Below are 56,298 nucleotides of genomic sequence, written 5' to 3'. Positions count from 1 at the left end.
GATGATGTGATCCAGTCCCGCGAACGCCCCACCGACGATGAAGAGCACGTTGGTGGTGTCGATCTGGATGAAGTCCTGGTGCGGGTGCTTGCGTCCGCCCTGCGGCGGCACCGAAGCCGACGTGCCCTCGAGGATCTTGAGCAGCGCCTGCTGCACGCCTTCGCCGGAGACGTCGCGGGTGATCGACGGGTTCTCGCTCTTGCGGGCGATCTTGTCGACCTCGTCGATGTAGATGATGCCGGTCTCGGCCTTCTTCACGTCGAAGTCGGCGGCCTGGATGAGCTTGAGCAGGATGTTCTCGACGTCCTCGCCGACGTAGCCGGCCTCGGTCAACGCCGTGGCGTCGGCGATGGCGAACGGGACGTTCAACATCTTGGCCAGGGTCTGCGCCAGATAGGTCTTGCCGCAGCCGGTGGGGCCGATCAGCAGGATGTTGGACTTGCTGAGCTCCACCCCGTCGTCCTCGGACCGGCGGGACGGGTTGGCGGCCTGGGCCTGGACCCGCTTGTAGTGGTTGTAGACCGCGACGGCCAGGGCCTTCTTGGCGCCGGTCTGCCCGATCACGTACGTGTCGAGGAACTGGCGGATCTGCTGCGGCTTGGGCAGGTCCTCCAGGAGGCCCACCTCGGTGCCCTCGGAGAACTCCTCCTCGATGATCTCGTTGCAGAGATCGATGCACTCGTCGCAGATGTAGACGCCGGGTCCGGCGATGAGCTTCTTGACCTGCTTCTGGCTCTTCCCGCAGAACGAGCACTTGAGCAGATCGCCGCTCTCTCCGATTCGGGCCACGCCCCGCCTCCTCTTCCTCCGGTCCGGGCTGCACTGCGCGAACCATCACGATAACGGCCGACACCCCTGACTGCGAGGACCCGCAGACGGGGCGCCGGGTGCCCGGCCGCCAAAGGGGGGCCGGGCCGGGTGGATCAGGCGGGGACGGCCTTGAGCGAGGTCAACACGCCGTCGATGATCCCGTAGTCCTTGGCCTGCTCGGCCGTGAGGTACTTGTCGCGTTCGATGTCGCGGCTGACCTCCTCGGTGGTCTTGCCCGTGTCGGTGGCCAGCATGTCCTCCATCAGGGACCGGATCCGCAGGATCTCCTTGGCCTGGATCTCGATGTCGGAGGACTGTCCGTAGCCGCCCTCGGTGGCCGGCTGGTGGATCAGGATCCGGCTGTTCGGCAGCGCCAGCCGCTTGCCCTTGGTCCCGGCCGCCAGGATCACCGCCGCCGCCGAGGCAGCCTGTCCCAGGCAGACAGTCCGCACATCGGGCTTGATGTAGCGCATCGTGTCGTAGATCGCGGTCAGTGCGGTGAACGAGCCACCCGGGGAGTTGATGTAGATCTCGATGTCCCGGTCGGCGTCCATCTGCTGCAGGCACAGCAGCTGGGCCATCACCGCGTTGGCGATCTCGTCGCTGATCGGGGTGCCGAGGAAGATGATCCGGTCCTCGAACAGCTTGGTGTAGGGGTCGATCCGGCGCATGCCGTACGACGTGCGCTCTTCCCACTGCGGGATGTAGTAGTCCATGGTCGGGGCGAACTGGCGATTCTCCACGACCGGCGCGAACCGCTGGGTGTCGAAGGTGCTCATGTGTGTGTCAGATCCCTTTACTGGTTCGGCGCTTCGTCGGAACGGATCTGCGCCGCCGCCGTGAACACGTGGTCGATGAGCCCGTAGCCCTTGGCCTGCTCGGCGGTGAACCAGCGGTCACGGTCGGAGTCGGCCTCGATCTGCTCCAGGGTCTGACCGGTGTGCTCGGCGATCAGCCGCTGCATGGTGGCCTTGATGTGCAGCGACTGCTCGGCCTGGATCCGGATGTCGCTGGCCGTGCCACCCAGACCACCGGACGGCTGGTGCATCATGATGCGGCTGTTCGGCAGCGCGTAGCGCTTGCCCTTGGTGCCGGCACAGAGCAGGAACTGCCCCATCGAGGCCGCCAGACCCATGGCCACCGTGGCGACGTCGTTGGAGATCCAGTTCATGGTGTCGTAGATCGCCATGCCGGAGTCGACCGAGCCACCGGGTGAGTTGATGTAGAGGTAGATGTCCTTGGTCGGCTCCTCGGCGTTGAGCAACAGCATCTGCGCGCAGATGGCGTTGGCGTTCTCGTCGCGGACCTCGGAGCCGAGGAAGATGATGCGGTTCTGCAGCAGCGACTGGTAGACGTTGTCGTCGAGGCCGATGCCGCCGGATCGACCGGCGGCGCGCGGGCTCAGGCCCGGCAGCGACCCGTTCGGGAGGTGTGCGTTCACGTGAGCGAACCTACCCCGCAGCTGTGGGTGGACCGAGGGATTTGGCCCCGTGTTCGCTGTCGGCGCACACGCCCCGCCGTCGTCGGAGCAAGTGCACTCCGACATCGTCGACCGGAGTGCAGGACCCGGAACGAACGACGATGGTCAGGGCCGGATCGGTGATCCAGTCCTGACCATCGTGTCAGTGGCTCCGTGTTCCCCGAGAAGTCGTTCCCCCGAACTGCGATCTCGTGGAGCCGCGCGCTACGACGAGGTCCGAGCGACCTCCCCTGATCTGGTTCACGGGCCCGGCTCGCCATGGCGCACGGATCATCGTGCCCAGCCAACCTCGTGCCCGCCTTGGCGGTAGATCCAGATAACCTCAGGATCTGCTCAGGACCAGCGCAAGACGGGCCAGAGGAGACACCTCCCCTGGCCCGTGTCGGTGCCACCAGCCCTGGTCGGGCGCCTGCGTCTGGGCTGATCAGGCGTGCGTCCCGCCGATCAGGCCTTGTTCTCGGTGCTGTCCGCGTCGTCCGCGCCGGTTCCCTCGTCATCGGACTCGACCACGGAACCCTCGAGCACGACGTCCTCGGCCGCGGCCGGGTCGCCCAGGCTCCCGTCGGGCTGGATCCGGGCCAGGTCGATCTGCTCACCGTTGCTGTCGGTGACGGTCGCCGCCTCGACGATGGTCGCCAGGGCCTTGCCCCGGCGGATCTCCAGCATGTACTCGTCGATGTGGTGAGGGTGCTCCTGCATGTGGGCGATGATCTGCTGCGGGGCCGTCCCCTCCTGCTGCGCACGCTGGAAGATGTGCTGGGTCAGGTCGTTCTGGTCGACGGTGACCCCCGTCTGCTCGGCCGTCTTGTCCAGCACCAGCTGCGCCTTCATGGCGTCCGCGGAACGCTTCTCGACCCCGGCCCAGAAGCTCTCGGCGTCCTCGGCCTCGCCGGTCTCGGCCAGGTAGTCGTCGAGGTCGATCCCGGCGCCGTCGAGCTGGGACTGGATCTGCTCCTTGCGGGCGTCCACCTCGGAGCTGATGACGTTCTCCGGCAGGTCGATCTCGAGCTGCTCCAGCAGGTTCTCCAACACCGCGTCGCGGGCCCGGGCGGCCTGGTCGAGACGCCCGGCGTTGGCCAGCCGTGCGGCCACGTCGTCGCGCAGCTCGTCCAGCGTGTCGAACTCCGACGCGGTCTGGGCGAACTCGTCGTCCAGCTCGGGGAGCTCCTGCTCCTGCACCTGGGTGACGGTGACGTGGATGTCGGCTTCCTCACCCTTCTGCGCACCACCGACCAGGGTGGACACGAAGTCGGCCGACTCGCCGGCGGACAGACCGGTCACGGCCTCGTCCAGACCGTCGAGCATGCCGCTGGTGCCGATCTCGTACTCCAGACCCTCGGCAGTCGCGTCGGGCAGCGACTCGCCGTCCTTGCTGGCGACGAGGTCGATGGTGACGACGTCGCCGGTGGCGGCGGCGCGCTCGACCACGGACTTCGAGCCGAACCGCTGCCGCAGGGCCGTGAGCTGGGTGTCGATCTGCTCGTCGGTGACCTCGATCGGGTCGACCGTGGCGGTCAGGGTCGAGAACTCGGGCAGGTCGAACTCGGGACGGACGTCGACCTCGGCGGTGAACTCGATCAGATCGCCGTCCTCCAGCTTGGTCACCTCGACCTCGGGCTGGGCCAGCGGGTTGAGGTTGTTCTCCGAGACGGCCTCGCCGTAGAACTTCGGCAGCGCGTCGTTCAGCGCCTCCTGGATGATGGCTCCGCGGCCGAACCGCTGGTCGATCACCATCGGCGGGACCTTGCCCTTGCGGAAGCCGGGGATGTTCACCGACTTGGCGATCTCGCGGTAGGCCTTGTCCAGGCTGGGCTTGAGGTCGTCGAAGGACACCTCGACGGTGAGCTTGACCCGGGTGGGGCTCAGCCGGTCGACACTGCTGGGCACGCTAGGAACTCCTGAAGATGGGATCGAAGGCGGCCAGGTCCGCCTGGGACCGTGCACGCTCGGAACGGGCTCACGCGTGAGCCCGGGCAATCTTACGGTCGGCCCGAAACCGGTCCAAATCGCCGACCACGGCTCTTCGGTCCATCTCCCGAGTGGCGCGTCCTTGCCGGGGCACCCGTCCGGCCGGACGGCGGCCTTGCGCCGGGTGCGCCAGAGGCCCCGCGAGTGCCGCGGACGACCGGCGAGACGGAGGTGGAGCGGGTGACGAGAATCGAACTCGCATGACCAGCTTGGAAGGCTGGGGCTCTACCATTGAGCTACACCCGCAGGGACGGACCGGCGCTCAGGATAACCGACCTGGCCGGTGACCGACGTCGGGGCGACAGGACTCGAACCTGCGGTCTCCTGCTCCCAAAGCAGGCGCGCTAGCCACTACGCTACGCCCCGCACTACCCGCCCGGTGCCGACCAAGCGGACAGTCGTGACGAGATGCCCGATGAGTGTATGGGCTCCTCGGACCTTCGCCAACTGGGTAGGTCCCGGCCACCGCCGGGCACCGACCGGCTCGACCGTCCGCGCCGGTCGAGGGCGGCGGACCGACCGGGGGTCTCACTCCCCCGTCTGGCCGTCGACCGCCTGCCGGAGCAGGTCGGCGTGACCGTTGTGCCGCGCGTACTCCTCGATCAGGTGGACCAGGATCCACCGCAGGCTCGGTGCCCGGCCGTCGTCCCAGGCACGGGCCGCGAGCTGGTCGAGCCCGCCGTTCGCCGCCGCGGCGGCGAGATCGCGTCGGGACTGGTCCACCGTGGCCGTCCAGAGCGCCCGCAGCTCCTCCGGTGAGTCCTCGGCGGCGCTGTGCCAGTCCCAGTCCCGGTCGGCGTCCCAGTCCACGCCGGCCCACACAGCCGCCGGGGGACGACCGAGCAGGCAGCAGCCGAACCAGTCGTCCTCGACCAGCGCCAGGTGCTTGAGGATGCCGCCGAGCGTCATGTCGGTCGCACCGGTGGTGGCGGCCAGCCCCGCGGCATCGAGCCCGGCGGTCTTCCACGCCAGCGTGCCCCGGTGGTAGTCCAGGAAGCCGACCAGGGTGGACATCTCGTCCCCGGCCAGCGGCGGCTCTGCTCGCCCCTGCTCGTCGGTGCGCCCCTGCTCGCCGGTGTCGGTCATCGCGTCACTCCTGCGTCGAGTCCCGGGCCCCGGCCCACAGGTCGACCCCGGAGTCGACCGCGTGCTCGTCGATCGCCGCGAGCTCGTCGTCGGTGAAGTCCAGTCGGTCGGCGGCGGCGACGTTGTCCTCCAGCTGCCGCACGCTGCTGGCCCCGATGAGGGTCGAGGTCATGGTGTCCCGGCGCAGCACCCAGGCCAGGGCCAGCTGGGCCAGTGACTGACCGCGGCCCCGGGCGATCTCGTTCAGGGCCCGGATCCGGGCGAGGTTCTCGTCGTTGATCATCTCCGTGGACAACGACTTGCCCGCCGCCGCCCGGGAGTCGTCCGGGATCCCTTCGAGGTAGCGGTCGGTGAGCAGGCCCTGGGCCAGCGCGGTGAACGCGATGCAGCCGATGCCCTCGGTGTCGAGCACGTCCAGCAGGTCGGACTCGATCCAGCGGTTGAACATCGAGTACGACGGCTGGTGGATGGTCAACGGGGTGCCGAGGTCGCGCAGCAGGGTCGCCGCCCGGGCGGTGTCCTGGCCGGAGTAGGACGAGACGCCGACGTAGAGGGCCTTGCCGGACCGGACGATGGCGTCCAGCGCCGCCGCCGTCTCCTCCAGCGGCGTGTCGGGATCCGGGCGGTGGTGGTAGAAGATGTCGACGTAGTCGACCCCCAACCGCCGCAGGGACTGGTCCAGGCTGGCCGTCAGGTACTTCCGGGACCCGCCGTTGCCGTACGGACCCGGCCACATGTCCCAACCGGCCTTGCTGGAGATGACCAGCTCGTCCCGGTGCGCGGCGAAGTCCTCGCCCAGGATGCGACCGACGTTGGTCTCGGCCGAGCCGTACGGCGGTCCGTAGTTGTTGGCCAGGTCGAAGTGGGTGACCCCGAGGTCGAAGGCCCGTCGCATGATCGCGCGCTGGGTCTCGATCGGCTTGTCGTCGCCGAAGTTGTGCCAGAACCCCAGGGAGACGGCGGGCAGCTGGAGCCCGGAACGGCCGCAGCGGCGGTAGGGCTGGACGTCGTAGCGGTTCTCGGCGGCGTGGAAGGACATGGCTGGGACCCTAGTGGCTACGGCCGACACTCCGTCAGGTCGGCTCCGGCACCCGGCCCCCAGCACGCCCGGAACGCCGCGAGGCGGCGGTTTCCGCCGCCGGGGGGTCAGCCCGGTGACAGCGCGTCGTCGGGCAGCGGCGGGTGACCGGGCGGGTGCGCCACCGGACCGGCCAGCAGCGGGTCCGCGGTGCGCTCCATCCAGGCCCACAGCCGGGCGCGCAGGTCGGTCAGCACGTCGGCGTACGCCGGGTCGTCGACGAGGTTGACCTGCTCGAGCGGGTCGAGCACCAGGTCGTGCAGCCGCTCGCCCGCGACGGGACGGTCGGCCCAGCCTGCGCCGACCCACAGGTCCTTGCTGTGGGAGTCGTCCACGTTGGCCAGCCGGGGGCGGTGCCAGTCGGAGAAGTCGCGCAGGTAGGACCAGCGTCGACTGCGTACGCACCGCTGGGGTTGGTAGCTCACGTGGTGGGTGGACTCGCTGAACACCACCTCGTTCACCTCCCGACCGTCGCGCACGACCGGCAGCAGCGACCGCCCCTGCAGCCAGGCCGGCGGCGGGATCTGCAGCAGGTCGCAGAAGGTCGGGAACAGGTCGATCTGGGAGACCAGGGACTCGCAGAGCCGGCCGCCGGTGAAGCCCCCGGGGCCGCGCATGATCAACAGCACCCCGGTGCCGGCGTCGGTCAACGTGCCCTTCATCCCGGGCAGGGCGACCCCGTGGTCGGTGGTGATCACGACCAGGGTCGAGTCGCGCAGACCGGCGTCGTCGATGGCGTTCAGGATCTCCCCGTACGCGGAGTCGGCCACCAGGGCGGCGCTGCGGAAGCTGGCGGTGTCGGAGCGGGTCTCCGGCGTGGACGGCAGACCGGGCGGTGGGGCGACGTAGGACTCGTCCGCGCCCGGGTAGCCGAAGGTGCCGCCCCCGTCGGGCATGGTGTGGGTCTCGAACAGCCCCACCGACAAGAAGAACCGTCGGTCGTGACCGCGGCCGAGGAACTGGAGCACGCCCGGCAGCAGCTCCGCGGCTCGCGGACCGGTGCTCGGCAACAGCTCGGCGTACCCGAGCGCGGTGTGGTCGAGCGGGTCGTTCACGTGCTGCTGACCCACCATGGCCGTGTGGTAGCCGGCACCCGCGAGGGTGTGGGCCAGGTGCTGCCCCGGGTCGGTCAGTCCGTGTCCCCGGTGTGCGAGACCGGTCATCCCCGCGCTGTGCGGGGCCTGCCCGGTGAGCAGCGCCGCCCGACTCGGCGAACACGTCGGGGCGGCCGAGAACGCCTGCCGGAACACCACGCCCTCCTCCGCGAACCGCTGCAGCCGCGGGGTCGGGACCGGCGCACCGTACGGGGACACGAACCGTCCGGTGTCGTGGGTGTGCAGGTAGACGATGTTCGGGCGCTCCGGCACACCCCCCGACATCATCGGGTCACGACTGCTGCGAGGTCCGGGCGATCGACGGTCCGGCCTTGACCGCCCGTGTCCGCGAGGCGCGGCGCTCCTCCTCCGGGACCACCGAGGTGGACAGCACGACCATCGAGTGCGGCTGGATGGAGTGCTTCGTCCGCGCCTTCCAGGGCTTGACGTCCGCCGGGTCGACCGCCCCGGTGTGGGTGTCCAGTCGCACCACCCAGTTGCTGCCGAAGGCCTTGCCCGGGAGGGTGAAGCTGATCGGCTCCATCCAGGCGTTGAACAGCAGCAGGAAGTGGTCGTCGCTGATGCTGCGACCCAGCGCGTCGAGCTCGGGGATCGCGTCACCGTTCAGGAAGACCATCAGGCTGCGTGCGAAACCGGAGTTCCAGTCGCCGTCGTCCATCTCGTGACCGTCGGGGCGGAACCACTCGATGTCGCCCAGCTCGCTCTTGCCGCCGTGCCGGGCGTCGCCGGCGAAGAAGCGCCGCCGCCGGAACACCGCGTGCTTGCGGCGCAGCGCGATCACACCCGAGGTGTAGTCGAGCAGGTCCTTCTGGTCGGCGTCCAGGTCCCAGTCGACCCAGGAGATCTCGTTGTCCTGGGCGTAGACGTTGTTGTTGCCGCCCTGGGTCCGGCCCAGCTCGTCACCGTGAGCGAGCATCGGCACACCCTGGCTGAGCATCAGCGTGGTGATGAGGTTGCGCTGCTGCCGCCACCGCATCGCGTTGATCTTGGGGTCGTCGGTCGGTCCCTCGACGCCGCAGTTCCAGGAGCGGTTGTGGCTCTCCCCGTCGTTGCCGTTCTCCCCGTTCGCGTCGTTGTGCTTCTCGTTGTACGACACGAGATCGCGCAGGGTGAAGCCGTCGTGGGCGATGACGAAGTTGATCGATGCGGTGGGTCGGCGGTCGGAGTGGTTGTAGAGGTCCGACGAACCGGTCAGTCGCGAGGCGAACTCCCCCAGACTGGCCGGCTCCCCCCGCCAGAAGTCGCGGACGGTGTCGCGGTACTTGCCGTTCCACTCCGTCCACAGGGGCGGGAAGTTGCCGACCTGGTAGCCGCCGTCACCCAGGTCCCAGGGCTCGGCGATCAGCTTGACCTGGGAGATCACCGGGTCCTGCTGGATGATGTCGAAGAACGCCGAGAGCTTGTCGACCTCGTGGAACTGTCGGGCCAGCGTCGCGGCCAGGTCGAACCGGAACCCGTCGACGTGCATCTCCTGGACCCAGTAGCGCAGCGAGTCCATGATCAGCTGCAGCACGTGCGGGCTGCGCATGAGCAGGCTGTTGCCGGTGCCCGTGGTGTCGTAGTAGTGCGACTTGTCCGCGTCGACCAGGCGGTAGTACATGGCGTTGTCGATGCCGCGGAAGGCGATGGTGGGGCCCATCTGGTTGCCTTCTGCGGTGTGGTTGTAGACCACGTCCAAGATCACTTCGATGTCGGCCTCGTGCAGCGCCTTGACCATGGCCTTGAACTCGGTGACCTGCTGACCCCGGGTCCCGGAGCCGGCGTAGGCGTTGTGCGGGGCGAGGAAGCCGATCGTGTTGTAGCCCCAGTAGTTCGACAGCCCCTTCTCCACCAGGTGCGAGTCGTTCACGAACTGGTGCACGGGCAGGAGCTCGACAGCTGTCACGCCGAGCTCCTTGAGGTGCTCGATGATCACCGGGTGGCCGATGCCGGCGTAGGTGCCCCGCACGTCGTCGGGCACCCCCGGATGGGTCATCGACAGGCCCTTGACGTGCATCTCGTAGATCACCGACTCGTGGTACTCGTGCATCGGCGGCCGGTCGTGTCCCCAGTCGAAGTAGGGGTTCACGACCACCGACAGCATCGTGTGCTCGCGGGAGTCGTCCTCGTTGAACTGACTGGGGTCGCCGAACCGGTAGGAGTACAGGGACTCGTCGCCGTCCACCATCCCGTCGATGGCCTTGGCGTACGGGTCCAGCAGCAGCTTGGCCGGGTTGCAGCGCTGCCCGTTGGCCGGGTCGTACGGTCCGTGCACCCGGTAGCCGTAGCGCTGGCCGGGCTGGACGCCGGCCAGGTAGGCGTGCCAGACGTAGCCGTCCACCTCGGTCAGCTCGATCCGGGTCTCCTGCCGGTCGTCGTCGAGCAGGCAGAGCTCGACCCGCTGTGCGGCCTCGGAGAACAGGGCGAAGTTGACTCCGCTCCCGTCGAAGGTGGAGCCCAGGGGATAGGGCTTACCGGGCCAGCTGTCCATCAGGGTCGTTCCTCTCAGTCTGTCGAGCGAACCATTCTTACCCGTGGCCACAGTGCCGCGAAACGGAGCCCGCTGAACTTACCAGCCGGTAGCGCCCACGGTCGCCGACCGCCGATCGCTGGGCGGCCGCGCGACAGAATGGGTCGGTGCGCTCCTCCGCGTCCGTGCTGCACCTCGACCTCGATGCGTTCTTCGCCGCGGTCGAGCAGCGGGACAAACCCTCGTTGCGGGGCAAGGCCGTGGTGGTCGGCGGGGTCGGCCAGCGTGGAGTGGTGGCGACCGCGTCGTACGAGGCACGGCGGTTCGGGGTCAGGTCGGCCATGCCCGCCCACGAGGCGCGCCGGCGGGCGTCGCACGCCGCTTTCCTCACCCCTCGGTTCGCGGCCTACCGCCGGGCCAGCGACCAGGTGATGGAGATCCTGCGGTCCCTGTCCCCCGCGGTGGAACCGCTGTCGCTGGACGAGGCGTTCGTCGACCTCGCCCAGGCCCGGGAGCCGGTCGAGCTGACCGACCCCGGCCTGCGCGCGCTGGTCGCCGAGCTCAAGGCGGCGGTCGGCGCGGCCACCGGCGGGCTGACCGCCTCCGTCGGGATCGGCAGCTCCAAGTTCATCGCCAAGCTGGCCACCGAGCTGGGCAAGCCCGACGGTCTGGTGGTGGTGGCCCCGGGTGCGGAGGTGCCGCTGATCGAACCCCTGGCCGTCAGCGTCATCCCCGGCGTGGGTCCGGTGACGCTGGAGAAGCTGCAGCGGATCGGTGTCCGGACGGTCGCCGACCTGCAGCAGGTGTCGGTCCTGGAACTGAGCCAGGTCCTGGGCAAGGCGCACGCCCAGGGGCTGGCCGACCTCGCGTACGCCCGGGACGACCGCCCGGTGGAGGCCGAACGCGAGACCAAGTCGATCTCGGTCGAGGACACCTTCGAGACCGACCTGGTCGACCGCCCCCGGCTGACCGCGATCTGCGAGCGGGACGCCCGGCAGGTGGTGACCCGGCTGCGGGCGGCGGGTCTGTTCGCCCGGACCGTGACGGTGAAGATCCGGCGCCACGACTTCTCCACCCAGACCAGGTCCACCACGCTGCGTTCGCCGACGGACTCCCCCGACGCCGTGGTCGGCCTGGCGCGGGGACTGCTGGACGGGATCGACCTGACCGGCGGCATCCGGTTGCTCGGCGTGGGGGTGGCCGGTCTCACCGATGCGCTGCAGGACCAGCTCTTCGAGCTCGACGGTCCCGGCGTCGCGACCGTCTCCGGCGTCGTGGCGGCCCAGGTCGCTGACGCTGACGGCGTCAGCGGGGACGCTGCCGGGGACGAGGAGGCCGATCCCTCGGTCGCCGATCTGCCGGAGCGCCCGGACCGGCGCTGGGGACCCGGTCTGGACGTCGATCACACCGAGTACGGGCGGGGCTGGATCTGGGGGTCCGGGCTGGGGCGGGTCACCGTCCGCTTCGAGACCTGGCGGACCGGACCCGGCCCGGTGCGCACCTTCGCCGCCGACGACCCGGCGCTGTCCCGGGCCGAGCCGTTGCCCTACCGCGCCGACGAGGCCGCGGAGCCGCCCGCGGCCGCCGCCACCAGCCCGCGGAAGAGCCCGTAGTCGTCGCCGTACTCCGGGTGCCACTGGACGGCCAGCCAGAACGGTCGATCGGGGTCCTCGATCGCCTCGATCGTGCCGTCGGCGGCCCGGGCCGAGACCTCGAACCCGGGATGGAGCGCCACCGACTGGTGGTGGGCGCAGTTCACCTGCGTCTCCTCCCCGATCAGCCGTCGCACCAGGGAGGCCGCCTCGGTGCGGATCGGGGTCCAGCCGAAAGCACCCGGCGCCGGAGCGTGCTCGGAGTGACCGACGACGTCGGGCAGGTGCTGCTCGAGGGTGCCGCCGCCGCGGACGGCCATCAGCTGGAGCCCGCGGCAGATGCCCAGCACCGGCCGGCCGGCCGCCTCGGCCGCGTCGAGCAGGGACCATTCCCAGGCGTCGCGGTCGTGACGTGGAGACTGGGTGCGCGGATGCGGCGCCGCCCCGTAGCGGGCCGGGTCGACGTCCGCACCGCCGGTCAGGATCAGGGCGTCCAGCCGGGCCATCACCTCGACCGCACCCAGGTTCTGGGGAGGCAGCAGCACGGCCACCCCGCCGGCCGCCTCGACCGACCGGGCGTAGGTGGCGTGCAGCACGTCGGCCGAGCTGTTCCAGGCACCGAACCGGGTCTGCTCCCGGTAGGTGGTGATGCCGATCAGCGGTCGCGCCGGGTGGGCGGGATTCCCTGTCATGGCGGCATTCTCGACCATCGAGGCCGGTGGAACCGTGCTCATCGCTGCTGGTCCGCGATCGTGCCGGGCTCCAGCCGCGAGCCCCCTGGCACCTGCGCGCCCGGGGCGATCCTGCAGTCGGCTCCCACCAGGGCGAGCCGCTCCGGGTCCAGGGCCCCCTCGGGGTTGACGGTGCCGACCTCGGCCCCGGTGCCGATCTCGGTGCCCCGGTCCACGATCGACCAGTCCACTGTCGCTCCGCTGTGGACGGTCACGTCGGCGAAGACGACGCTGTCGCGGACCTGGGCCCCCGCGTCGACGACCACCCCGGGGCCGAGCACGCTGTCGCGAACCGTCCCGGAGACCTCGCAGCCGTCGGCGATCATGCTGTCGACGACGATGCAGCCCCGGTGCAGCCGCGCCGGTGCGCGCCTCTCCACGGTGGTGGTGATCGGCCAGTCCGGGGAGAACAGACCGACCTCGCCGGCCAACAGCTCCCGGTGTGCCGCCAGGTACGCCTCGGGTCGACCGAGGTCGCGCCAGTAGCCGGGCATCGGGTAGCCGTACGTCCGGCCGCGCTCGATCATGGCGGGCAGCAGGTGCTCGCCGAAGTCGCCCAGGGCGCTACCGTCCTCCGGCTCGTTGTCGGCGCCGCTGTGCGCGCTGACGGACATCGCGCGGTGCAGCTGCTCGAGCACCTCGACCAGGGCCGCGGGGTGGTAGACGAAGACCTCGGTGGCCACCGTCGTGGCCGCCGGTTCCTCGGGCTTGTAGTCGACCCGACGGACGCTGCCGTCGTCCTCGATGATCATGACCGCGTGGTGGGTGGCGTCGGCCTGCGACACCTCGGTGGTCACCACCGTGCACTCCGCGCCCCGCGCCAGGTGCTCGGCGACGACCTCGGCGTAGTCCAACCGGTAGACGTGGTCGGCGCTGAGCACCAGCACCGCATCGGCGCCGAAGCGACGGATCGCGTCGCGGTTGCTCAACAGCTCCTCGGCGTTGCCGCTGACGAACCCATCCTCCGACGGCGGCCCGGCCTGCTGCGGCATGATCACCCGGAAGCCGCCGTGGTGGCGGTCCAGGTCCCACGGCTTGCCGTTGGCCATCGCGTCGCTGAGCCGTTGCCCCAGGTACTGGACCGAGACCCACACGTCGCTGATCCCCGAGTTCCGCAGGTTCGACAACGGCACGTCGATCAACCGGAACCCTCCCGCGTACGGCAGGGCCGGTTTGGGTGTCTCCCGGGTCAGCACGTCCATCCGGCTGCCGGCTCCACCCGCCTGCAGCAGGGCGAGGACGCGCGGGGCATGCGCGGGGCGGTGCTCGGGTCGGTGTCTCACTCGTCTCCTCGGTCACTGGGCACGGGACCACGCGCAGCGGCGCGGGCCCCCAGTCTGCCCAACGACCCCGCCCGCGGGCTCCTCACCTACCGTGGCGATCATGTCGGCCTGGGTGGGTGTGCTGGAGTTCGATCTGCTGCTGGGAGAGGTGTTCTCGCTGAAGCAGAAGCGATCGGTGATCCGACCGTTGATCGCCGAGCTCAAGCGCGCGTACGCCGTGAGCGTGGCCGAGGTCGACCACCAGGACCTGCACCGGCGCGCCGCGGTTGCGGTGGCCGTCGTCGCCGGCGACCCGGCCCACGTGACCGACGTCCTCGACACGATCGAGCGTCAGGTGAGCGGGCATCCCGAGTTCACCCTGGTCAGTGCCCACCGCCGGTTGCGCGGTCCGGAGGACTGATCCGGGGCCCGTCCGAGGACCCGTCCACGGCCCCTCCGGGGACTCGTCCGGTGCGGCCGGTCCGGGGAACCGATCCGTCGGAGCGGCCCCGCGCGTCGTACAGGGGTGCCGGGGACCCGTGCCCAGTAGCATGAGCGCAGGATCGACCCCCACCGGGGTCGCCAGCCGAAGGTCCCCGACAGCGAAGGCCAGCCGGACGTCGCGATGAAGATCTCCCTGTGCACGACCTGCATGGGCCGCGCGCACCACCTGAAGCAGACGCTCCCGCGCAACCTGGCCGACAGCGTCGACTGGGCCCGCCCCGACGCGGTGGAGTTCGTGGTCCTGGACTACAGCAGTCCCGACGACCTGGCCGAGTGGATCACGACCGACCCGGAGCTCCGGCCCTACCTCGAGGCCGGCATCTTGAAGTTCGCCCGGTCCGAGGGACACACCAGCTTCCGGCACAGCCACGCCAAGAACATGGCGCACGCCCTGGCCACCGGGGACTTCGTCTGCAACGTGGACGCCGACAACTTCCTCGGGTTCGGCTTCGTGCACTACCTGCGGGCGGTGTTCAGCCGTCGACCGAACGCCATCGTGGCCACAAACCGCCTGGACTCCCGGCTCAACCTCGGGGTGCACAAGGGCTCGATGGGTCGGATCGCCATGTCCAGGGCGAACTTCGCGCTGCTGGGCGGCTACGACGAGAGCGCCCGCTTCAAGGGATGGTCCGGGGAGGACTCCGACCTGCTCATCCGCGCGGTGCGGATGTTCATGCGGATCGTGTTCATCCGCGAGCGTCGCTTCCTGCGGGTGGTGCAGCACTCCGACCTGGACCGGGTGGTGCTGACCGAGTGCGAGGACGCGGCGGCCGACATCGCCAAGATCGAGTCCCTCGACGGCACGGCGATGCGCCCGATCCTGAAGTACGTGGTCGGTCGTGCCGTCGCTCCGCGGATCGCCAACCGAGGCACCCCGACCGGGGCCGGCACCGTCGAGTGGCACGGTCGGCGCCGGAGCGCCTGACCGAGCACACGAACCGCCGCGAGACCGGGCCGGTCAGCCGGTCGCGATCGAGGCCAGCACCCGCCGGACGGCGTCGGCGATCGCCTGCGGCTGGTCCAGCATGACGAGGTGCCGCGAGTCGGCGAGCACCGTCTGGTGTCCCCCGAGCAGATCCGCCAGCCGACGCTGGGCGTCGGCCGACCGCGGGCCCCCGCTCCGGCACGCCGTCAGCACCTCGACCGGGAGGCCGGTCGGCCAGGGACTGGTCACCCGGACCCTGGTCAGGTCGATGGCCTGTCGCCGGTAGGCCGCGGACTCCGCGATCACGCTGGCCACCGCGTCCGCCCGCGAGTAGGTGTCGAGGGACCGCGGATCCATCCGGTCCAGCAGTCGCCGCCGGCTCTGGGCGGTGACGGTGATCCGGTCCACGATCGGGCCCAGCGCCGCCAGCGGCGGAGCCTGCGCGGCCCGCTCCGCACCCCGGGCGAGCGCCAACCACGCGCCCTCGCCCACGGGTCGCCGGGGCGTCGTCTCCACGCTCCCGTCCACCAGGACGAGTCCGGCCACCAGGTCGGGTCGCCGACGGATCGTGGCCTCGGCGTGGAACGACGCCATCGAGTGGGCCACGAACACGCCGCCGGGGTGCTGCTCGGCCAGCTCGGTCAGGGTGGCCGTCTCCTCGGCCAGGGTGGGCAGGCGGTTCGGCCAGGGCGTACCGCCCAGACCGGGCCGGTCCAGGCGGACCAGCTCCCGCTCGGGCAGCAGTCGGACCACCGGGTCCCAGGCGTACGACGGCATCCCGCATCCGCTGATCAGGATCACCGGCGGACCGGCCCCCGGCTCCACGATCACGTTGACCGTCCGTCGTCCCAGCTCCTGGTGCCGTCCGGCCGGCTCGCCGGACCCCGGTCCGGTCCCGGCCCGATCAACCATGTCGGGGCACCAGGGAGAGCCAGGCGGCCGCGGTGCCGTCCAGCGGCGCCGCCGCGGTGCCGTCGGCGGCCGGTGGTGCGAGGCGGTCCAGCACCTCGAGGGTGGCCCGCTGCGCGAGCAGTCCGGGTGGCGCGCCCCAGGACCGGGTGACCGCGGACAGCCCGGGGTCACCGGCTCCCCGCTCGGGCAGCATCCGCAGCACCGCCACGAGGTGCGCGTGCTCGGCCACCGGCGGCGGGGCGAGCAGCCGGCCCGGCAGCCCACCGCCGAGAGCCGCCCCCAGCGCACGCACGTGGGCGAGCAGACGCGACTGCCTGGCCGGGTCATCCGGCAGCAGCGGTCGGACGGCGAGCAGCAGCTCGAGGTCGGCCGGTCGCGGCTCGCCGACCGGTCCACCCCGGCCGCCGTCCACGCGGGCCACGCGGGCCACAGCCAGCGCGAGCAGCGGGTTCAGCCGGTCCGGGTGGTCGCTGCCGCCGACGGCGAGCACCGTCCGCAGGACCGCGAGGCCGAGGCCGGGGGGTGGCGGCCCGGGCTCGGCCAGCAGCCGCGTCTCCAGCTCCAGGGCCGCCCCCAGGAGGTCCTCGTCCCCGGTGCGGCCGTGCTCGCCGAGCAGATAGAGCACCCAGAGCGGCGCCGCGCCAGCTGCCGAGCCCTCGGCGACGTCGTCCTGGAGCCTGGCGGCCAGCCGGTCGAGCGCGTCGGCGGCCTGCTCGGCGTCGGCCAGCCCGCCGGCGCCCAGCGCGGCCTGCAGGACGAGGGCGGTGGGGACGTCGTCCAGGGCGACCACGCCCGCCGGGGTGCGGCGCCCGGACAGGATCTGCGCCGCCCAGACGGCGAGCTGGTCGGCGAGCGGACGCACCCAGGTGAGGTCGAGCCGGACGTCGCCGTCGGCGGAGCGCAGCTCGATCCGGTGCCGGCCGGGCTCGTCGGCGACGACCTCACGGCCCGACCGATCGGGTTCCTCGACCAGGTCGACCTCCACCCCTTGGGGGACCACCAGGGCGGCATCGGGGTCCTCGGGCAGCAGCACGCCCTCCCCCGCCTCGTACGCGGTCCGCTCGACCAGCACGTCCCGGCCCGGACCGACCAGCACCGACCGGGGGGTGGCGTAAAGGTCCCAGCGCAGCTGGGCGACCCAGCGGCGGCCCGGAGCCAGCCGGAGCGGACCCAGCTCGAGGCCGTCGACCGTGACCCGGTCCACGGACCCGGCCGTCAGCCTGGCCGCCAGCACCGGGCCCTGACCGTCCTCGGCCTGCACGGCCCAGCAGAGGCGGGAACCGGCGGCGTGGGCGCTCACCCGGTGTCCCGGCGCCGGCCGCACGGTCAGCGGCAGCCTCTCCAGGTGGGCGTCGGTGGCGCCGGTGTTCACGATCAGCAGCCTGGTCGTCCACCCCGTGCTGAAGCCGTGCCGGAGGGTGAGCTCCAGACCGGCCAGCCGGCGTCGCACAGTGACCTCGTCGGCGTCGACTTCGATCGCCGGCTCGCCCCAGCCGTGGTCCGCCCGCTCGGAGACCAGGCCGTCACCGGTGTCGGCCTGGACTCGGTCCTGGTCGGTGACGAGGCCGGGGGCGAGATCCACCTCGGTGAGATAGCGGTGCTCCGGAGCACGCCGTGGCGCGACGGCCGTGAGGCGACCGCGCTCATCTGCCTCGATGACCAGTCGGCCGGCGTCGATCCTCATCCGCGCGGCGGTCGGATCGCTGGGTGACAGGCCATAGGCTCTTCACTATGACAGGTGCTCCTGCTCGGGGTGGCGACACCCGCGAGCTCTGGCCCCGCGACTTCGGTCGCGACGGAGTCTCCGGGCTCCTCACCCTGGACCGTGCGCTCCGGGCGCGCGACGTCTCCCATCCCGACGACGACGACGAGCGGATTGCTCTCGGCGTGCTGGAGAAGCTGCTGGCCCGGGTCGACGGGCGCCGCTGACCGACAGCTGGGATCGACGAGGCCCGTCCGGCGGCACCCGGTCAGCGACCGCCCTCGTACTGCGAGAGCAGGTCGATCCGACGCTGGTGACGGGGGTCTCCGCTGAACGGCGTCTCCAGGAAGCGCTCGACGAAGCCGGTCGCCTCCGCCGCGGTGTGCATCCGGGCCCCGATGGAGATCACGTTGGCGTCGTTGTGCTGGCGGCCCAGCGTGGCGGTCTCCTCGCTCCAGGCCAGCGCGCAGCGGACGCCGTCGACCTTGTTGGCGGCGATCGCCTCGCCGTTGCCCGACCCGCCGATCACGATGCCGAGCGACCCGGTCTCGGCCACCACGGCCTCGGCGGCGGGCAGGCAGTAGACCGGGTAGTCGTCCTGGGCGTCGTAGGCGGCGGCCCCGTGGTCGACGACGTCATGGCCCTTCGCGGTCAGCTCGGCGACCAGGTGCTGCTTGAGCTCGAAGCCGGCGTGGTCGCTGCCGATGTGTACACGCATGGGAGCAGTGTCGCAGCCCACCTACTGTGGTGAGGTGTCAGGTCACGACGATGCCGCCGGCGACCGGCCGGCCGCCCGACCGCTCTCCCGACGCGGACTGCTGGGCCTCGGCGTCGGGCTCGCCGCCGCCGGCACCGGTCTGGCGGGCTGCGCGGCCGACGACGCGACCGGTCCCGATCTGCCGGGGCTGCGACGCGCCCAGCCGACGTGCGTACGGCGGTCGTCCCTCCCCCGCTACGACCGGCTGGCCGACCTGCCGCTGGTCTACGAGGTGAACCGGCGGCGTTCCGAGTTCTCCGTCGACGGGGGCTTCGCCGGCCAGCTCGAGGCCTGGCTGACCGACCTGCGGGAGCTGACCGGCTGGCCGCTGCGGCAGCTGTGGACGTACGGCACCTGGACCGACGGCGGGACGGCCTGCTCGTCGTGGCACGACGCGGGCCGGGCCTTCGACCTGGCCCGGCTGCGGCTCGAGGACGGGACCGACGTGTCCTGTCGCTACGACCTGTGGCGCGACGCGTCGGGTCGCGGGCTGACCTGGGCCCGCCGCACCTACTGGGCGGTGGCGGCCTCGGCGCACCAGCACTTCGCGTACGTGCTGACGTACCTCTACGACGCGCAGCACCACAACCACATCCACCTGGACAACGGGCGCTCGGGTGCTGGGCGGTCGACGTTCAGCAGCCGGTCGCCCGCTCAGGTGCAGGCGGTGCAGGGCGTGCTCACCCACCTGTGGGACCGGCCCGTCGAGGTCACCGGTCGCTGGGACGCCCCCACCCGGGAGGCGACCCGGACGGTGCTGAGCGGGCTGGAGGTCGGTGACGACCTCACCGACCAGGCGACCTGGGCGGGCTTCCTGACCGCGAGCACGCGGCGCGGCGCCGACCGGGACTGACCCGGCGCGGCGGGAGCGCCCGGGGGTCTCAGTCGAAGACGGGGCGGGACGTCCGGGTCCGCTTGAGCTCGTAGAAGCCCTCGTAACCGGCCAGCGTGAGCACCGAGTCGAACAGCCGACCGGCGGCCTCGCCAGTGGGTCGCGGGGTGATCACCGGGCCGAAGAAGGCGACGCCGCCGACGTGGATCACCGGCGTCCCGACGTCCATCCCGACCGGGTCCATGCCGGCGTGGTGGGAGGCCCGCAACGCGCCGTCGTGGGCGTCGGTGTCGCCGCGGTCGGCCAGCCTGACCGGCACCCCGACGTCGGACAGGGCCGCCTCGAGCGTGGCCCGGGTGCGCTCCTGCCCGCCGGGGTGGAAGCGCAGGCCGATGGCGGTGTAGAAGTCGCGCAACCTGTCCGGCCCGTACGCCTCCTCGACGGCGAGCGCGACCCGGACGGGTGCCTTGGCAGCCTCCAGCGACGCGCGGCGCTCCTCGCTCAGGTCCTTGCCCTCGTTGAGCAGCGAGAGGCTCATCACGTGGAAGACGGTGGTCACCGGGCGCACCTTTTCGACCTCGAGCATCCAGCGCGAGGTGAGCCAGGCCCACGGGCAGCCGGGGTCGAACCAGAAGTGGACGATGTCGCCGGTGGGCGGGGCTGCGCTGTCAGAGGTCACATCGACACCCTATGCAGTGGGCACACACGTCCCCCGTCGTCGGCCCTGCCACGGCCCCGGTCACGAGCGACCCCGTTCGTGACAAGATCCCCCTCATGTTTCCCGACAACCTGACCCGGGCCGAGACCAGGGCGAGGGCCGAGCTGGTAGGCACCCACCGCTACCGGATCGAGGTCGATCTCTCCGGTCGCGCCGTCGAGGACCCCGAACGCCTCTTCCGCAGCGACACCACGCTGACGTTCGACGCCCGCGCGGCGGGCGACCTGCACGTCGACCTGATCGCCGACCACGTCGAGGCCGCCAGCCTCGACGGGATCGACCTGGATCCGGCGACCTTCGCCGACTCCCGGTTGCCGCTCACGGTGACGCCGGGCCCGCACACGGTGCGGGTGGTGGCGCACTGCCGCTACAGCCGCACCGGTGAGGGACTGCACCGGTTCGTGGACCCGGCCGACAAGGCCACCTACCTCTACACCCAGTTCGAGCCGGCCGACGCCCGCCGCGTCTTCGCGAACTTCGAGCAGCCCGATCTCAAGGCGGAGTTCACCATCGGGGTGGTCGCGCCGGAGGACTGGACGGTGGTCAGCAACGGCGCGCTGCTGCAGGTCGAGCCGCTGGGGGACGGCAACGCCCGCTTCTCCTTCGCCGAGACGAAGCCGATCTCCACCTACCTGACCGCGCTCGTCGCCGGGGACTACCACCGGACCGACCGCACCCTGCACACGCCGAGCGGCGAGGTGCCGGCGGCGCTCTACTGCCGTCGTTCGCTCGCCGAGCACCTGGACGCGGACCGGATCTGGGACGTCACCGAGGCCGGTTTCGGGGTCTTCGAGCGGCACTTCGCGCAGCCGTACCCGTTCGGCAAGTACGACCAGGTGTTCGTGCCCGAGTACAACGGCGGTGCGATGGAGAACGTCGGCTGCGTCACCCTGCGCGACGAGTACGTGTTCCGCAGCCGGGCCACGCCCGCCTCGTACCAGGTCCGCGACGACACGATCCTGCACGAGCTGTCGCACATGTGGTTCGGTGACCTCGTCACCATGCGCTGGTGGGACGACCTGTGGCTCAAGGAGTCGTTCGCGACCTGGGCCTCCAACTTCGCGCTGAGCCAGATCGTCGAGGACCCCGACGCCGCCTGGGCGTCGTTCACCAACGGCTTCAAGACCTGGGCCTACCGCCAGGACCAGCTGCCCTCGACCCACCCGATCGCGGCCGACATGGTCGACCTGGAGGCCGTCGAGCAGAACTTCGACGGCATCACCTACGCCAAGGGCGCCTCAGTGCTGGTGCAGCTGGTGGCCTACGTCGGCCAGGAGGACTTCCTGGCCGGCTGCCGGCAGTACTTCCAACGGCACGCGTACGGCAACACCGCGCTGACCGACCTGCTGTCGGCTCTGCACAGCGCCTCCGGACGGGATCTGTCGGACTGGTCGGCGCAGTGGCTGGAGACGACCGGGGTGAACACCCTGCAGCCGGAGATCACCGTGGACGACGAGGGCACGATCACCTCCTTCGCCGTCCTGCAGAGTGCGGCGCCCGAGCACCCGACCCTCCGCCAGCACCGGATCGCCCTCGGCCTCTACGGCACCGACCCCGACGACGGAGCCGACTCCGACGGTCGCCTCCGGCGGGTCGCTCGGGTCGAGATCGACGTCGCCGGTGAGCGGACCGAGGTGACCGAGCTGGTCGGGCTGCACAGGCCGCCGCTCCTGCTGGTCAACGACGACGACCTGTCCTACGCCAAGGTCCGGCTCGATCCGGTGTCGCTGGCGACCGTGGTGGCCCGGCTGGCGGACGTCGACAGCGCTCTGGCGCGGGCGGTCTGCTGGGCGGCGGCCTGGGACATGTGCCGGGACGGCGAGATGGCTGCGGCGCAGTACGTGGAGCTGGTGCTGTCGGCGGTCGCTGTGGAGTCGGACCCGGTGGCGGTCCGGACGGTGCTCGGCCAGGCGGCCAGCGCCGCCCGTCACTACACCCCGCTGGAGCAGCGGGCCGAGGTGCTGGTGCGCTGGCAGGACGGGGTGACGGACCTGATGGACGCCGCCGATCCCGGCTCGGACCTGCAGCTGGCCCTGGTCAAGGCGTTCCCCAACGCCGCCGAGGACGCCCGCGGCGCCGACCGGCTGGCCGGTTGGCTGGCCGGGGACGGCGTGCCCGGTGGGGTCGAGATCGACCCTGAGCTGCGCTGGTCGGCAGTGGTCAACCTGGCCCGACTGGGTCGCTTGGACGAGGCGGCCATCGACACCGAGGCCGACCGCGACAACACGGTGACCGGGGCCGAGCAGGCGGCCGCGGCCAAGGCCGCCCGCCCCACGGCCGAGGCCAAGGCCGAGGCCTGGCGGCTCGCGGCGGAGGCCGACGACGTACCCAACGGTACCCAGCGCGCCGTCACCCTCGCCTTCTGGCAGCGTGGTCAGGACGAGGTGCTGGCGCCGTACGTGGAGAAGTACCTCGCGGCGGCCGGGGAGATCTCGCGCGGTGAGGGCGGCTGGTCGACCCGGGGCTTCGCGCTCCGGGAGAACCTGCTCCGCTTCGGCTTCCCCGTGCCCGAACAGCTCGGGCCGTTCATCGAGCGGCTGGACGCCTGGCTGACCGACCGGACCCTGGTCGACTCCGTCCGCCGCCCGGTCGTGGAAGGACGCGACAACGCAGCGAGATCATTGAGGTGTCAGCAGGCGGGCTGACCGCCGCGAGCGGCCGTCTGCGACGACGAGCGCCAGCGAGGAGGAGCTCGTCGCGAGCGGCCGCGCAGCGGAGGGCCCGATCCTGTCTGGACCGACGAGCGAGCAGACATGCTTTTCCGTCTGCGATCGAGGAAGGAAGACAGGATCTCTCGGCCCGCAGCGGAGCAGCGAGTGATGACTACACGGCGTGCAGGGTCACGGGGTGGTGGGCCGCCTCGCCCAGCTGCCCGATGCCGCGGACCAGTCCACCGACCAGGTCCCCGGCCAGGAACGACGACGTCATCGTGGCCACCGCGAGGCGGCAGGCGGTGTCGTCCAGGAACTGCCGGGTCGCCCGCCCGGTGACGATCTCCAGGGCGCGCGCATCGGGGTCGCAGAGCACCAGGACCGACCGCTCGGGTCGACGAAGGTGGCTGTGCAGCGCGTGCGCGTGCTCCCTCGCCGCGACGGCGGCAGGGCCCAGGTAGGCCTCGAAGTCGAGGTCGCTGATCCGGCTGGCCGTGTCGAGGGCGGCGTCGATCCTCCGGCGGTCACCGAAGGACAGGCCGTCACCAGCGAGCACTGGCCCCGCCGGTCCCGGTGTCGGCGCCCGGCTTGGCCTCGAGACCGGCCGGCACCTCGTGGGAGATCCCGCCCTCCACCTCGCCGCTGGCGTGCTCGACGCCCGCGACGGAGACGAACGCCGTGTTCGGGTTGACCGCGGGACCGTAGCGCTTGAGCTCCCGGGTGGAGCCCAGGTAGGAGGCGCCGGCGATGACCAGGCCGATCACCAGCGGGGCCCCGATCAGCAGCAGCAGGAAGTGCAGCGCCGACGGGTTGGGCGCCGCGGGCCACCCCTGCAGCGTTTCCAGGGGCACTAGCATGCTCTGCAGTCCACTCACCCCCCATACGGTAGCGGCATCGATCCGCGCGCACACCCACCACCGCGCCGACCACCCAGAGGAGCCTGCGTGTCCGAGACCTCGCCCGAGCGAGCGACCCCCACGCCAGAGCCCCCCACCCAGGAGCGGTCCGCGTCCGACGGCGGTGAGACCCGGGTCGTGATGGACGCCGACCAGATCTCCCGGGCCTGTGCGCGGATGGCCCACCAGATCCTGGAGGCCAACCGGGGTGCCGAGGACCTGCTGCTGCTCGGCATCCCCACCCGGGGCGTCGACCTGGCGCACCGGCTCGCCGTCGCGATGGCCGAGGTCGAGGGCACCGAGATCCCGACCGGCGCGCTCGACATCACCATGTACCGCGACGACCTGCGCCGCCAGCCCACCCGGGCGGTCGGGCGCACCCACCTGCCCCGCGGCATCGACGACGCCGTCGTCGTGCTGGTCGACGACGTGCTCTACTCCGGCCGGACGGTCCGTGCCGCGCTGGACGCCCTGGGTGACATCGGTCGCCCCCGCGCGGTCCGACTCGCGGTGCTGATCGACCGCGGCCACCGGCAGCTGCCGGTCCGCGCCGACCACGTCGGGAAGAACCTGCCCACGGCGGCTTCCGAGCGGGTCCGGGTCCGGTTGGAGGAGGTCGACGGGGTCACCGACGTGACCATCTCCCGGCCCCCCGGGAGCCCGTCGGGCCCCGTGTCGGGACCGGTCGGCGACGAGCAAGGAGACGAGGCCTGATGCGGCACCTGCTGTCCGCCGGCGACCTGAGCCTGACCGAGACCACCGAGATCCTGGACCTGGCCGAGGAGATGTCGGCCGTGCAGGACCGGCCGCTGAAGAAGCTGCCGGCGCTGCGCGGCCGGACGGTGGTCAACCTGTTCTTCGAGGACTCCACCCGGACCCGGTCCTCGTTCGAGCTGGCCGGCAAGTGGCTGTCCGCCGACGTGATCAACGTCTCGGCCAAGGGCTCCTCGGTGTCCAAGGGCGAGTCGCTGCGGGACACCGTGATGACGGTGGCCGCGATGGGCGTGGACGCGCTGGTCATCCGGCACGGGGCCTCCGGGGCGCCCTGGCAGGTGACCCAGTGGGTCGACGCGCACATCCTCAACGCCGGGGACGGCACCCACGAGCACCCGACCCAGGCGCTGCTGGACGCGTTCACCCTGCGCCGCCACTTCCGCGCCCACGACGGCGGCGACCTGAGCGGGCGCACGGTCGCCATCGTCGGCGACGTCACCCACTCCCGGGTCGCGCGCAGCAACGTGCTGCTGCTGCGTACCCTCGGCGCCGAGGTGGTGCTGGTGGCCCCGCCGACCCTGATGCCCGCGGGGGTGGCCTCCTGGCCGGTCGCGATCAGCCACGACCTGGACGACGTGCTGCCGGGCGTGGACGCCGTGATGATGCTGCGGGTCCAGCGCGAGCGGATGAGCGGTGGCTACTTCCCCACTCCGCGCGAGTACACGATCGGGTACGGACTCACCCGGTCCCGCCTCGCGACGTTGCGGCCGGGCACCCCGATCTGTCACCCCGGACCGATGAACCGGGGTCTCGAGATCTCTGCGGAGGCCGCGGACGCGGCGTCCTCGCTGGTGCTCCAGCAGGTGGCCGCCGGGGTCGCGGTGCGGATGGCCGTGCTGTATCAGCTGCTGGGCGGGGCCGACGAGCTGCCCCTCACCCGCGTACGGGAGGGGGTCGCATGAGCGAGCTGGTGATCACCGGAGCCGATCTGGCCGGGGCGGGGGCGGGCGATCTCTACGTCCGGGACGGCCTGTTCGCCGACCCGACCGAGGCCGGGGCCGACGTCGAGCGGGTGGACGCGCACGGTCTGGTCGCGCTGCCGGGCCTGGTCGACCTGCACACCCACCTGCGGGAGCCCGGCCGGGAGGACGCCGAGACGGTGGCGACCGGCACCCGGGCGGCCGCCCGGGGCGGCTTCACCGCGGTGCTCGCCATGGCGAACACGAACCCGGTGACCGACACCGCGGAGGCGGCCGAGCACCTGCTGGCCCTCGGCCGGCGCGACGGGGCGGCCCAGGTCGTCCCGGTCGGGGCGGTGAGCAAGGGCCTGGCCGGGTCCGAGCTCGCCGAGCTGGGGCTGATGGCGCGCTCCGCCGGAGTCCGGGTGTTCTCCGACGACGGTCACTGCGTCGCCGACGCCCGGCTGATGCGGCGCGCCCTGGAGTACGTCCGGGCGTTCGACGGTGTCATCGCCCAGCACGCCCAGGACCCGCGGCTGGCCGGCACCGACGCCTGCTGCCACGAGGGCGAGCTGTCCGGCCGGCTCGGGCTGCCCGGCTGGCCCCCTGCTGCGGAGGCGACGATCGTGGCGCGCGACGCCGAGCTCGCGGCGCTGACCGGCTCGCGGGTGCACGTCTGCCACGTCTCCAGTGCCGAGACCGTGGACGTGCTGCGCTGGGCTCAGAAGCGGGGCATCGACATCACCGCCGAGGTCACCCCGCACCACCTGATGCTGACCACCGACCTGCTCAGCTCCTACGACCCGACGTACAAGGTGAACCCGCCGCTGCGCCCCGACGAGCACGTGGCGGCCCTGCGGGAGGCGCTGGCCGATGGGACGATCGCCGCCGTGGGCACCGACCACGCACCGCACGCCCGGCACGACAAGGAGCACGCCTTCGCCGACGCCTCCCCCGGCATGCTCGGGCTGGAGACCGCCCTGGCGGTGGTGATCGAGACCATGGTCACGACGGGTCGGCTGGACTGGGCCGGCGTGGCGGAGCGGATGTCGTACGCGCCGGCCCGGATCGCCCGGCTGTCCGGGCAGGGACGACCGCTGGCTGTCGGCGAGCCGGCGAACCTGGTGCTGGTCGACCCCGCGGCCCGCAGCGTGGTGGACCGCGCGGCCTCGGCCTCGCTGTCCCGCAACAACCCCTGGCACGGCCGGGAGCTGCCCGATCCGGTGGTGCTGACGGTGTGGGCGGGCCGGGTGACCCACCGACGCGGAGGAGGGTAACCGGTGCCGGAGTGGTTGCTGGCGATCCTGGGCAACGCGATCGTCCTCAGAGCCGCCCGGATCGCGTTCCTGCTGGTGGTGGGACTGCTGGCCCGGCTGATCATCCACAAGGTGATCGACCGGACCGTGGAGCAGTCGATCCGCCGACCGGTCCGGCTGCGGGCGGCCGTGGTGCTGGAGAGCGCCTCGGGACTGCCCGCCCAGCGCCGGACCCAGCGGCTGCGGGCTCTCGGTTCGCTGGGCAAGAGCATCACCACTGTGGTGCTGCTGATCGTCACCCTGGTGGCCGTGCTGTCCGAGCTCGGCTTCAACGTCACCACCATCGTGGCCGGCACCTCGGTGGTGGCCGCCGCGATCGCCTTCGGCACCCAGAGCATCGTCAAGGACCTGCTGTCCGGGGTGTTCCTGCTGGTCGAGGACCAGCTCGGGGTCGGCGACTACGTCGACATGCAGCTGGCGTCGGGCACGGTCGAGGAGATCGGCTTGCGGGTGACCTCGCTGCGGTCCGACGACGGCACCCACTGGTACGTCCGCAATGGCGAGGTGCTGCGGCTGGGCAACTTCAGCAAGGGCGGTCCCGAGCGACCGGCTCCGGCCTCGCAGAACGTGGCGGTGCGGATGCTCGAGCCCGAGCCGCCGGCCGAGGAGCCGTCGGAGCCCGACAGCCAGGAGCCGGAGACCGAGCGCCCCGCTGCCGGCCGCTGACGCTCCACCCAACCGGGCAAAACCGCTGACGCCCCCTTTCGCACCGTGACGCCCCCTCTGCCGAGGGGGCGTCGACAGGTGAAAGGGGGCGTCAGCAGGATCAGGCGGAGGTCACTCCACCAGGGTGGCGTCCAGGGTGATCGTGGTGCCGGTGAGCGCCTGCGACACCGGGCAGTTCTTCTTGGCGTCCTCGGCGGCCTCGGCGAACTGCTCAGCGGTCAAGCCGGGCACCACGGCCTTGACCGTCAGCTTGATGCCGGTGATGCCCTGGCCCGGCTGGAAGGTCACGTCGGCGGAGGTGTCCACGGTGGTGGGCGGGGTGCCGGCGCCGGCCAGGCCGTGCGAGAGCGCCATCGAGTAGCAGGTCGAGTGCGCGGCCGCGATGAGCTCCTCCGGGCTGGTCTTGCCGTTGGCGGCCTCCGCGCGGGACGGCCAGCTGACGTCGAAGGTCGCCAGACCCGACGAGGCGAGCTCGACGGTGCCGGCGCCCTCCATCAGCGAGCCCTCCCAGTGGGCGTTGGCGGTGCGGACAGTGGCCATGTGCGTTGCTCCTCGAGGTGTGACGATGTCGGACCCGACCATCCTGCCAGCGGTCAGGAACCGGTCGCCGCTCCGGGGTCGGCGTCGGGTGCGAGAGAATGGCAGCACCATGTCGACCTCAGCCGTGCCCACCTTCTACGACGCCGTCGGCGGCTACCCGACCTTCGAGAAGCTCGTCCACCGGTTCTACGCCGGGGTGGCCGAGGACCCGCCGCTGCGGGCCCTCTACCCCGAGGAGGACCTCGGTCCGGCCGAGGAGCGCTTCCGGCTGTTCCTGGTCCAGTACTGGGGCGGACCGACCACCTACGGCGAGCAGCGCGGCCACCCACGGCTGCGGATGCGGCACGCGCCGTTCGCGGTCACCCCGGCCCAGCGGGACCGCTGGCTCCACCACATGCGCGACGCCGTGGACTCGCTGGACCACCTGACCCCCGAGCAGAGCGCGGAGCTGTGGTCCTACATGGAGCGGTCCGCCCACTTCATGGTGAACACCCTGGACGAGGACGATCCCCGGCCGAAGCCGGGACTGCAGATCGGCTGACCCGTCGTCCGTGGGCGGACCTGGGTGCGACATCACCCGCCACCGGGTCGTGCGGCCCCTGAGCTCCTCGGCTACTCCGGGATGAGTGACACCTTCACCGACTCCTTGCCGCTGCCGACCAGGTCCAGACCGCGCTGGAAGTCGGCCAGCGGCAGCTGGTGGGTGCAGATGTCGTCCAGCGGAAGCACTCCGGACTCCAGCATCCGGACCGCCGCCGGCCAGGTGTGCGGGCCGAGGTGCGCCCCGAGCACGTCGAGCTCCTTGTCGTCGCTGATGATCGTCCAGTCGACCGACACGTCGCTGCCGAACACGCTGTACTCGACGAAGGTCCCCTGCTTGCGCAGCACGTTGAGCCCCTGCCCGACCGCCGACGGGTGCCCGGTCCCCTCCAGGTAGACGTCGGCCCCGTAGCCTCCGGTGAGGTCCATGATCGCCGCCACCACGTCGGTCTCGGCGATGTTGATCGCCTCGTCCGCCCCGCAGCGCAGGGCCAGCGCGAGCTTGTCCGGGGCCATGTCGAGGGCGACGACCTTCCGGGGGAACCGGGCCCGGGCCCCCGCGATCATGCCCAGTCCGATGGGTCCGCAGCCGGCCACCACGACCACGTCGTCGAACGTCGGGTCGGCCCGCTCGACGGCGTGCAACGCGCAGGACAGCGGTTCGACGAAGGCGGCCTGGGCGGGCGGCAGGTCCGCGCTGATCTTGTGCACCAACGCTCCCGCCGGGAAGATCATGTAGCTCGCCATCGCTCCCGGCGTACGACGCTTGAAGCCGTAGATCGCGTGCGGCGCACACATGTGGTACTGCCCGCGGAGGCAGTAGCGACACTCCCAGCAGGGCACGATCTGCTCGCTGGTCACCCGGTCGCCGACGCTCACGCCCCAGCGCTCGGCCGCGGTCTCGTCGAGCGCGACGACGCGGCCGACGAACTCGTGCCCGGGCGTCACCGGGGTCTCGACGTACGCAGCCCGCTGGGCGTCACCCCAGAACTTGGTCGCCCCGTGGTAGCACTTCAGGTCGCTGGCGCAGATGCCGACGGCTTCGACCCGGACGAGGGCCTCACCCGGACCGGGCACCGGCACCGGCACCTCGGTCAGCCGGTAGTCCTCCGGGCCGTGGCAGACCACGGCCTGCATGCTGTCGGGGATCTCGCTCATGGGATGCCTTCCGGACGGTGGACGTCAGCGTGCGAAACGCCTCGACCCTAGCGGTCGGGGCCTGGGCCGACGCGTCGCCGCCCGCCGAACCGGGCTCCGTCACCGTGGAGCGAGCCGGCTCAGGGCCGCTCTCTGGTCGTCGGTGAGCGGCTGCTGCCCGACCAGGATGGTGCGGGCCTGGGCGTACACCGCGCCGGTGGCGGGGTCGTCGATCGAGGCGGCCAGCCGGATGGAGCGGTTGCCGATGGCGGTCACCACCGTGTTGACCCGGTAGGGCGCGACCCGGAAGTCGAGGGGTCGCCGGTAGTCCAGGTCCTGCCGCACCACCACCCAGACGTCGTCGGCCGACGGCGAGTCCCGCTCCAGCCAGCGCAGCGCCTGCGCCATCAGGGCGACCCTGGCCTCCTGGATGTAGTCGTAGTACTTCACGTTGTTGGCGTGACCGTAGGAGTCGAGGTCGGACCAGCGGATCTGCAACGGGTAGTCGTGGCCGCCGGCGGACCACGCCTGCTTGGGCAGGTCCGGCAGCGGCTGGTGGGAGTCCTCCCGGCCGGCGGCGAAGATCGTCCGCTCGGCCGTCGTCAGCCGCCGCAGTCCCCCGCCGGCCAGATCGTAGGGCGCGCCGGTGGTGCGGGCGCGGATCGCCACCTCGTCGCCGTCGCGCACCTCGTAGCCAATCTGGAAGCGACTGCCACCGACGCTGTCGACCCAGAGGTCGATGGCCAGGCCCCGGTCGTGGAAGCGGACCGGGCGCAGGTACTCGATCTGGTGCTGCACCACGAGCACCCCCGTGTCGAGCAGCTGGTGCATCGTCGGCGGCCCGGACAGGAGGTAGTCGACCCGGGCCTCCTGGAGGTAGTCGACGAAGGCGGCGTTGTTGACGTGCGCCTGGGCGTCCATGTCGCCCCAGCGCATCGGACAGACGTAACGGTGCACCACGGGAACCATCTCTATCAGTCCCGGCCCGCAGCACGATCGGGCAGAGGTCCGGGGGCCTGTCAGTCCGGTCGAGGGATCAGTAGTGTCCAGGCATGACGACATCCAGAGTTGCTGTGGTCACCGGCGCCGCCCGCGGGATCGGTGCCGCCATCGCCCACCGCCTGGCCGGCCAGGGTGTTGCCGTCGCCGCCGTCGACCTCGACACCGCCGGGTGTGCCCGCACCGCCAACACGATCCTGGAGGTCGGCGGCCGGGCGATCGCCGTGGGCGCCGACGTGGCGGACGAGAACGCCGCCGCCCGGGCGGTCGAGCAGACCGCCGCCGAGCTGGGTCCGGTCACGGTGCTGGTGAACAACGCCGGCATCATCCGCGACAACCTGCTGTTCAAGATGACCTCCGGCGACTGGGACGCGGTGATGAACGTCCATCTGCGCGGCGCCTTCCTGATGACCAGGGCCGCCCAGGCCCACATGATCGAGGCCAAGTGGGGCCGGATCGTCAACCTGTCCTCCACCTCGGCCCTCGGCAACCGCGGTCAGGCCAACTACGCCGCAGCCAAGGCCGGCCTGCAGGGCTTCACCAAGACCCTCGCACTCGAGCTGGGCAAGTTCGGGGTCACGGCCAACGCCATCGCCCCGGGCTTCATCGACACCGAGATGACCCAGGCCACCGCCGACCGGCTCGGGGTCGACTTCGAGGACTGGAAGGCGGCCGCCAGCCGGGAGATCCCGGTCGGCCGGGTCGGCACACCCGACGACGTCGCCGCGGTGGCCGGCTTCCTGTGCAGCGAGGACGCCGGCTACGTCTCCGGCCAGGTCATCTACGTCGCCGGCGGCCCGAAGGCCTGACCACCACCGCTCCCGCTCGGGTTGGGGCTTCTCGCGCTGGCTGCAGCCGGCGCGAGAAGCACGATCCCGAGCGAGGACCTCAGCCCTCGTACAGCGAGTTCAGCGTCGACGCGTACTTGTTCTCGACCGCCTTGCGACGGATCTTCAGGCTCGGGGTCACCTCACCGGACTCCACGCTGAACTCCTGCGGCAGGATCTCGAACTTCTTGATCGTCTCCCAGCGCTCGAGCTTGCGGTTCGCCTGGGCGACGTGACCGTCGATCAGCCCCCGCACCGCCGACGAGTGGGCGAGCGCAGCGAGGTCGCCGGACTCGTGACCGTTCTCCTGGGCCCAGCCCTGGATGGCCTCCGGGTCGAGGGTGATCAGCGCGCTGATGTACTTCCGGCCCTCCCCGTGGACGAGGACCTGGGAGACGTACGGGCTGGCGGCCTTGACCGCCGCCTCGACCTTCTGCGGTGCCACGTACTTGCCGCCGGACGTCTTGATCAGGTCCTTCTTGCGGTCGGTGATCCGCAGGTAACCGTGGTCGTCGAGCTCGCCGATGTCGCCGGTGGAGAACCAGCCGTCGGCACTCAGCACCTCCCGGGTGGCCTCGTCGTTGCCGTGGTAGCCACGCATCACGCCGTCGCCCCGCACCAGGATCTCGCCGTCCGCGGCGATCTGGACCTCGGTGCCGGGCACCGCCGGACCGACGGTGCCGAACCGGGTGGCCCGCGGGTTGTTCACGAACGTCGCCGCACTCGTCTCGGTCAGTCCGTAGCCCTCCAGCACCAGCAGACCGGCGGCGTAGAACCACTCCTGCACCTCACGGCTCAGGGCCGCGGAACCGGAGACGAAGAACTTGATGTTGCCGCCCATCCGCTCCTTGAGCTTGCTGAACACCAGCTTGTCCGCCAGGGCGTACTGCAACCCGAGCAGCCCGGCCGGCTCGTGACCCTCGAGACGTCCGGGAATCGTCTTGTGTCCCACGGTGAACGCCCAGTCGAAGATCTTGCCCTTGACCCCGGACTGCGCCCCGGACATCACCTTGGCCCGCACCTTCTCGAAGATCCGCGGTGCGCCGGCCATGAAGGTCGGCTTGACCACGCCGAGGTTGTCGACGATCTTCTCGATCGTGCCGTCCACCGCGGTGGTGAAGCCGATCTTCAGCTGGATGGCGATCAGCGCCTTGCCGAAGACGTGCGACAGCGGCAGCCACAGGTACTGCACGTCGTCGGGACTGATGATGTCGTACGCCTCGATCGCGGCGCCCTCGTACGTCCAGGCCGACTGCGCCAACCGGACGCCCTTGGGCCTTCCGGTGGTGCCGGAGGTGTAGATCAGCGTGGCGAGGTTGTCGGGTCCCGTCGCCGCGATGGCGTCGTCGACCACCGTGGGGTTCGCGGTCAGGTGCGCCCGACCGAGCTCACGGAACTGCGACCAGGTGACCACCAGCTCGTGATCGGCCTTTCCCGAGAACTGCACGATCTTGACCACCGACAGCTCGTCGAGGTGCTGGACCACCTTGGCGACCTGGAAGTCGTCCTCGGCGAAGACCACCGTCGACTCCGAGTCGCCGAGGATGAAGGAGACGTCCTCGTGCTGGGTCGTCGGGTAGACGGTGGTGGTGGCGCCGCCGGCGCTCATGATGCCCAGGTCGGCGAGGATCCACTCGATCCGGGTGCCGGAGGCGATGGCCACCCGGTCCTCGGTCTTCAGCCCGAGCGACAGCAGCGCGGCGGCGACCTCGTCGGCGGCTGCCTTGGTCTCGGTCCAGGTCAGCGACACCCAGCGCTCGCCGTCCAGGTAGCGGAACGCCTCCCGAGGGCCGGACGCCTCGGCACGCTGGGCCAACATCGCGCCGACGCTCGGGGGGCGGGTGGCGAGCAGCTCTTCCTGCTGCGCGAGGGGCATCATCGTCGAGGTCACCTTCGGGTACGGGGAGGCGGGCCGGCACCGAACGGCGCAGGTCCTCCGCAGCCTAGTCAACCCGACCGGGCGGCGTCGTCGCGTACGACGTATTCTCGCCGTCCTCTCAGCGTGCCCGCGCCCGTCCGCCGGCCAGGTGGACCGCCGGTTCCGGGCCTCAGGCCAGTCGCTGGAGGACGACAGCCATCCCCTGGCCCCCGCCGACGCACATGGTCTCCAGACCGAACTCGACGTCGCGCCGCTGCATGGCGTTGAGCAGGGTGGTCATGATCCGGGCGCCGGTCGAGCCGAACGGGTGCCCTAGGGCGATGGCGCCGCCGTGCACGTTGAGCCGGTCGGCGTCGAGGTGGAGCTCGCGCGCGGACGCGATCACCTGGGCGGCGAACGCCTCGTTGATCTCGACCAGGCCGATGTCGTCCAGGGACAGGCCGCTCTGACGCAGGGCCCGGCGGGTCGCCTCGACCGGTCCCACCCCCATGATCTCCGGACTGAGGCCGGTCGCGGCCGAGGTCACGATCCGGGCCAGCGGAGTGAGCCCGAGCTCGGCGGCCCGGGCCCCACTCATGATCACCACGGCCGCGGCGCCGTCGTTCAGCGGGCAGCAGTTGCCCGCGGTCACCGTGCCGTCCGCCCGGAACACGGGCTTGAGGCCGGACACCGCGGCCAGGGTGGTGCCGGCCCGCGGACCGTCGTCGGTGGACACCACGGTCCCGTCGGCCAGCGTCACCGGGGCGATCTCGTCGTCGAACACCCCGGCCGCGATCGCCTGCTCCGCGAGGTTCTGGGACCGTACGCCGAAGGCGTCCTGGTCGGCACGGCTGACGCCGTACGCGGTGGCCACGTTCTCGGCCGTCTGGCCCATCGCGATGTAGATGTCGGGCAGCTCGCCGTCCAGCCGGGGATCGTGCCAGCGCTCGTTGGTCTCGGCGGTGCGGGCGGTCCGAGCCGCGGCGGCGGCGAACAGCGGGTTCTGGGTGTCGCTCGGGTCGACCCCGGCGGACCCGAAGCCGCGGTAGCGGGACACGCACTCCACCCCGGCGGAGACGAACGCGTCGCCCTCCCCGGCCCAGATGGCGTGGGTGGCCATCCGGGCGGTCTGCACGCTGGAGGCGCAGAACCGGTTGACGGTGGCGGCGGGCACGGAGTCCAGACCCAGCTGCACCGCGACCCGGCGGGCCAGGTTGCCGCCGTGCTCGTCGCGCGGCTCGGCGCACCCCAGGTAGAGGTCGTCCAGGGTGGTCGGGTCGAGACCCGGCACCTTCGACAGGGCCGCCGCGACCACCCCGGCGGCCAGGTCGTCGGGCCGGACACCGGCCAGCGAGCCCTTGACGGCCCGCCCGATGGGTGTCCGGGCGGCCGCCACGATGACGGCGTCCCGGTCACTCGGTCGGTGGTCGAACCCGGTGTGGTCCCGGCCGAGCTCGGAGACCCAGGTCATGAGCGGACCCTCTCGGCAGGGCGGTCAGAGTCCGAGGTCACGGCCGATGATCTCCTTCATGATCTCGTTGGAGCCGGCCCAGATCCGGGTCACCCGGGCGTCGGCCCAGGCGCGGGCCACCCGGTACTCGTGCATGTAGCCGTACCCGCCCCACAGCTGCACGCAGGCGTCGAGCACCGCGTTCTGCACGTCGGCGGTCCACCACTTGGCCTTGGCCGCATCGACAGCTGACAGGGTGCCGTCGACCTGCTGCAGGATGCAGGCGTCGATGAAGGCCTGGGTCACCTCGCACTGGGTGACGAGCTCGGCGAGTCGGTGCTTGTTGGCCTGGAAGGACCCCACCGGCTGCCCGAACGCCTGGCGTTCCTTCACGTACGCGAGCGTCTCGTCGAGGATCTGCCGGGCGTGGGCCAGGTTGCTCACCGCGGCCCCGACGCGCTCGGTCACCAGCCGCTCCATCATGTAGATGAAGCCGCGGTCGACCTCGCCGATCACGTTGGCGTCCGGGACGCGGACGTCGGCGAAGAACAGCTCGGCGGTGTCGGACTCCGGCTGCCCGACCTTGTCCAGCTTCCGACCGCGCTCGAACCCGGGCATCCCGGTCTCGACGGCGAACAGGGTGATGCCGCGAGCCCGCTTGTCGGGGCTCGTGCGGGCGGCGACGACGACCAGGTCGGCGGAGTAGCCGTTGGTGATGAAGGTCTTGGAGCCGTTGAGGACCCAGCCACCGCGACCCTCATCACCGTCGCGGACGGCGGTGGTCTTGAGGTTCGCCAGGTCCGAGCCCCCCGACGGCTCGGTCATGGCGATGGCGGTGATCAGCTCCCCGGTGCAGAACCGCGGCAGCCACCGCTGCTTCTGCTCCTCGGTGCCCAGCTCGACCAGGTACGGGGCGACGCAGTCGGCGTGGATGCCGACGCAGGAGGAGTAGGCGAAGGCGAACCTGGCGAGCTCCTCGGCCAGCACCATGGCGAACCGTGGGTCCTCCGCACCGGCGCCGCCGTACTCGGCCGGCACGTTCAGTCCCAGCAGGTCCTGCTTCCCCAGCTCGAGCCACATCTCGCGCCCGAACTCGTGGTTGGCGATGTGCTTTTCCTGGTTGGGGCGCAGCTGACGCTCCACGAACGTCCGGCAGGTCTCGCGGAAGGCGTCGTGGTCGGAGTCGAAGATGGTGCGCCTCATGCGTCGGACTCCCTGTGCGTCGGTGCTGGGATCCCTATGTTACTCGTGAGTAGCAAGGCTGACCAGCACCGACGCCGAGGGGCCGACGCATCCTCCGGGGAGCCGCCGGAGAGCGGTAGGCGGGTCAGGCCTGGGCGGCCTCGATGGCCAGGGAGATGTCGACCTTGTCGCCGATCAGCAGCTTGCCGCCGTCGAGCGGGACGTTGAAGGTGACGTTGAAGTCCTTGCGGTCGATCGAGGTGTGCGCCTCGGCCCCCAGGCGGGTGACGCCGTACGCGTCGACGGCGACACCGAGGAAGTCGGCGTCCAGGTCGACGGCCTTGGTGATGCCGTTGATGGTCAGCTCGCCGGCGATGACGTAGCCGTCGCCGCTCTCCCGGATGCCGGTGCTGCGGAAGGCGAGGGTGCCGCCGTTGCTCGGGTCGAAGAAGTCCGCGGACTGCAGGTGGGCGTCGCGCTGCGCGTTGTTGGTGCTGATGGAGGAGGACACGATGGTGACCTCGACGCTGGCGTCGACGGGGTTCGGCGAGGTGGTGGTGACGGTGCCGGAGAACTCGGCGAAGCGGCCCTTGACCTTGCTCATCAGGTGGCGCACGCTGAAGCCGACCTCGGAGTGGGCGGGGTCGATGTTCCAGGTGCCGGCGACGAGCTCGGTGGTCTCGATCTGCTGGGTCATGCGGGGCTCCTTCGGAAGAAGTTTAGATTTCAACTACTGGAGACGAGCATAGCAAAGCTCTAATTGAAACGTCAACCACTCTGCTAGACTGTCTCCATGTGCACGCGGTGGCTGACGGGGGATCAACAGAAGGTCTGGCGCACCTACCTGCTGGGATCCGCCCGCCTGGACGAGCGGCTGGGGGCCGACCTGCAGGGTTCCGGTCTGGACCTCCCCGAGTACGAGATCCTGGTCAACCTCGAGGAGTCCCCCGAGCGGCGGCTGCGGATGTCCGAGCTGGCCGACGCCGTGCACCAGTCACGCTCTCGGTTGACCCACACCATCGCCCGGATGGAGAAGGCCGGCCTGGTCGTCCGGACCACCTGCCCGACGGATCGTCGTGGTGTCTGGGCCCAGCTCACCGACACCGGGTTCACGGTGCTCGCGGCCGCCGCCCCCGGTCATGTGGCAGCGGTCCGGCGGAACCTGGTCGACGCGGTCGCACCGGAGGACTGGGAAGCACTCGGCCGGGTGTTCGCCGCCGTCCTCGCGGTCCCGCCGGACGACGCCTCCGACGCCTGACCGCTCACGTAGCATCGAGGTCGATCATGCCGACCTCACTCACCCTCTCCGCCCCCGCGGCCGACCTGTCGCACGCGCTGCGGCGCCGTGGGCTGGCCGACGTCCTCGACACCACCAAGCTCACCCGCGCGCTCTACTCCTCCGACGCCTCGGTCTACCGGGTGGTGCCGCTGGCCGTGGCCCGACCGCGCACGGTCGAGGAGCTGGTGACCGTGCTCGACGCGGCCCGCTCGACCGGCACGGCGGTGACCACCCGCGGAGCGGGGACCTCCTGTGCCGGCAACGCTGTCGGCCCTGGCCTGGTGGTCGACGTCGCGCGCCACCTGACCAGGATCCACCGCGTCGACGCCGAGGAGCGGCTCGCCGTCGTCGATCCCGGGGTGGTGCAGGCCGCACTCCAGCGGGAGGCCGCGCCGTACGGACTGCGGTTCGGGCCGGACCCGTCCACGCACACCCGCTGCACCATCGGCGGGATGATCGGCAACAACGCCTGCGGACCCCGTGCCCTGGGCTACGGCAGGACGGCCGACAACGTGATCGCCCTGAAGGTGGTCACCGGGTCCGGTGAGCAGCTGACCCTGGACACCCGGACCCCGATCGACGTCGACGCATCGGCCTCGTTGCACGCGCTGCAGTCAGTCGTCGCGGGCCACCTGGGCACGATCCGCACCGAGTTCGGCACCTTCGGGCGTCAGGTGTCCGGCTACAGCCTGGAGCACCTGCTGCCGGAGAAGAAGTTCGACGTGACCAGGTTCCTGGCCGGCACCGAGGGCACCCTCGCGGTGATCACCGAGGCGACCGTCCGACTGGTCGCCGACGCCCCGCACAAGATCATGATCGCGCTCGGCTACGCCTCGATGCCCGAGGCGGCCGATGCCACCCCGGTGCTGCTCGGCTTCTCCCCCACGGCCATCGAGGGCTTGGACCGGCGCATCGTCGACGTGGTCCGTCGCACCCGCGGGGAGGGAGCGGTCCCGCCGCTGCCCCGCGGCGACGGGTGGGTGTTCGTCGAGCTGGTCGGGGCGGATCCCGGCGAGCTGGCGGGCCGCGCCGCCGCCCTGCTGGCCGCCTCGGACTGCCTGGACGGCGAGGTGGTGACCGACCAGAACCAGGCGCTCGCGCTGTGGAAGATCCGCGAGGACGGCGCCGGTCTGGCCGGGGTGTCGCTGGCCGCTCCGGCGTACCCGGGGTGGGAGGACGCCGCCGTGCCGCCGGCCTCGCTGGGCCGGTACCTGCGCGATTTCGACGCGCTGCTGGACGACTACGGGCTGCACGGGCTGCCGTACGGGCACTTCGGCGACGGCTGCGTGCACGTCCGGATCGACTTCCCGCTGACCTCCGACGGCGGGGCCGCGCGCTACCGGTCGTTCGTGGAGGACGCGGCCCGGCTGGTAGCCGGCTACGGCGGGTCGATGTCGGGTGAGCACGGGGACGGTCGGGCCCGCTCCGCCCTGCTGCCGTCCATGTACTCCCCCGCCGCCATCTCCCTGTTCGGCGAGGTGAAGGCGGCGTTCGACCCGGACAACCTGCTCAATCCCGGGGTCCTGGTCGACCCGCGACCGGTCGACGCGGATCTGCGGGCGGCCGCCCTGGTGGGTCGCACGGCCGACCGCTTCTCCGCCGAGGTGCACAAGTGCTCCGGCGTGGGCAAGTGCCTGGCCGACAGCACCGGCAGCCTGGGGGTGATGTGCCCGTCGTACCTGGCCACCCGCAACGAGAAGGACTCCACCCGCGGTCGCGCCCGGGTGCTGCAGGAGATGGTGAACGGCGACCTCGTCCAGTTGGGGTGGAAGTCGCCCGCCGTGCACGCGGCCCTCGACCTGTGCCTGTCCTGCAAGGGCTGCGCCCGCGACTGCCCGACCGGGATCGACATGGCGGCGTACAAGTCGGAGGTCCTGGACCACACGTACGCCGGCTCGCTGCGGCCGCGGTCGCACTACACCCTGGGTTGGCTGCCGCGGTGGGGTCGGCTGATCACCCGGTCCACCGCTCTGGCCACGGTGGTGAACCTGACCTTGGGTCTGCCGGGACTGCGGCGGATCGTGAAGTGGAGCGCCGGGGTCGACCAGCGCCGGCAGCTGCCGCGGTTCGCGGACCGACCGGCCCGGAGCCGGGTGGCCCTGCCCGCCACCGAGGGCCGGCCGGTGCTGGTCTGGGTGGACTCCTTCTCCGACTGCTTCACCGGCCACGGCGTCGAGGCCGTCGTCGAGGTGCTGCGCTCGGCCGGGTACGCCCCGCAGTTCCTGGACCGGACCGCCTGCTGCGGGCTGACCTGGATCAGCACCGGTCAGCGGGAGGGGGCGCGGCGCCAGCTCCGCCAGAGTCTGGACGTCCTGCACCCGTACGTGGCCGCGGGGGTCCCGATCGTCGGCCTCGAGCCGTCCTGCACCGCGGTCTGGCGCAGCGACGCACCCGAGTTGCTGCCCGACGAGCCGCGGGTGGCCGAGGTCGGGGCCGGCGTGCTGACCCTGGCCGAGCTGCTGGACCGGACTCCGGACTGGTCGCCGCCGGATCTGTCCGACGTGGAGATCGTCGCCCAGCCGCACTGCCACCACGCCGCCGTGCTGGGCTGGCAGGCCGACGCCAAGCTCTTGAAGGCCTCAGGGGCGAGTGTCACCACCGTGGGCGGCTGCTGTGGCCTGGCCGGCAACTTCGGCGTCGAGAAGGGGCACTACGAGGTGTCGGTCACGGTGGCCGAGCACGACCTGCTGCCGGCGGTGGCGGCCCACCCGGGCGCGACCGTGCTGGCCGACGGGTTCTCCTGCCGCACCCAGCTCGCCGAGCTGGCCGGCACCCAGGCGATCACCCTCGCCGAGCTCCTCGCCCGGCGTACGTCCACGGCCGCCCCGGACAGCTGAGGTCGTTCCCGACCCGGAGTCGGATACCGGTTGGACCGTCCGACGGCGCCTCGTACGGTTTCCGGGTGAGCGATCGGGTGGGAGCCACGGGCCGGACCGGGCGGTAGATCGTGCCGACGCCGGTCGAGGTCACGTGCGACGAGTCGGGTTTCACCGGCGGGAACCTCACCTCCCGCCACGCCGTCTTCACCCACGCCAGCCTCCGGGTGCCGGTCGAGTCGGCGCGGGACGAGATGGAGCGGCTGCGGCGGCGGGTGTCGGCCCACGGGGAGCTCAAGGCGAGCTGGCTGCTGCGGTGGTGCGACGACGACGACCTGCACCGGCTCCTCGACCGGGACGGTCTGCTCGGCGACCAGGTGCGGGTGCACCTGATCGACACCCGGCTGTTCCTGCTCACCCGGCTGGCGGACGTGCTGGTGGGCACCGGTGAGGTGAGCGGGCTCGACCTGCCGGGGCAGAACGCCACCACCCGCGGGATGGCGCTCGAGGTCCACCGCCAGGGGGATGCCGTGTTCGGACCCCAGCGCTGGCAGAGGTTCCTGGTCCTGGCGGGCAAGGCGCTGCGGCCGCCCAGCCGGTGGGTGCCGGCGTCGGCCGTCTCCGACTTCGAGGGCGAGCTCGTTGCCCTCACGAACCTGCCGGCTCCGGCCGGCGTACGGGAGGCCCTGCAGCTTCTCCTCGCCGACGTGCCGCGGGCGAGGGGCGTACGGCGAGCGGCGGAGAGCGACCCGCGACGCCCACCCCTGGTCGAGCCGCTGCTGCCCGCCCTCGACCGCGCCGTGCTCACCTGGGGCGCGACCCACCGTGACCTCGTCGTGGTGCACGACGAGCAGTCGGTGTTGACCCCCTGGCGGATGGCGGAGATCGCGCGGCGCCTGGACCAGGCTCATCCCGGTCACACCGTCGAGGTGCGCCGGGTGGACTCCCGCGACGACCCGCGGGTGCAGATCGCCGATCTCGTGGCCGGCATCGCCCGCCGGGCGGGAGCGAGTCTCTTGACCGGACGACCCGACCGTCGGTTGATCGACCTGATCGACCCGCTCGTGGATCCGGCATCGGTCTGGCCCGACGAGGCCTGGCGAGACGGAGACCTGGCGGAGGGGACCTGGCGCGATGGAGGCGGACGTGACGGGAGCGGGGCAGACGGAGCGGGGACGACGGGACCGAGCGGGACGGGACCGAGCGGGACGGCACCGAGCGGGGCGGGACCGTGACAGACGGGAGCCGGGGCGGGGTCAGCCGGGTGAATCGCCCGGAGTGGCCTCGTGGTGCCGACGACCGGCCGTCCTCTCGTCCTGCTTGAGCCGAGCCTCGAACAGGTGTCGACGGCCGCCGACGAGCTCGTCGCGCGCCTGCTTCTCGAGCGCGCGGAAGGTGGACCAGTAGGTGTCGTCGTACTCCTCGACGATCTGGAAGGTCCACCGCCCGGCGAGCACGTTGCGCCCGATCAGCTCGGCCTCGAGCCGGTCGGCGACCGCACCGTGGCCGGCGTCGCGCAGCGAGGTCAGGGCGTCACCCAGCTGGATGTCGGCGGAACCGGTGAGCTGATGGAACGAGTACAGGTGACCCCGCGCGCGCTCGCAGGTCTCCAGCGCCTCCGACAGCTTCCCCAACGCCTCGACGGTGGCGTCGTCGACGCCGTCCGGCGTGCGGTGATCGGGATCAGGCAGGTCCTCGGACGGTACGTCGGACATCGAGGTCTCCTCGGTGAGTCGGCTCGGCACCCGTCAGCCCGCCCGCCCGGAGTCGGTGGTTCCGGGTCGGTCGGGCTGGCCGGTCGGGGTCAGCGGGTCAGGCGGCGGTGGGTGGCGCGGTGCGGACGAGCGGCCTCGGCGCCGAGCCGGGACAGCTTGTTGGCCTCGTAGTCGTTGAAGTTGCCCTCGAACCAGAACCACTGGGCCTGATCGGCGTCATCGCCCTCCCACGCCAGGATGTGGGTGGCCACGCGATCCAGGAACCACCGATCGTGGGAGATGACCACGGCGCAGCCCGGGAAGTCGAGCAGGGCATCCTCCAGCGACTGCAGGGTCTCGACGTCCAGGTCGTTGGTCGGCTCGTCGAGCAGCAGCAGGTTGCCGCCCATCTTCAGCGTCAGGGCCAGGTTCAGCCGGTTCCGCTCGCCGCCGGACAGCACGCCGGCCGGCTTCTGCTGGTCGGGGCCCTTGAAGCCGAAGGACGCCACGTACGCCCGGGACGGCACCTCGAAGTTGGCGACCTTGATGTAGTCCAGGCCGTCCGAGACCAGCTCCCAGACGTTCTTCTGGGGATCCAGGCCGGCCCGGCTCTGGTCGACGTAGGAGAACTTGACCGTGTCACCGAGCTTCAGTGACCCCGCGTCGGGGGTCTCCTCGCCGATGATCATCCGGAACAGGGTCGACTTGCCGACACCGTTGGGGCCGACCACACCGACGATGCCGGCCCGGGGCAGGGTGAAGCTGAGTCCGTCGAACAGCAGCCGGTCCCCGAACCCCTTGACCAGCTTGGTGGCGTCGAGCACGTTGCTGCCCAGGCGTGGACCCGCCGGGATGTTGATCTCCTCGAAGTCCAGCTTGCGGTTGCGATCGGCCTCGGCGGCCATCTCCTCGTACCGGGCGAGGCGGGCCTTGCTCTTCGCCTGCCGGGCCTTGGGGTTGGACCGCGCCCACTCCAGCTCGCGCTCCAGGATCTTGGCCCGCTTGGCGTCGCGCTTGCCCTCGACCTGGAGACGGGACTGCTTGGTCTGCAGGTAGGTCGAGTAGTTGCCCTCGTACGGGTGCGTGCGACCGCGGTCGAGCTCGAGGATCCACTCCGCCACGTTGTCGAGGAAGTACCGGTCGTGGGTGACGGCCAGCACCGCCCCGGCGTACGCCTTGAGGTGACCCTCCAGCCAGTGCACCGACTCAGCGTCCAGGTGGTTGGTGGGCTCGTCGAGCAGCAGCAGATCGGGCTGCTGCAGCAGCAGCTTGCACAGCGCGACCCGGCGTCGCTCACCACCGGAGAGGATGTCGACCGGCGTGTCCGGCGGCGGGCAGCGCAGCGCGTCCATCGCCTGCTCCAGCTGGGAGTCGATGTCCCAGGCGTTGCGGTTGTCCAGCTCCGTCTGCACCTCGCCCATCTCGGCCATCAAGGCGTCGAAGTCGGCGTCCGGCTCGGCCATGGCCAGTCCCAGCTCGTCCATCCGGGTCTGCAGGGCCTTGATGTCGGCGACGGCCTCCTCGACGTTCTCCAGCACCGTCTTGCCCTCGGTCAGCGGCGGCTCCTGCAGCAGGATGCCCACCGTCGCGTCCTTGGCCAGCATGGCGTCGCCGTTGCTGGGCTTGACCATGCCGGCCATCAGCTTCAGCAGCGTGGACTTGCCGGTGCCGTTCGGACCGACGACGCCGATCTTCGCGCCGGGGTAGAACGACAGCGTCACGTTGTCCAGCACGACCTTGTCGCCGAGGGACTTGCGGACGTTGTGCATCGAGTAGATGAACTCAGGCATACCTTCGTGGACCTTCACGTTGAGGGGGCGCCGGGGACGTCACCGACCCCACCAACCTATCGGGGCCGGGGACGTATCCCAACCTCGATGCGTCCGCGACCGGGACCGCCCCGTGGAGCGCCGACTCAGTCAGGAGCGCCGGCTCGCCGACGAGTCGCCGCGGGCGGCCTTCCGCAGCAGCACCAACCAACCGCCCAGCATCAGCACGAACACCAGCGACCACGGCCGGAAGACGAGGTCGTCAGTCGCCCGACCACCAGGCGTGCGTGAGGCTACCGGCGAGAAAGGTGCCGTCGACGAGGATCAGCTGCCGGAGGATCCGCACGGACCGCTGCGTGCCGGACCGGCCACGGAAGCCGGCTCCGTCCGCGGTCGCCACGCGACCCGCTACGCCACCCGACTGACGACCCCGTCGTCGTCGACCCGTTCCTCGGCCTCCTCCTCGGACGGCTCGGCGAGCGTGGCGACGTCAGCGTCGTCCAGACCGCCGGCCTGCTGCGACTCGACCCGTCCGATCAGCTCTCCCAAGCTGGCGTCGCGGTCCTCCGGTGCGTCGTCGCTGCGCGCCCGGAAGAAGGTGGCCGTGCCCCGAGTCAGGTCGTGGCCGACGGTGGTGGCCTCGAGGGTGAGCCGCTCGTAGGTGACCCCCTCCTTGGTCCACACGTTGGTCCGCAGCCGACCCGCGACCAGCACCGGCTGTCCCTTGTGGAGGCTCGCCGTCACGTTCTCGGCCAGCGCCCGGAAGCAGGTGACGGTGATCCAGGTGGTCGCCGCGTCGGCCCACTCCCCGTTGCGGCGCACCCGTGGGGTGTGGGCCAGCCGGAAGCTGGCCACCGGCACCCCGTTGTTGCGGAACTCGACAGTTCCCCCGACGTTCCCGGTCAGCTGCACGTACGCGTCCATGTCGTCATCCCCTCCTGTGCCCGGACCACCCGGTGCTCTGCTGACACACAAAGGACGCCGCGCGGTTTCGTACGGGGTGCTGCGGGATCTGTGGACGACGCTCGAGGGGCGGTCCCACCTGTGGACAACTGGAGTCGACCCGATCCGACGGCAGTGCCGCACCGGAGGTCCTGGCTCACGCTCGGCAGTACCCGGCTCCTCTCGGCAGCGGGGTCGGTGACGACCTGTCCGTACGCCCGCCTGCTGGCGTCTGCGTGAGACGCGGCGTCACCGGATTCCACCACCGAGTCACCTACGGGCAGCTGTCGTGCCGACCGCCTACCCGGAACCCGCCACCGAGCCACATCCGGCGACCCGAGGGCGGCACCTCCGCACCGGAACCCGCCACCGAGTCACATCCGCCGAGTCACATCCGGCAAGTCACACCCGGCGAACCGCACCCGGCGAACCCATGACCCCGCGAACCACGATCGCCGGCAACCGCGCCGAGCAGGGTTCAGCTCTCGCGCTGCTCCGCGGCGCTCACGGTCTGGGCCAGCAGCATCGCGATGGTCATCGGACCCACTCCCCCGGGCACCGGCGTGATCAGTCTCGCGCGCTCGGCCGCGGGGCCGAAGGCGACGTCACCGACGTTGCCCTCGTTGTAGCCGGCGTCGATCACCACGGCACCGGGCTTGATCCACTCACCGCGGATCAGCTCGGGCCGACCCACCGCCGCGACCACGATGTCGGCCTCGGAGACGAACTGAGCCAGACCCCGGGTCTTGGAGTGGCAGATGGTGACGGTGGCGTCGCGCCCGAGGAGCATCAGGGCCGCCGGCTTGCCGAGGATGGAGCTGCGCCCGATCACCACCACGTGCTTCCCGGAGAGGGGCACGTCGTACGCGTCGAGCAGGGCGACGATCCCCGCCGGGGTGCAGGACGCGAAGGTCTCCTCGTGGCCGTTCGCCATGTCGAGGAACGCGTTGGCGGTCACCCCGTCGACGTCCTTGCCCCGGCTGATCGCGTCGAACACGGCGCGCTCGTCGATGTGGCCCGGCATGGGGTGCTGCACGAGGATGCCGTCCACGCTCTCGTCGGCCACCAGCTCGTCGACAGTCGCCACCACCTGGGCGGTGGTGCTCTCCGCGGGCAGGTCACGGCGCAACGAGTCGATGCCGACCTGGCGACAGCGGTTCACCTTCATCCGCACGTACGTGTGCGAGGCGGGGTCGTCGCCGACCAGCACGGTGGCGAGCCGCGGCGTCCGCCCGGTCGTCTCGCGGTAGGCGCTCACCCGCGTACGGGTGTCGTCCAGGGATCGCCTCGCGACGGCGGTTCCGTCCATCAGGGCAGCTGTCATTCCGGGTGTGCTCCTCCGTCAGAGGAGCACCCAGGCGGGCGATGCTCGCAGTCGTGCTTCCCGGTGGTTCCCCACCTACGCCAGTCGCGGCGACAGCGTACGACAGGTGGACTTCTGGAGCGAAAACCACATCAGACGTGGATAGCGGTGCAAAACGCGGGGTGGGGGGTCAGCGGGCGGAGGCGCGGCTCAGCGCGGCCCGGGCGCGGGCGTACCGGTCGAGCTCGCCGCGCACCGGCTGGACGACCAGCTCGTCGGTGACGACGGTGACCGACCGGCGCAGGGCCGCGCGGGCAGCACGCTCGCGGCGCGATGCCCCGACCACGACCCCGATCCGGCTGAGACCGCCGAGCAGCAGACCGGCCAGCACGCCGCCCAGCACCAGCACGGTGGGGGCGGGCAGCCGGCCCCAGGTCACCGGAGGCAACGGCGGCAGCTGCAGGTAGGCGAGCACGAAGGCCGCGGCCAACCAGAGCAGCCCGGCGACCACGGCGGCGAGCAGGAGCCACTGCAGCACCCGGACGACCTGCCACCATCTGCGCCGACGATCCACGTCCAGGTCCGTCCGGGCCACCGCGCGGTCCAGGGCGTCGGGCAGGCGTGACTCCTGCGACCGGGCCGCGGCCTTCACCGCGTCCGTCCAGCCGCGCGTCAACCCGCCGGACGCCTCGGCCGCCAGGTCCCGTACGGCGGTGTCGACCCGGGCCTGCTGCACCCCGGAGCGGGTCGGTAGCGAGGTGCGACCGACCCCGGTCGGGTCGATCTCCTTCGGGGATCCCCTGGTCCCCGCCGAGAGCCGGTCCAGGTGCAACCGGCGGAGGGGGTCCGGCTTGAGCCGACCGATCCAGGCCACCACCGGCCACCCCGTCGCCGCGGCACCCCGGACCCGCCAGGCGTCCCGGACGGCGTCGCCGACCACCCGGGCGCCGGCCGCCTCGGCCATCGCCGTGTTCATCGTCTCCAGGTTGCGCCGGGACAGCTCGGGCACGGCCGCGTCACCCGAGGCCGACGCCAACCGGTCGGCGGCGGTCGACACGTCGGCGGCCAGCCGTCGCGCGGCCGCGAGCTTGTCGGCCACCCGACCGCCCAGCAGCTCCCGGAGCTCCGCCAGCCCCTCACCCGTCTCGGCGGAGACCGCCTGGATCGTGGTCCGCTGCAGCCCCTCGGAGTCCAGCAGCCGGCGCAGGTCGCGCAAGCACGCCTCCCGTTCGGTCCGGGACAGTCGGTCGACCTGGTTCAGCACCACCGTCATCACCGGTGCGTGCTCGACCAGAGGTCGCAGATAGCGCTCGTGCAGGACCGCATCGGCGTACTTCTGGGGGTCGACCACCCACACCAGCACGTCGACCAGCTGTACCAGTCGGTCCACCTGGAGCTGGTTGGACTTCTCCGTCGAGTCGTGGTCGGGCAGGTCGAGGAGGATCAGTCCGTCCACCGACGCGCTCCCCGTCGATCCCGTCCCGGACGGTAGCGCGTGCCGGCGGGACACCTGCAACCAGTCGAGCAGGTCCTCGGTCGGCTCGTCACCCCAGGTGACCGCCAAGGGTTCCGACGTGGTCGGTCGGGTCACGCCCACCCGGGCCAGCTCGGTGCCGGACAACGCGTTGAACAGCGACGACTTCCCCGACCCGGTGGCCCCCGCCAGGGCGACCACGGTGGCCGAGCCGGAGAAGGCGAGCCGGCGATCGACCTGGGTCGCCACCCGTTCCGCCTCGGTGATGACCTCGTCCGGCACCCGGCCGCGGCAGGCGTCGGCGGCTTCGGCCAGGGCCCGGACCCGGTCAGCCACCCCGGTCGCGTCGTCGGGGCGCGCGCGCCGCCCGAAGACGGCCATCAGCGCAGGCCGCCCGGCTCGTCGCTCTCCTCGACCAGCTCCGCGTCCACGATGTCCCGGTCGTCGCCCACCAGGGTGCCGGCGTCGTACGGGACCTGACGCACCCGCGGCGGCTCGAGGGCGGGCCGCGACGGTTCGCCGTCCAGGGCCGCCCGGGCCGGCGACGCCGCTTCGGCGGCCGAGGCCGCCGCGGTGGCGGCCGAGGCTCCCGGCGACCCGGTCGCGGCCAGCTGGTGCTCGACCTCAGCGACCGCGGCCCGCAGCCGGTCGGCCAGGGTCGGATCGCCGACGGTCTCGTCCAGCAGCCGGTGGTAGCGCAGCAGCTCGTCGGCCATCAGCGCCGACACCCGCGCGTCCAGCTCGTCCTTGGCGGTGGTGGCCAGCCGACGGACGGCCTGGTCGCCGAAGACCGCCTCCAGCACCCGCTGGGCGACCACGGTGGTGCCGCCGGCGATGCCCACCTCGGCGCCGGTGATGCCGCCGGTCTGGGCGAACACGATGATCATCAGCGCGGCTCCGACCCCGTTCACGCCGAGCGCCATGAACCGCGCCCGCGAGCGCTTGGCCATCCCGGTGTCGGCCACCAGGTCGAGCACCGCGCCCTGCCAGTCGCGGATCGCCCGGGCCGCACGGTCGGCGAAGTCCGGAGCGGCCCGGGTCAGGTCCTGCCCGCTCCTGGCGAGGAGCTGACGGCCGGCGGCGTTGGCCTGCCAGGACGCGTCGGCCCGTTCCGCCGCCGCGTCCGCCTCGCTGCGCAGCAGCGCCTCCAGACCTGAGCTGACCGCGACCTTGAGGTCGCGGGCTCCGTCGGGTTCGCCCTTGAGCACCGAGGTGATCTTGTCCCGCAGCCAGCTGATCTTCTGCTCCATGGCGCGGAAGAACTCACCCGTGCCGACGAACTCCTGCCAGCGGGCCAGCACCTCACCGCGCAGCAGCGTGCCGTCGGCGGTCTGGACCCCGACGGTGCGGACGGCTTCGGCGTACGCCGCGTCGACCTCACCACGGAGCTGGTCCAGCGTGCTGGACTGCTCGTCCAGAGCGTCCGCGATCGCCGGTGAGCGGCGGGCCACGGCGGTGATCGCCCCGTCGAGGGTCTGGTGCACCACCGCGGACCGGCTGGCCTGGTCCGCCGCCAGCCGGGCCAACCAGGTCCGGATCGGCTGGATCGCTGCGGTGGGCAACAGCCCGTCGGCGTCGACGTCGGTCTCCGGCACGGCGAACAGAGGGGATCGGCCCAGACCCCGCTCCCCCATCAACCGGCCCAGGTGCGCCGGCACCTCCGCCATCGCCCGGGGCGGGATCCGGTCCAGCACCACGGCCACCGCGGCGCTGCGGTCGGCTGCCGAGAGCAGGAAGTCCCAGGGCACGGCGTCGGCGTAGCGGGCGGCCGAGGTGACGAACAACCACAGGTCCGCGGCGGCCAGCAGCTGGGCGGCGAGCTTGCGGTTGTCCGCGACGACCGAGTCGACGTCGGGGGCGTCGAGGATAGCCAGACCGGGCGGGATGCTGTCGTCGGGCACCAGCTGGAGGGACCGGGTGTCGTTGCTGGACCCCGTCACCCGGGCCAGGCCGGGGAGCACCCGGGTGCTGGTGAACCAGCCGGCGTCACTGCTGTGGTGCACGAGAACGGGCGAGCGGGTGGTCGGGCGGATCACGCCGGGAGCGGTCACCCGACGACCGACCAGTGAGTTGACCAACGTCGACTTGCCCGCCCCCGTCGAGCCGCCGACCACGGCGAGCAGCGGGGCGTCGATGGTGGCCAGCCGGGGCAGGACGTAGTCGTCCAGCTGGCGGACGAGATCGGGCGCGGCCCGGCGTTGCTCGTCGGTCCGGGGCAGGTCGATGGGCAGCCGGACGCCGGTGAGCGTGTCGCGCAGGCCGACGAGGGCCGTCTCCAGCCCGGTCTCCCGACCCGTCATCCAGACCCTCCCGTTCGACCGTCGATGACCGTGGACCGACACCGGTCGCTCACCGGGAGCGGTCAGCTCACTGACCGGGGGGCTTCCAGGTGGGGTCGACTTCGGAGTACTGGGTAGCAGTCTGCCCCAAGGGTGCGGCGTGGGGAGCCAGGGCCTGGGGTGGCGGCGCCGGGTAGTTGCCGCCGAGCCCCGCCGGTCCGGGGAAGCTCGCCGGTGCGTACGCCGGTGTGGCGGCGACGGTCCTGGACCGCCGGAAGCTCGGGTAGGGCGCCCGACCCGTCGGCGCGAGGACGGCCAGACCCCGCAACCCGTGCACCTTCGCCAGCAGCAGCTTCTCCCGGTCCAGGCCCGCCGCGTCGACGAGGCCGCGGGCCATGGCGTCCCGCAGGTAGGCGAGCTCGGTGGCCGCGCGCTGCAGCCGGACGGTGGCGAACAGGACGTCGGGACCGGTGAAGACGGCGTGCCACAACGCCTTGCCGCGGGTCCGGACCCGGGACAGCGGGACCGGATCGCCCTCGGCCAACCAGCCGAGCCGGACGTAGTCGCCCAACCGGGACCTGATCAGCCGGCCCTCGGTCAGGACCTGCCGAACGGTGAAGACGATGACGGCGATGACCAGCGGCAGCGCGACCAGCAGGTAGATCAGGAGCAGGTTGGTGCCCTGCAGCAGGGAGGCGCTGGAGTTGAAGGCCATGTGCAAGAAGGCCGCAGCCGCGTACCCGGCGAGCGGCGCCACCACGCGCACGACCTTGCTCTTGGCCCGCAGCGCGACGGCGAGCCCGATGCCGATCATGGAGGTGAAGAGCGGGTGACCGAAGAACGTCATCACGCCGCGGAGCATGAAGAGGTTCTGCAGAGCCTCCAGTGGCGGGACCTCACCGAAGGTCCGTGACGCGTACCGGTAGGCGCGGCCGTAGTAGAGGATGTTCTCGACGAAGGCGAAGGCAGCACCGGACAGGCCCGCCAGCACGATGCCGCTCAGCCGGCTCACCCACTGGTAGCGCATCAGGATCGCCAGCCAGAACAGCACAGTGCCTTTCGCGGCCTCCTCGACCCAGGGGGCGACGAAGATCGCGGCCCGTGCTCCGGTGGCCGGGTCGCCGTCGCCGATGATGCTGAGCTGGGAGGCGGCCCAGGTGTTCACCTGGGCGGAGACGAAGGTGGCCACGCACGCGCCCCAGCCGAAGGTCATCAGCCAGACCCAGAAGCGTTGCGGCCGGTAGCGGTCGGCCCACAAGAACAGCAGCGACAGCGGGATCGCGGTGATCGCCGCGTACTTCGCCGCGATGGGCACTGCCTCTGTGCCCAGCCCGAGCGCGGTGCCACCGGGCACCTCCTGGTCGGGCACGACCTGGCGGTAGAGCAGCACCAACAGGGTCGCGTACACCAGCAGCATGACCACTGTCAGCCAGACGCGGGGCGACCGCAGGATCCGCTTCGGGATCGGCTCGGCGGGGTTCGCCTCGGTCGGCAGGTTGTTGCGCCGGCGGGCCCGGCGGGCGGCGACGGCCGGGTCGACCTGCTTCTGCTTCCTCGGGCGTCGACTGCGCTCGGTCTGCGCCTTCGCGAGGGTCGACGGCGGGTCCTCGCGTTGAGCAGGGCTCGCGGTGGTCGCCGACATGCGGGCCAGCGTACCTGCGGCCGGGAGCGGCCGGCGGTCTGCGACGCAGGTCCGGGGCCGGTCCTCCGACGTCAGCGGATGGCGTCGTCCAGGAACGGGACGACGACGGCCAGGAACTCGCCGGGCCGGTCCCCGTGGACGGTGTGGGTGGTGTCGAGCGAGACGAAACGACCGCGCGGCACCCGCCCGGCCAGCTCGGTCAGCCGCTCCTGGGGCATCGACGACCGGGCCCCACCGACGATCAGCGTCCGGGCCGGGATGCGTCCGGCGAGGTCCCACCAGGACGGGTCCGGATCGTTCCGCCAGGTCCGCAGCTCCGCCACGGCCCGCCAGTCGCAGGTCTCCCCCGGCTCCGGCCCGACCGGGATCGGCCGGGGTGGATCGGCCGGGTCCGGGGGCGGCATGTCCTCCAGCACCAGGGCGCGCACCCGATCGGGCCGGGTGGCCGCCAGCAGGTAGGCCACGACGCCGCCCATCGAGTGGCCGATCACGGCCGCGGCGAGCACGCCGAGCGCATCCATCGCCTCGATCACGTCGTCGCGCAGGTCGGTCAGGTCGTAGGACGTCGCCCAGTCGCTGCGACCGTGACCGCGGGCGTCCAGGGCGATCACCCGGAAGCGCGTCAGTCCCGGCGCCGTGAGCGCCCAGTCGTCGGCCTCCGAACCGAGCCCGTGCAGCAGGACGGCGACCGGCCCGTCGGCACGACCCCACTCCCGGTAGCCCAGGGTGAGACCGCCGGACGTGGTCAGCTGGTTGCGTACGACGGCAGGCGCGACGCTCATGGCGAGAGGCTATCGGCACGGGTGCGGAACTATGATGCCGATCCCAGCCCCTGTAGCTCAGCGGATAGAGCAGGAGCCTTCTAATCTCTTGGTCGCAGGTTCGATTCCTGCCGGGGGCGCTGTGTTTTCGTCACTCGCTGTTCGCTGCGCGCCTGACTGTCCCTGTCTTCCCTCCTCGCTCGCAGACGAAAAGCGTGTCTGCTCGCTCGTCAGTCCAGACAGGGACCCGGCTGTTCCCCTCGACGGCCGTTCGCGACGGGCTCGCTGCACTGACGCTCGCTCGGAGACCGGACGCGCGTGACAGGATGGTCCGGCTATGCACCCGGACCCCTCAGACTCCTTCAGCTGGCGGCAGGTGGCGGTGCCGGTGTACGGGCCGACGCTGCTGGTGTCGATCGGGGCGGGGGCGATCCTGCCGCTGGTCGCGCTGTCGGCTCGCGATCTCGGGGCGAGTGTCGGGATCGCCGCGCTGGTGGTGGCCATGCTGGGTATCGGCCAGCTCATCGGTGATCTTCCGGCCGGCGCGCTGGCGGCCCGGATCGGGGAACGGCGGGCGCTGATCATCGCCTGCCTGGTCGACGTCGTCGCCCTGGTCGGCGCGTTCCTGGCGCCGACGGTGCTGGCGCTGTCGGCGGCCGTCTTCGTCGCCGGGCTCGCGAACGCGGTGTTCAGCCTGGCCCGGCAGGCCTACCTGACCGCTGTGGTGCCGATGCGCATCCGGGCGCGGGCCATGTCCACCCTGGGCGGGATCTTCCGGATCGGCAGCTTCATCGGTCCGTTCGTGGGCGCGATCATCGTGCTGCGGATCGACATCGCCAGCGCGTACGTGTTCGCCGCCGTGATGAGCCTGGCCGCCGCCGGGCTGGCCGCTCTGCTGCCCGACCTCCCCACCCCACCCGAGCGGCCGAGTCCCGGCGGCGCCGCACCCGAGCGGATCACCGTGTTCTCGGTCCTGGCCCAGCACCGGCGGGTGCTCCTCACCCTGGGCACCGGCGTGCTGGTGCTGTCGGCGGCACGGGCCACCCGGCAGGCCATCGTGCCGCTGTGGGCGGAGGCCCAGGGCATCGACGCCGCCACCACCAGCGTGATCTTCGGCATCTCCGCCGGGGTGGACATGCTGCTCTTCTTCCCGGGCGGTCTGATCATGGACCGCTACGGCCGCGCGGCCGTGGCCATCCCCGCGATGATCACTCTCGGGGTCGGCTTCGTGCTGCTGCCGCTCACGCACACGGCACTCACCGTGGGACTGGTGGCCTGCCTGATGGGCCTGGGCAACGGCATCTCCTCCGGCGTGGTGCTCACCCTCGGCGCCGACGCGGCCCCCGTCCAGGGCCGGGCCCAGTTCCTGGGTGGTTGGCGCCTCTGTGCCGACCTCGGCAACGCCCTCGGACCGCTCGCGATCGGCGGCATCACGGCGATCGCCACCCTCGGTCTGGCCACCCTGGTGATGGGGGTGGTGACGTGGCTCGGATCCGGCTGGCTGGCGCGGTTCATACCCGTAAGGTTGCGCGAGTGAGCGACGAACTGGTGTGGATCGACTGCGAGATGACCGGCCTGGATCTGATCGCCGACGCTCTCGTCGAAGTCGCCGTGCTGGTCACCGACGCCGAGCTGAACGTGCTGGGCGAGGGTGTCGCCGTGGTGATCAAGCCGTCCGACGAGGCGCTGACCCAGATGGGCGACTTCGTCCGCACGATGCACACCTCGTCCGGGCTGCTGGACAAGCTCGCCGACGGCACCACCATGGCCGACGCCGAGGAGCAGGTGCTGGCCTACGTCCGTCGGTACGCGCCGGAGCCGCGCAAGGCGCCGCTGGCCGGCAACACCATCGGCACCGACCGCGCCTTCCTGGCGCGGGACATGCCCGCGCTGGAGGGGCACGTGCACTACCGCAACGTGGACGTCTCCTCGATCAAGGAGCTCGCCCGCCGCTGGTACCCGCGGATCTACTTCCACACCCCGGCCAAGAGCGGCAACCATCGCGCCCTGGCCGACATCCGCGAGTCGATCGAGGAGCTGCGCTACTACCGCGAGGCCCTGTTCGTCCCCCGCCCCGGCCCTGACACGGCGACCTGCAAGGAGATCGCCGCGCGGCACCAGGGCGCCCTGACCCCGCCGGTGAACGGCGTCGACGGCCCCATCGCCCCAGAACCCACCACCGAATCGACGACCACCGCGAACTGATTTCGGGGCTGGCGGTCCGGACCGCTATGCTTCACGCTGCTGTCGGCGCCGCACGGCGTACGCGCATGGTGGGTGTAGCTCAGTTGGTAGAGCACCTGGTTGTGGTCCAGGTGGCCGCGGGTTCAAGTCCCGTCACTCACCCCACATCGAAGGAGCCCGGGTCTGCGGACCTGGGCTCCTTCGTGCGTCCGGACAGCCGCACGGCGAACGTCCCACGCCGGGACGGCCGCCCTCCGTAGACTCGAGCGCGCCGGGCCGACGACGCTGACCGGTCCGTTCCAGGGCGAGCTGCACCGCGCGTCCCCTGCCGCCATCACCACGGGAGCCGACCATCACCGAACTGAGGACCACCCAGCGCTCCAGGACGGGCACGGTCCGGCTGACCGTCGCCACCGCGGCCGGGCGTCTCGCGGCCACGGCGTCGCGCCTGCTGGGCCGCGGCGCCGGCACCGCGATCAAGGGTGCGGTGATGCTGAAGCTGGATCCGCAGGCACTGCCGCACCTGCTCACCGGCAAGCACCTGGCCATGGTGTCGGGCACCAACGGCAAGACCACCACCACCCACTTCCTGGCCGCGGCGGTCCGCGCCGGTCTGGACCCGAGCGGCGACCGGGTGGTGCACAACGCGGACGGCGCCAACCTGCACGGCGGTATCACCGCCGCGCTGTCGACCAAGCCCAGAGCCAGCTGGGCGATCATCGAGACCGACGAGCGCGTCGTCGCGGACATGATCAGGCTGGGTCGGCCCGAGGTGCTGGTGCTGCTCAACTTCTCCCGCGACCAGCTCGACCGCCACCACGAGATCAAGGCCCTCGGTCGGTCCTGGCGCAACGCCCTCGCCACTGCTGGGGCCGACGGTCCGGTGGTGGTGGCGAACGCCGATGAGCCGCTGGTGGTGTGGGCCGCGCAGTCGGCCCGCCGGGTGATCTGGGTGGACACCGCGACGACCTGGACCCAGGACGCCTCGCTGTGCCCGGAGTGCGGTGCCCTGCTGCTGCGCACCCAGCCGGACCAGACGGGCGGTCGCGGTGGGCACTGGCGCTGCTCCCGCTGTGACCTGGCCCAGCCGGAGGCGACCTACCGGGTGGTCGACGGGCGGATCCTCGATCCGGCCGGCGCCGTCTGGGACCCCCGGCTGCAGGTGCCCGGCTCGTTCAACATCAGCAACGCCGCCTGCGCGCTGGCCGCCGCGGTCCAGCTCGGAGTGCCCACCGCTACCGCGATCGAGGGGATGCGAACGGTCACCGCGCCGGCCGGCCGGTTCGCGACCGCCCGCTTCGGTGACACCACGGCGCGACTGCTGCTGGCCAAGAACCCGGCCGGCTGGGCGGAGGCGCTGCCGCTGGCCCAGACGTCGGAGGTGGTGCTGGCCATCGACTCCGCCGCCGCCGACGGTCGCGACGTGTCCTGGTTGTGGGACGTGGACTACGAGCAGCTGGCCGGTCGCACGGTGATCGCCACCGGCCCCCGGGCCCAGGACCTGGCCGTACGACTGGCGTACGCGGGGGTGGAGCACCGCTGCGTGCCGGACCTGGCCCAGGCGCTGGCCGACCATCCCGACCCGGTGGACGTGATCGCGACGTACACACCGTTCCAGCGACTGCGCAAGATGGGTGGGGTGTGACCATGGTGGCACCGGTCGAGATCGTGCTGGTCTACCAGTCGCTGCTCGGGATCTACGGCGACCGCGGCAACGCGACAGTGCTGGCCAAGCGGCTGCAGTGGCGCGGCTACGAGACCACGGTGACCGTGGTCGAGCCGGGGGACGCCTTGCCGGACACCGGTCAGGTCTATCTCCTCGGCGGCGGCGAGGACGCGGCCCAGATCTCCGCAGTCGACGCGCTGCGGGCCGACGGCGGTCTGCACCGGGCCGTCGACCGCGGTGCCGCGGTGTTCGCGGTCTGCGCCGGCTACCAGATCATCGGTTACAGCTTCACCGTCGGCGAGCGCGACGAGGAGATCGAGGGCCTCGGGCTGCTGGACGTGACCACCACCCGCGGACCCGTCCGGGCCGTCGGCGAGATCCTCACCCGCTGGCACGGTCGCGAGGGTGACGACGCGCTGCTCACGGGTTTCGAGAACCACGGCGGCTACACCACGCTCGGTCCCTCGGCGACTCCCCTGGCCCGGGTGGAGGTCGGCGTCGGCAACGCCGCCGACGGGACCGAGGGGGCGATCGACGGTTCGGTGATCGGCACCTACCCGCACGGTCCGGTGCTGGCGCGCAACCCGGCGCTGGCCGACCACGTCCTCCAGCTGGCGCTCGGCGAGGAGCTGGCTCCGCTGCCCCGGCCGGAGATCGACGAGCTGCGCCGGCAGCGGTTGGCGGCGGTGCTCAAGCGCAAGGGCTGAGCCGCGCGGCCCCTTTCCGACCTACGCTGGACGAATGCCGCGTCGCCGCAGCAGCGTCATCGCCCTCGGGTGCTTCGGCGTGGTCGCGGCCGTCGACCTGGCCGCCGAGCTGCTGGGCTGGCGTCC

The 56,298-nt window shown here is 71.6% G+C and carries 52 protein-coding genes, 4 tRNA genes and 1 riboswitch (2 of these 57 running past the window's edge); of the genes, 22 read left to right on the top strand and 34 right to left on the bottom strand.

The annotated features are described in order from the left end of the window. From clpX to glgX, 10 genes are all read right to left on the bottom strand, one after another. On the bottom strand, positions 1–789 hold the 5' portion of the coding sequence (clpX, locus tag ABD714_RS03340) for an ATP-dependent Clp protease ATP-binding subunit ClpX (RefSeq protein WP_344810841.1). It extends 501 nt beyond the left edge of the window; only the first 789 of its 1,290 coding nucleotides appear in the window; it begins with the start codon at positions 787–789; its stop codon lies off the left edge, out of view. A 134-nt stretch (positions 790–923) separates the two neighbouring features. Continuing rightward, a complete protein-coding gene (locus ABD714_RS03335; protein ID WP_344810840.1) occupies positions 924–1,589 on the bottom strand; it encodes an ATP-dependent Clp protease proteolytic subunit in 666 nt (221 codons plus the stop codon). A 17-nt stretch (positions 1,590–1,606) separates the two neighbouring features. Continuing rightward, complete coding sequence (locus ABD714_RS03330) at positions 1,607–2,251, bottom strand: ATP-dependent Clp protease proteolytic subunit (protein WP_344810839.1); 645 nt, start codon at positions 2,249–2,251, stop codon at positions 1,607–1,609. A 483-nt stretch (positions 2,252–2,734) separates the two neighbouring features. Further along, entirely contained in the window at positions 2,735–4,177 is a 1,443-nt protein-coding gene (gene tig / locus ABD714_RS03325) for a trigger factor (protein ID WP_344810838.1), read from the bottom strand. A gap of 253 nt (positions 4,178–4,430) precedes the next feature. Next, positions 4,431–4,504 (bottom strand) — tRNA-Gly (locus ABD714_RS03320). Positions 4,505–4,551: 47 nt separating this feature from the next. Further along, a tRNA-Pro gene (locus tag ABD714_RS03315) sits at positions 4,552–4,624 on the bottom strand. Between the two features lie 162 nt (positions 4,625–4,786). Next, complete coding sequence (locus tag ABD714_RS03310; protein ID WP_344810837.1) at positions 4,787–5,344, bottom strand: DinB family protein; 558 nt, start codon at positions 5,342–5,344, stop codon at positions 4,787–4,789. Between the two features lie 4 nt (positions 5,345–5,348). Next, a complete protein-coding gene (gene mgrA, locus ABD714_RS03305; RefSeq protein WP_344810836.1) occupies positions 5,349–6,383 on the bottom strand; it encodes an L-glyceraldehyde 3-phosphate reductase in 1,035 nt (344 codons plus the stop codon). 107 nt (positions 6,384–6,490) lie between these two features. Beyond that, complete coding sequence (locus ABD714_RS03300; RefSeq protein ID WP_344810835.1) at positions 6,491–7,789, bottom strand: sulfatase family protein; 1,299 nt, start codon at positions 7,787–7,789, stop codon at positions 6,491–6,493. A gap of 19 nt (positions 7,790–7,808) precedes the next feature. Next, positions 7,809–10,007 carry a glycogen debranching protein GlgX gene (gene glgX, locus ABD714_RS03295; RefSeq protein WP_344810834.1) on the bottom strand — a complete coding sequence of 733 codons (2,199 nt, stop codon included), beginning with the start codon at positions 10,005–10,007 and terminating at the stop codon, positions 7,809–7,811. A gap of 146 nt (positions 10,008–10,153) precedes the next feature. Between glgX and ABD714_RS03290 the strand changes: the two genes are divergently transcribed. Beyond that, positions 10,154–11,599 carry a DNA polymerase IV gene (locus tag ABD714_RS03290; RefSeq protein ID WP_344810833.1) on the top strand — a complete coding sequence of 482 codons (1,446 nt, stop codon included), beginning with the start codon at positions 10,154–10,156 and terminating at the stop codon, positions 11,597–11,599. On the opposite strand, the gene ABD714_RS03285 is transcribed toward ABD714_RS03290, so the two are convergent. Further along, positions 11,533–12,270: a gamma-glutamyl-gamma-aminobutyrate hydrolase family protein gene (locus ABD714_RS03285; RefSeq protein WP_344810832.1), complete on the bottom strand. Its 738-nt coding sequence runs from the start codon at positions 12,268–12,270 to the stop codon at positions 11,533–11,535. The genes ABD714_RS03290 and ABD714_RS03285 overlap by 67 nt on opposite strands. A 38-nt stretch (positions 12,271–12,308) precedes the next feature. Beyond that, positions 12,309–13,592: a glucose-1-phosphate adenylyltransferase family protein gene (locus ABD714_RS03280; RefSeq protein ID WP_344810831.1), complete on the bottom strand. Its 1,284-nt coding sequence runs from the start codon at positions 13,590–13,592 to the stop codon at positions 12,309–12,311. Positions 13,593–13,692: 100 nt separating this feature from the next. Between ABD714_RS03280 and ABD714_RS03275 the strand changes: the two genes are divergently transcribed. Beyond that, positions 13,693–13,992 carry a DUF503 domain-containing protein gene (locus ABD714_RS03275; protein ID WP_344810830.1) on the top strand — a complete coding sequence of 100 codons (300 nt, stop codon included), beginning with the start codon at positions 13,693–13,695 and terminating at the stop codon, positions 13,990–13,992. Positions 13,993–14,196: 204 nt separating this feature from the next. Continuing rightward, positions 14,197–15,000, top strand: coding sequence for a glycosyltransferase family A protein (locus tag ABD714_RS03270; RefSeq protein ID WP_344810829.1), 804 nt, complete (start codon positions 14,197–14,199; stop codon positions 14,998–15,000). Between the two features lie 33 nt (positions 15,001–15,033). Here the strand turns inward: ABD714_RS03270 and ABD714_RS03265 are convergent, their stop codons facing one another. After that, the gene (locus ABD714_RS03265; RefSeq protein ID WP_344810828.1) at positions 15,034–15,912 is read right to left on the bottom strand and encodes an alpha/beta fold hydrolase; all 879 of its coding nucleotides are present in this window, start codon (positions 15,910–15,912) and stop codon (positions 15,034–15,036) included. Beyond that, positions 15,905–17,596, bottom strand: a complete 1,692-nt coding sequence (locus ABD714_RS03260; RefSeq protein ID WP_344810827.1) for a hypothetical protein — start codon at positions 17,594–17,596, stop codon at positions 15,905–15,907. Before ABD714_RS03260 ends, ABD714_RS03265 begins: the two co-directional genes overlap by 8 nt. Positions 17,597–17,643: 47 nt before the next feature. On the opposite strand from ABD714_RS03260, the gene ABD714_RS03255 reads away from it, so the two are divergent. Next, positions 17,644–17,841: a hypothetical protein gene (locus ABD714_RS03255; RefSeq protein WP_344810826.1), complete on the top strand. Its 198-nt coding sequence runs from the start codon at positions 17,644–17,646 to the stop codon at positions 17,839–17,841. 41 nt (positions 17,842–17,882) lie between these two features. Here ABD714_RS03255 and ABD714_RS03250 read toward each other — a convergent pair whose 3' ends face one another. Next, entirely contained in the window at positions 17,883–18,332 is a 450-nt protein-coding gene (locus ABD714_RS03250; RefSeq protein WP_344810825.1) for a ribose-5-phosphate isomerase, read from the bottom strand. Between the two features lie 34 nt (positions 18,333–18,366). On the opposite strand from ABD714_RS03250, the gene ABD714_RS03245 reads away from it, so the two are divergent. Beyond that, positions 18,367–19,224: an extensin family protein gene (locus ABD714_RS03245; RefSeq protein WP_344810824.1), complete on the top strand. Its 858-nt coding sequence runs from the start codon at positions 18,367–18,369 to the stop codon at positions 19,222–19,224. A gap of 28 nt (positions 19,225–19,252) precedes the next feature. Here the strand turns inward: ABD714_RS03245 and ABD714_RS03240 are convergent, their stop codons facing one another. Beyond that, positions 19,253–19,882, bottom strand: coding sequence for a DsbA family protein (locus tag ABD714_RS03240; RefSeq protein ID WP_344810823.1), 630 nt, complete (start codon positions 19,880–19,882; stop codon positions 19,253–19,255). Between the two features lie 95 nt (positions 19,883–19,977). On the opposite strand from ABD714_RS03240, the gene pepN reads away from it, so the two are divergent. Next, positions 19,978–22,566: an aminopeptidase N gene (pepN, locus tag ABD714_RS03235; RefSeq protein ID WP_344810822.1), complete on the top strand. Its 2,589-nt coding sequence runs from the start codon at positions 19,978–19,980 to the stop codon at positions 22,564–22,566. Positions 22,567–22,744: 178 nt separating this feature from the next. On the opposite strand, the gene ABD714_RS03230 is transcribed toward pepN, so the two are convergent. Both ABD714_RS03230 and ABD714_RS03225 read right to left on the bottom strand, forming a co-directional pair. Continuing rightward, the gene (locus ABD714_RS03230) at positions 22,745–23,128 is read right to left on the bottom strand and encodes a DUF5130 family protein (protein WP_344810821.1); all 384 of its coding nucleotides are present in this window, start codon (positions 23,126–23,128) and stop codon (positions 22,745–22,747) included. Then, on the bottom strand, positions 23,115–23,429 hold the full coding sequence (locus ABD714_RS03225) for a hypothetical protein (RefSeq protein WP_344810820.1): 315 nt from the start codon (positions 23,427–23,429) through the stop codon (positions 23,115–23,117). The genes ABD714_RS03230 and ABD714_RS03225 overlap by 14 nt, the downstream gene beginning before the upstream one ends. An 87-nt stretch (positions 23,430–23,516) precedes the next feature. On the opposite strand from ABD714_RS03225, the gene pyrR reads away from it, so the two are divergent. The 4 genes from pyrR to ABD714_RS03205 are packed head-to-tail and all read left to right on the top strand — an operon-like array spanning position 23,517 to position 27,123. Continuing rightward, on the top strand, positions 23,517–24,182 hold the full coding sequence (pyrR, locus tag ABD714_RS03220) for a bifunctional pyr operon transcriptional regulator/uracil phosphoribosyltransferase PyrR (protein WP_344810819.1): 666 nt from the start codon (positions 23,517–23,519) through the stop codon (positions 24,180–24,182). Then, on the top strand, positions 24,182–25,144 hold the full coding sequence (locus tag ABD714_RS03215; RefSeq protein ID WP_344810818.1) for an aspartate carbamoyltransferase catalytic subunit: 963 nt from the start codon (positions 24,182–24,184) through the stop codon (positions 25,142–25,144). Before pyrR ends, ABD714_RS03215 begins: the two co-directional genes overlap by 1 nt. Next, complete coding sequence (locus ABD714_RS03210; RefSeq protein WP_344810817.1) at positions 25,141–26,418, top strand: dihydroorotase; 1,278 nt, start codon at positions 25,141–25,143, stop codon at positions 26,416–26,418. Before ABD714_RS03215 ends, ABD714_RS03210 begins: the two co-directional genes overlap by 4 nt. 3 nt (positions 26,419–26,421) lie before the next feature. Further along, positions 26,422–27,123, top strand: a complete 702-nt coding sequence (locus ABD714_RS03205) for a mechanosensitive ion channel family protein (protein WP_344810816.1) — start codon at positions 26,422–26,424, stop codon at positions 27,121–27,123. A 111-nt stretch (positions 27,124–27,234) separates the two neighbouring features. Here the strand turns inward: ABD714_RS03205 and ABD714_RS03200 are convergent, their stop codons facing one another. After that, on the bottom strand, positions 27,235–27,663 hold the full coding sequence (locus tag ABD714_RS03200; protein ID WP_344810815.1) for an OsmC family protein: 429 nt from the start codon (positions 27,661–27,663) through the stop codon (positions 27,235–27,237). Between the two features lie 109 nt (positions 27,664–27,772). Between ABD714_RS03200 and ABD714_RS03195 the strand changes: the two genes are divergently transcribed. After that, positions 27,773–28,204 (top strand): globin, encoded by a 432-nt coding sequence (locus ABD714_RS03195; RefSeq protein WP_344810814.1) that lies wholly within the window; start codon positions 27,773–27,775, stop codon positions 28,202–28,204. A gap of 71 nt (positions 28,205–28,275) precedes the next feature. Here the strand turns inward: ABD714_RS03195 and ABD714_RS03190 are convergent, their stop codons facing one another. Together ABD714_RS03190 and ABD714_RS03185 are read right to left on the bottom strand one after the other, a co-directional pair. Then, positions 28,276–29,361, bottom strand: a complete 1,086-nt coding sequence (locus ABD714_RS03190; RefSeq protein WP_344810813.1) for an alcohol dehydrogenase catalytic domain-containing protein — start codon at positions 29,359–29,361, stop codon at positions 28,276–28,278. 99 nt (positions 29,362–29,460) lie between these two features. Further along, on the bottom strand, positions 29,461–30,300 hold the full coding sequence (locus ABD714_RS03185; protein WP_344810812.1) for an acyl-CoA thioesterase: 840 nt from the start codon (positions 30,298–30,300) through the stop codon (positions 29,461–29,463). Between the two features lie 92 nt (positions 30,301–30,392). Between ABD714_RS03185 and fabG the strand changes: the two genes are divergently transcribed. Continuing rightward, on the top strand, positions 30,393–31,148 hold the full coding sequence (fabG, locus tag ABD714_RS03180; protein ID WP_344810811.1) for a 3-oxoacyl-ACP reductase FabG: 756 nt from the start codon (positions 30,393–30,395) through the stop codon (positions 31,146–31,148). Between the two features lie 79 nt (positions 31,149–31,227). Here fabG and ABD714_RS03175 read toward each other — a convergent pair whose 3' ends face one another. The 4 genes from ABD714_RS03175 to ABD714_RS03160 form a co-directional block, all read right to left on the bottom strand. After that, entirely contained in the window at positions 31,228–33,045 is a 1,818-nt protein-coding gene (locus ABD714_RS03175; protein ID WP_344810810.1) for an AMP-dependent synthetase/ligase, read from the bottom strand. A gap of 169 nt (positions 33,046–33,214) precedes the next feature. Next, a complete protein-coding gene (locus ABD714_RS03170) occupies positions 33,215–34,495 on the bottom strand; it encodes an acetyl-CoA C-acetyltransferase (protein WP_344810809.1) in 1,281 nt (426 codons plus the stop codon). A gap of 24 nt (positions 34,496–34,519) precedes the next feature. Further along, entirely contained in the window at positions 34,520–35,677 is a 1,158-nt protein-coding gene (locus tag ABD714_RS03165) for an acyl-CoA dehydrogenase family protein (RefSeq protein ID WP_344810808.1), read from the bottom strand. 124 nt (positions 35,678–35,801) lie between these two features. After that, the gene (locus tag ABD714_RS03160) at positions 35,802–36,353 is read right to left on the bottom strand and encodes a YceI family protein (RefSeq protein WP_344810807.1); all 552 of its coding nucleotides are present in this window, start codon (positions 36,351–36,353) and stop codon (positions 35,802–35,804) included. A 96-nt stretch (positions 36,354–36,449) separates the two neighbouring features. Here ABD714_RS03160 and ABD714_RS03155 point away from each other — a divergent pair, with 96 nt between their 5' ends. The 3 genes from ABD714_RS03155 to ABD714_RS03145 all read left to right on the top strand — a co-directional run bounded on the left by ABD714_RS03155 (position 36,450) and on the right by ABD714_RS03145 (position 40,986). Beyond that, the gene (locus ABD714_RS03155; protein WP_344810806.1) at positions 36,450–36,914 is read left to right on the top strand and encodes a MarR family winged helix-turn-helix transcriptional regulator; all 465 of its coding nucleotides are present in this window, start codon (positions 36,450–36,452) and stop codon (positions 36,912–36,914) included. A 26-nt stretch (positions 36,915–36,940) separates the two neighbouring features. Further along, positions 36,941–39,772 carry an FAD-binding and (Fe-S)-binding domain-containing protein gene (locus tag ABD714_RS03150; protein WP_344810805.1) on the top strand — a complete coding sequence of 944 codons (2,832 nt, stop codon included), beginning with the start codon at positions 36,941–36,943 and terminating at the stop codon, positions 39,770–39,772. A 110-nt stretch (positions 39,773–39,882) separates the two neighbouring features. Then, complete coding sequence (locus tag ABD714_RS03145) at positions 39,883–40,986, top strand: DUF3800 domain-containing protein (protein WP_344810804.1); 1,104 nt, start codon at positions 39,883–39,885, stop codon at positions 40,984–40,986. Between the two features lie 21 nt (positions 40,987–41,007). Here the strand turns inward: ABD714_RS03145 and ABD714_RS03140 are convergent, their stop codons facing one another. The 9 genes from ABD714_RS03140 to ABD714_RS03100 form a co-directional block, all read right to left on the bottom strand. Further along, the gene (locus ABD714_RS03140) at positions 41,008–41,466 is read right to left on the bottom strand and encodes a hypothetical protein (RefSeq protein WP_344810803.1); all 459 of its coding nucleotides are present in this window, start codon (positions 41,464–41,466) and stop codon (positions 41,008–41,010) included. 89 nt (positions 41,467–41,555) lie between these two features. Continuing rightward, entirely contained in the window at positions 41,556–43,235 is a 1,680-nt protein-coding gene (gene ettA, locus ABD714_RS03135) for an energy-dependent translational throttle protein EttA (protein WP_344810802.1), read from the bottom strand. A gap of 241 nt (positions 43,236–43,476) precedes the next feature. Further along, on the bottom strand, positions 43,477–43,614 hold the full coding sequence (locus ABD714_RS03130; protein ID WP_344810801.1) for a hypothetical protein: 138 nt from the start codon (positions 43,612–43,614) through the stop codon (positions 43,477–43,479). Between the two features lie 8 nt (positions 43,615–43,622). Then, positions 43,623–44,138, bottom strand: a complete 516-nt coding sequence (locus tag ABD714_RS03125) for a single-stranded DNA-binding protein (protein WP_344810800.1) — start codon at positions 44,136–44,138, stop codon at positions 43,623–43,625. Between the two features lie 496 nt (positions 44,139–44,634). After that, on the bottom strand, positions 44,635–45,480 hold the full coding sequence (locus ABD714_RS03120; RefSeq protein WP_344810799.1) for a bifunctional 5,10-methylenetetrahydrofolate dehydrogenase/5,10-methenyltetrahydrofolate cyclohydrolase: 846 nt from the start codon (positions 45,478–45,480) through the stop codon (positions 44,635–44,637). 21 nt (positions 45,481–45,501) lie between these two features. Beyond that, a riboswitch (ZMP/ZTP riboswitch) is annotated at positions 45,502–45,579 on the bottom strand. A gap of 70 nt (positions 45,580–45,649) precedes the next feature. After that, a complete protein-coding gene (locus tag ABD714_RS03115; protein ID WP_344810798.1) occupies positions 45,650–47,314 on the bottom strand; it encodes a GTPase in 1,665 nt (554 codons plus the stop codon). Continuing rightward, complete coding sequence (locus tag ABD714_RS03110; protein ID WP_344810797.1) at positions 47,314–49,233, bottom strand: GTPase domain-containing protein; 1,920 nt, start codon at positions 49,231–49,233, stop codon at positions 47,314–47,316. Before ABD714_RS03110 ends, ABD714_RS03115 begins: the two co-directional genes overlap by 1 nt. A 67-nt stretch (positions 49,234–49,300) precedes the next feature. Next, positions 49,301–50,854, bottom strand: a complete 1,554-nt coding sequence (locus ABD714_RS03105; protein ID WP_344810796.1) for a PrsW family intramembrane metalloprotease — start codon at positions 50,852–50,854, stop codon at positions 49,301–49,303. A gap of 71 nt (positions 50,855–50,925) precedes the next feature. Then, positions 50,926–51,636: an alpha/beta fold hydrolase gene (locus tag ABD714_RS03100; protein WP_344810795.1), complete on the bottom strand. Its 711-nt coding sequence runs from the start codon at positions 51,634–51,636 to the stop codon at positions 50,926–50,928. A gap of 46 nt (positions 51,637–51,682) precedes the next feature. Here ABD714_RS03100 and ABD714_RS03095 point away from each other — a divergent pair. From ABD714_RS03095 to ABD714_RS03065, 7 genes are all read left to right on the top strand, one after another. Further along, positions 51,683–51,755, top strand: a tRNA-Arg gene (locus tag ABD714_RS03095). Between the two features lie 197 nt (positions 51,756–51,952). Then, entirely contained in the window at positions 51,953–53,152 is a 1,200-nt protein-coding gene (locus tag ABD714_RS03090) for an MFS transporter (RefSeq protein WP_344810794.1), read from the top strand. Positions 53,153–53,181: 29 nt separating this feature from the next. Continuing rightward, positions 53,182–53,820, top strand: coding sequence for an oligoribonuclease (gene orn, locus ABD714_RS03085; RefSeq protein ID WP_425562343.1), 639 nt, complete (start codon positions 53,182–53,184; stop codon positions 53,818–53,820). A gap of 68 nt (positions 53,821–53,888) precedes the next feature. After that, positions 53,889–53,964: transfer RNA gene (locus ABD714_RS03080), tRNA-His, on the top strand. 328 nt (positions 53,965–54,292) lie between these two features. Then, positions 54,293–55,444: a MurT ligase domain-containing protein gene (locus ABD714_RS03075; protein ID WP_344811272.1), complete on the top strand. Its 1,152-nt coding sequence runs from the start codon at positions 54,293–54,295 to the stop codon at positions 55,442–55,444. Positions 55,445–55,446: 2 nt separating this feature from the next. After that, a complete protein-coding gene (locus ABD714_RS03070; RefSeq protein ID WP_344810792.1) occupies positions 55,447–56,172 on the top strand; it encodes a type 1 glutamine amidotransferase in 726 nt (241 codons plus the stop codon). A gap of 34 nt (positions 56,173–56,206) precedes the next feature. Beyond that, positions 56,207–56,298: the 5' portion of a lysoplasmalogenase gene (locus tag ABD714_RS03065; protein ID WP_344810791.1), read on the top strand. Its footprint extends 574 nt past the window's final position; only the first 92 of its 666 coding nucleotides appear in the window; the start codon lies at positions 56,207–56,209; its stop codon lies off the right edge, out of view.

Origin of the sequence: Microlunatus aurantiacus, assembly GCF_039536605.1 — a bacterium.
GTDB lineage: Bacteria > Actinomycetota > Actinomycetes > Propionibacteriales > Propionibacteriaceae > Microlunatus > Microlunatus aurantiacus.
This window is presented reverse-complemented; position numbering and strand designations above follow the sequence as displayed.

Excerpts from the sequence above, each read along its gene's own strand:
- ABD714_RS03285 (WP_344810832.1), bottom strand. The coding sequence starts at position 12,270 with ATGACAGGGAATCCCGCCCACCCGGCGCGACCGCTGATCGGCATCACC.
- ABD714_RS03335 (WP_344810840.1), bottom strand. The coding sequence starts at position 1,589 with ATGAGCACCTTCGACACCCAGCGGTTCGCGCCGGTCGTGGAGAATCGC.
- ABD714_RS03090 (WP_344810794.1), top strand. The coding sequence starts at position 51,953 with ATGCACCCGGACCCCTCAGACTCCTTCAGCTGGCGGCAGGTGGCGGTG.
- pepN (WP_344810822.1), top strand. The coding sequence starts at position 19,978 with ATGTTTCCCGACAACCTGACCCGGGCCGAGACCAGGGCGAGGGCCGAG.
- ABD714_RS03105 (WP_344810796.1), bottom strand. The coding sequence starts at position 50,854 with ATGTCGGCGACCACCGCGAGCCCTGCTCAACGCGAGGACCCGCCGTCG.
- ABD714_RS03140 (WP_344810803.1), bottom strand. The coding sequence starts at position 41,466 with ATGTCCGACGTACCGTCCGAGGACCTGCCTGATCCCGATCACCGCACG.
- ABD714_RS03150 (WP_344810805.1), top strand. The coding sequence starts at position 36,941 with ATGCCGACCTCACTCACCCTCTCCGCCCCCGCGGCCGACCTGTCGCAC.
- ABD714_RS03110 (WP_344810797.1), bottom strand. The coding sequence starts at position 49,233 with ATGACGGGTCGGGAGACCGGGCTGGAGACGGCCCTCGTCGGCCTGCGC.
- ABD714_RS03155 (WP_344810806.1), top strand. The coding sequence starts at position 36,450 with ATGTGCACGCGGTGGCTGACGGGGGATCAACAGAAGGTCTGGCGCACC.
- ABD714_RS03165 (WP_344810808.1), bottom strand. The coding sequence starts at position 35,677 with ATGAGGCGCACCATCTTCGACTCCGACCACGACGCCTTCCGCGAGACC.
- mgrA (WP_344810836.1), bottom strand. The coding sequence starts at position 6,383 with ATGTCCTTCCACGCCGCCGAGAACCGCTACGACGTCCAGCCCTACCGC.
- ABD714_RS03115 (WP_344810798.1), bottom strand. The coding sequence starts at position 47,314 with ATGGCCGTCTTCGGGCGGCGCGCGCGCCCCGACGACGCGACCGGGGTG.
- ABD714_RS03265 (WP_344810828.1), bottom strand. The coding sequence starts at position 15,912 with ATGGTTGATCGGGCCGGGACCGGACCGGGGTCCGGCGAGCCGGCCGGA.
- ABD714_RS03255 (WP_344810826.1), top strand. The coding sequence starts at position 17,644 with ATGACAGGTGCTCCTGCTCGGGGTGGCGACACCCGCGAGCTCTGGCCC.
- ettA (WP_344810802.1), bottom strand. The coding sequence starts at position 43,235 with ATGCCTGAGTTCATCTACTCGATGCACAACGTCCGCAAGTCCCTCGGC.
- ABD714_RS03275 (WP_344810830.1), top strand. The coding sequence starts at position 13,693 with ATGTCGGCCTGGGTGGGTGTGCTGGAGTTCGATCTGCTGCTGGGAGAG.
- fabG (WP_344810811.1), top strand. The coding sequence starts at position 30,393 with ATGACGACATCCAGAGTTGCTGTGGTCACCGGCGCCGCCCGCGGGATC.
- ABD714_RS03210 (WP_344810817.1), top strand. The coding sequence starts at position 25,141 with ATGAGCGAGCTGGTGATCACCGGAGCCGATCTGGCCGGGGCGGGGGCG.
- ABD714_RS03120 (WP_344810799.1), bottom strand. The coding sequence starts at position 45,480 with ATGACAGCTGCCCTGATGGACGGAACCGCCGTCGCGAGGCGATCCCTG.
- ABD714_RS03310 (WP_344810837.1), bottom strand. The coding sequence starts at position 5,344 with ATGACCGACACCGGCGAGCAGGGGCGCACCGACGAGCAGGGGCGAGCA.
- ABD714_RS03260 (WP_344810827.1), bottom strand. The coding sequence starts at position 17,596 with ATGAGGATCGACGCCGGCCGACTGGTCATCGAGGCAGATGAGCGCGGT.
- ABD714_RS03200 (WP_344810815.1), bottom strand. The coding sequence starts at position 27,663 with ATGGCCACTGTCCGCACCGCCAACGCCCACTGGGAGGGCTCGCTGATG.
- ABD714_RS03250 (WP_344810825.1), bottom strand. The coding sequence starts at position 18,332 with ATGCGTGTACACATCGGCAGCGACCACGCCGGCTTCGAGCTCAAGCAG.
- ABD714_RS03190 (WP_344810813.1), bottom strand. The coding sequence starts at position 29,361 with ATGAGCGAGATCCCCGACAGCATGCAGGCCGTGGTCTGCCACGGCCCG.
- orn (WP_425562343.1), top strand. The coding sequence starts at position 53,182 with ATGACCGGCCTGGATCTGATCGCCGACGCTCTCGTCGAAGTCGCCGTG.
- ABD714_RS03125 (WP_344810800.1), bottom strand. The coding sequence starts at position 44,138 with ATGGACGCGTACGTGCAGCTGACCGGGAACGTCGGGGGAACTGTCGAG.
- ABD714_RS03215 (WP_344810818.1), top strand. The coding sequence starts at position 24,182 with ATGCGGCACCTGCTGTCCGCCGGCGACCTGAGCCTGACCGAGACCACC.
- ABD714_RS03170 (WP_344810809.1), bottom strand. The coding sequence starts at position 34,495 with ATGACCTGGGTCTCCGAGCTCGGCCGGGACCACACCGGGTTCGACCAC.
- ABD714_RS03100 (WP_344810795.1), bottom strand. The coding sequence starts at position 51,636 with ATGAGCGTCGCGCCTGCCGTCGTACGCAACCAGCTGACCACGTCCGGC.
- glgX (WP_344810834.1), bottom strand. The coding sequence starts at position 10,007 with ATGGACAGCTGGCCCGGTAAGCCCTATCCCCTGGGCTCCACCTTCGAC.
- ABD714_RS03160 (WP_344810807.1), bottom strand. The coding sequence starts at position 36,353 with ATGACCCAGCAGATCGAGACCACCGAGCTCGTCGCCGGCACCTGGAAC.
- ABD714_RS03195 (WP_344810814.1), top strand. The coding sequence starts at position 27,773 with ATGTCGACCTCAGCCGTGCCCACCTTCTACGACGCCGTCGGCGGCTAC.
- ABD714_RS03175 (WP_344810810.1), bottom strand. The coding sequence starts at position 33,045 with ATGATGCCCCTCGCGCAGCAGGAAGAGCTGCTCGCCACCCGCCCCCCG.
- ABD714_RS03270 (WP_344810829.1), top strand. The coding sequence starts at position 14,197 with ATGAAGATCTCCCTGTGCACGACCTGCATGGGCCGCGCGCACCACCTG.
- ABD714_RS03070 (WP_344810792.1), top strand. The coding sequence starts at position 55,447 with ATGGTGGCACCGGTCGAGATCGTGCTGGTCTACCAGTCGCTGCTCGGG.
- ABD714_RS03225 (WP_344810820.1), bottom strand. The coding sequence starts at position 23,429 with ATGCTAGTGCCCCTGGAAACGCTGCAGGGGTGGCCCGCGGCGCCCAAC.